This window comes from Lacticaseibacillus sharpeae JCM 1186 = DSM 20505, from assembly GCF_001436225.1.
Classification (GTDB): Bacteria; Bacillota; Bacilli; order Lactobacillales; family Lactobacillaceae; genus Lacticaseibacillus; species Lacticaseibacillus sharpeae.
The window spans coordinates 1-57182 of the sequence record NZ_AYYO01000022.1 but is presented as its reverse complement, the minus strand read 5'-3'; the positions used below and the strand labels follow the sequence as shown (position 1 = coordinate 57182).

At 53.8% G+C, this 57182-nt stretch carries 59 protein-coding genes and 1 pseudogene (1 of these 60 running past the window's edge); 20 read left to right on the top strand and 40 right to left on the bottom strand.

All coding sequences use genetic code 11. The features are described from left to right. The 5 genes from FC18_RS05695 to FC18_RS05675 form a co-directional block, all read right to left on the bottom strand. Nucleotides 1-850, bottom strand: partial view of an autotransporter outer membrane beta-barrel domain-containing protein gene (locus FC18_RS05695; RefSeq protein WP_056975699.1) — the 5' portion only. It extends 713 nt beyond the left edge of the window; the window shows 850 of its 1563 coding nt (coding positions 1-850); the start codon lies at nt 848-850; its stop codon lies off the left edge, out of view. Beyond that, the gene (locus FC18_RS05690) at nt 843-1952 is read right to left on the bottom strand and encodes a WxLIP family cell surface protein (RefSeq protein ID WP_056975697.1); all 1110 of its coding nucleotides are present in this window, start codon (nt 1950-1952) and stop codon (nt 843-845) included. Before FC18_RS05690 ends, FC18_RS05695 begins: the two co-directional genes overlap by 8 nt. 11 nt (nt 1953-1963) lie before the next feature. Further along, nucleotides 1964-2533 carry a hypothetical protein gene (locus FC18_RS05685; RefSeq protein WP_162260708.1) on the bottom strand — a complete coding sequence of 190 codons (570 nt, stop codon included), beginning with the start codon at nt 2531-2533 and terminating at the stop codon, nt 1964-1966. Nucleotides 2534-2904: 371 nt separating this feature from the next. Continuing rightward, the gene (locus tag FC18_RS05680; RefSeq protein ID WP_054678285.1) at nt 2905-3450 is read right to left on the bottom strand and encodes a hypothetical protein; all 546 of its coding nucleotides are present in this window, start codon (nt 3448-3450) and stop codon (nt 2905-2907) included. Between the two features lie 208 nt (nt 3451-3658). Continuing rightward, nucleotides 3659-5992 carry an ABC transporter ATP-binding protein/permease gene (locus tag FC18_RS05675; protein WP_054678287.1) on the bottom strand — a complete coding sequence of 778 codons (2334 nt, stop codon included), beginning with the start codon at nt 5990-5992 and terminating at the stop codon, nt 3659-3661. Nucleotides 5993-6178: 186 nt separating this feature from the next. On the opposite strand from FC18_RS05675, the gene FC18_RS05670 reads away from it, so the two are divergent. Together FC18_RS05670 and map are read left to right on the top strand one after the other, a co-directional pair. After that, nucleotides 6179-6712, top strand: a complete 534-nt coding sequence (locus tag FC18_RS05670) for a MarR family winged helix-turn-helix transcriptional regulator (protein WP_054678289.1) — start codon at nt 6179-6181, stop codon at nt 6710-6712. Between the two features lie 240 nt (nt 6713-6952). Further along, on the top strand, nt 6953-7774 hold the full coding sequence (gene map / locus FC18_RS05665) for a type I methionyl aminopeptidase (RefSeq protein ID WP_056975693.1): 822 nt from the start codon (nt 6953-6955) through the stop codon (nt 7772-7774). A gap of 50 nt (nt 7775-7824) precedes the next feature. Here map and FC18_RS05660 read toward each other — a convergent pair whose 3' ends face one another. Continuing rightward, complete coding sequence (locus tag FC18_RS05660) at nt 7825-8124, bottom strand: ArsR/SmtB family transcription factor (protein ID WP_054678291.1); 300 nt, start codon at nt 8122-8124, stop codon at nt 7825-7827. Nucleotides 8125-8196: 72 nt separating this feature from the next. Continuing rightward, complete coding sequence (locus tag FC18_RS05655; RefSeq protein ID WP_054678293.1) at nt 8197-8658, bottom strand: MarR family winged helix-turn-helix transcriptional regulator; 462 nt, start codon at nt 8656-8658, stop codon at nt 8197-8199. Between the two features lie 555 nt (nt 8659-9213). Between FC18_RS05655 and FC18_RS05650 the strand changes: the two genes are divergently transcribed. The 3 genes from FC18_RS05650 (at nt 9214) to FC18_RS05640 (ending at nt 11768) form a co-directional block, all read left to right on the top strand. Then, the gene (locus tag FC18_RS05650) at nt 9214-10779 is read left to right on the top strand and encodes an Nramp family divalent metal transporter (RefSeq protein WP_056975691.1); all 1566 of its coding nucleotides are present in this window, start codon (nt 9214-9216) and stop codon (nt 10777-10779) included. After that, complete coding sequence (locus FC18_RS05645) at nt 10772-11203, top strand: universal stress protein (RefSeq protein WP_054678294.1); 432 nt, start codon at nt 10772-10774, stop codon at nt 11201-11203. The genes FC18_RS05650 and FC18_RS05645 overlap by 8 nt, the downstream gene beginning before the upstream one ends. 112 nt (nt 11204-11315) lie before the next feature. Next, nucleotides 11316-11768, top strand: a complete 453-nt coding sequence (locus FC18_RS05640) for a universal stress protein (protein ID WP_054678296.1) — start codon at nt 11316-11318, stop codon at nt 11766-11768. A gap of 69 nt (nt 11769-11837) precedes the next feature. Here the strand turns inward: FC18_RS05640 and FC18_RS05635 are convergent, their stop codons facing one another. Continuing rightward, entirely contained in the window at nt 11838-12995 is a 1158-nt protein-coding gene (locus FC18_RS05635) for a GGDEF domain-containing protein (protein ID WP_054678298.1), read from the bottom strand. A gap of 207 nt (nt 12996-13202) precedes the next feature. After that, complete coding sequence (locus FC18_RS05630; RefSeq protein ID WP_054678300.1) at nt 13203-14015, bottom strand: Cof-type HAD-IIB family hydrolase; 813 nt, start codon at nt 14013-14015, stop codon at nt 13203-13205. A 230-nt stretch (nt 14016-14245) separates the two neighbouring features. Between FC18_RS05630 and FC18_RS05625 the strand changes: the two genes are divergently transcribed. From FC18_RS05625 to FC18_RS05615, 3 genes and pseudogenes are all read left to right on the top strand, one after another. Further along, a complete protein-coding gene (locus FC18_RS05625) occupies nt 14246-14626 on the top strand; it encodes a MerR family transcriptional regulator (protein WP_054678302.1) in 381 nt (126 codons plus the stop codon). A gap of 16 nt (nt 14627-14642) precedes the next feature. Next, nucleotides 14643-15801: pseudogene (locus FC18_RS05620) on the top strand (MalY/PatB family protein). 79 nt (nt 15802-15880) lie between these two features. After that, on the top strand, nt 15881-16738 hold the full coding sequence (locus FC18_RS05615; RefSeq protein WP_082620473.1) for a DUF3737 family protein: 858 nt from the start codon (nt 15881-15883) through the stop codon (nt 16736-16738). A 3-nt stretch (nt 16739-16741) separates the two neighbouring features. On the opposite strand, the gene FC18_RS05610 is transcribed toward FC18_RS05615, so the two are convergent. The 5 genes from FC18_RS05610 to FC18_RS05590 all read right to left on the bottom strand — a co-directional run bounded on the left by FC18_RS05610 (nt 16742) and on the right by FC18_RS05590 (nt 22659). Next, a complete protein-coding gene (locus tag FC18_RS05610) occupies nt 16742-17359 on the bottom strand; it encodes a LysE/ArgO family amino acid transporter (protein WP_054678303.1) in 618 nt (205 codons plus the stop codon). A gap of 717 nt (nt 17360-18076) precedes the next feature. Continuing rightward, nucleotides 18077-18487 (bottom strand): peptide deformylase, encoded by a 411-nt coding sequence (locus FC18_RS05605; RefSeq protein ID WP_054678307.1) that lies wholly within the window; start codon nt 18485-18487, stop codon nt 18077-18079. A gap of 13 nt (nt 18488-18500) precedes the next feature. Continuing rightward, on the bottom strand, nt 18501-19148 hold the full coding sequence (locus FC18_RS05600; protein WP_054678309.1) for a DNA alkylation repair protein: 648 nt from the start codon (nt 19146-19148) through the stop codon (nt 18501-18503). After that, a complete protein-coding gene (locus tag FC18_RS05595) occupies nt 19141-20802 on the bottom strand; it encodes a YfhO family protein (RefSeq protein WP_056975690.1) in 1662 nt (553 codons plus the stop codon). Before FC18_RS05595 ends, FC18_RS05600 begins: the two co-directional genes overlap by 8 nt. A gap of 96 nt (nt 20803-20898) precedes the next feature. Further along, complete coding sequence (locus FC18_RS05590; RefSeq protein ID WP_054678313.1) at nt 20899-22659, bottom strand: 1-deoxy-D-xylulose-5-phosphate synthase; 1761 nt, start codon at nt 22657-22659, stop codon at nt 20899-20901. A 214-nt stretch (nt 22660-22873) separates the two neighbouring features. On the opposite strand from FC18_RS05590, the gene FC18_RS05585 reads away from it, so the two are divergent. Together FC18_RS05585 and FC18_RS05580 are read left to right on the top strand one after the other, a co-directional pair. After that, nucleotides 22874-23344 carry a MarR family winged helix-turn-helix transcriptional regulator gene (locus FC18_RS05585; protein ID WP_054678316.1) on the top strand — a complete coding sequence of 157 codons (471 nt, stop codon included), beginning with the start codon at nt 22874-22876 and terminating at the stop codon, nt 23342-23344. Further along, a complete protein-coding gene (locus tag FC18_RS05580; protein WP_420806085.1) occupies nt 23334-24716 on the top strand; it encodes a DHA2 family efflux MFS transporter permease subunit in 1383 nt (460 codons plus the stop codon). The genes FC18_RS05585 and FC18_RS05580 overlap by 11 nt, the downstream gene beginning before the upstream one ends. A gap of 71 nt (nt 24717-24787) precedes the next feature. Here the strand turns inward: FC18_RS05580 and FC18_RS05575 are convergent, their stop codons facing one another. The 3 genes from FC18_RS05575 to FC18_RS05565 all read right to left on the bottom strand — a co-directional run bounded on the left by FC18_RS05575 (nt 24788) and on the right by FC18_RS05565 (nt 26928). Then, nucleotides 24788-25675 carry a GNAT family N-acetyltransferase gene (locus tag FC18_RS05575; protein ID WP_054678318.1) on the bottom strand — a complete coding sequence of 296 codons (888 nt, stop codon included), beginning with the start codon at nt 25673-25675 and terminating at the stop codon, nt 24788-24790. A 2-nt stretch (nt 25676-25677) separates the two neighbouring features. Further along, complete coding sequence (locus tag FC18_RS05570) at nt 25678-26460, bottom strand: DUF2785 domain-containing protein (RefSeq protein ID WP_054678320.1); 783 nt, start codon at nt 26458-26460, stop codon at nt 25678-25680. A 66-nt stretch (nt 26461-26526) separates the two neighbouring features. Then, nucleotides 26527-26928, bottom strand: coding sequence for a MarR family winged helix-turn-helix transcriptional regulator (locus tag FC18_RS05565; protein WP_054678322.1), 402 nt, complete (start codon nt 26926-26928; stop codon nt 26527-26529). 155 nt (nt 26929-27083) lie between these two features. Here FC18_RS05565 and FC18_RS05560 point away from each other — a divergent pair, with 155 nt between their 5' ends. Then, complete coding sequence (locus FC18_RS05560) at nt 27084-27803, top strand: alanyl-tRNA editing protein (RefSeq protein ID WP_054678324.1); 720 nt, start codon at nt 27084-27086, stop codon at nt 27801-27803. A 67-nt stretch (nt 27804-27870) separates the two neighbouring features. Then, nucleotides 27871-28077 (top strand): hypothetical protein, encoded by a 207-nt coding sequence (locus FC18_RS05555; RefSeq protein WP_054678326.1) that lies wholly within the window; start codon nt 27871-27873, stop codon nt 28075-28077. Between the two features lie 89 nt (nt 28078-28166). Here the strand turns inward: FC18_RS05555 and FC18_RS05550 are convergent, their stop codons facing one another. The 10 genes from FC18_RS05550 to FC18_RS05505 all read right to left on the bottom strand — a co-directional run bounded on the left by FC18_RS05550 (nt 28167) and on the right by FC18_RS05505 (nt 36910). Next, the gene (locus tag FC18_RS05550; RefSeq protein ID WP_054678327.1) at nt 28167-29036 is read right to left on the bottom strand and encodes a metallophosphoesterase family protein; all 870 of its coding nucleotides are present in this window, start codon (nt 29034-29036) and stop codon (nt 28167-28169) included. Nucleotides 29037-29113: 77 nt separating this feature from the next. After that, nucleotides 29114-29761, bottom strand: a complete 648-nt coding sequence (locus FC18_RS05545) for a histidine phosphatase family protein (RefSeq protein WP_162207911.1) — start codon at nt 29759-29761, stop codon at nt 29114-29116. Between the two features lie 115 nt (nt 29762-29876). After that, nucleotides 29877-30455 carry a hypothetical protein gene (locus tag FC18_RS05540; protein WP_054678332.1) on the bottom strand — a complete coding sequence of 193 codons (579 nt, stop codon included), beginning with the start codon at nt 30453-30455 and terminating at the stop codon, nt 29877-29879. A 15-nt stretch (nt 30456-30470) separates the two neighbouring features. Beyond that, a complete protein-coding gene (locus tag FC18_RS05535; RefSeq protein WP_056975686.1) occupies nt 30471-31391 on the bottom strand; it encodes an ROK family protein in 921 nt (306 codons plus the stop codon). A 93-nt stretch (nt 31392-31484) separates the two neighbouring features. Further along, nucleotides 31485-32060, bottom strand: coding sequence for a hypothetical protein (locus FC18_RS05530; RefSeq protein ID WP_054678337.1), 576 nt, complete (start codon nt 32058-32060; stop codon nt 31485-31487). An 84-nt stretch (nt 32061-32144) separates the two neighbouring features. Then, nucleotides 32145-32477 (bottom strand): PTS lactose/cellobiose transporter subunit IIA, encoded by a 333-nt coding sequence (locus tag FC18_RS05525; protein ID WP_054678339.1) that lies wholly within the window; start codon nt 32475-32477, stop codon nt 32145-32147. A 28-nt stretch (nt 32478-32505) separates the two neighbouring features. Continuing rightward, on the bottom strand, nt 32506-32814 hold the full coding sequence (locus tag FC18_RS05520; protein ID WP_054678341.1) for a PTS sugar transporter subunit IIB: 309 nt from the start codon (nt 32812-32814) through the stop codon (nt 32506-32508). A gap of 32 nt (nt 32815-32846) precedes the next feature. Beyond that, nucleotides 32847-34307 (bottom strand): 6-phospho-beta-glucosidase, encoded by a 1461-nt coding sequence (locus FC18_RS05515; RefSeq protein WP_054678343.1) that lies wholly within the window; start codon nt 34305-34307, stop codon nt 32847-32849. A gap of 136 nt (nt 34308-34443) precedes the next feature. Then, on the bottom strand, nt 34444-35778 hold the full coding sequence (locus FC18_RS05510; RefSeq protein WP_054678390.1) for a PTS sugar transporter subunit IIC: 1335 nt from the start codon (nt 35776-35778) through the stop codon (nt 34444-34446). Between the two features lie 358 nt (nt 35779-36136). Further along, the gene (locus tag FC18_RS05505; RefSeq protein ID WP_054678345.1) at nt 36137-36910 is read right to left on the bottom strand and encodes a MurR/RpiR family transcriptional regulator; all 774 of its coding nucleotides are present in this window, start codon (nt 36908-36910) and stop codon (nt 36137-36139) included. Nucleotides 36911-37219: 309 nt separating this feature from the next. Here FC18_RS05505 and FC18_RS05500 point away from each other — a divergent pair, with 309 nt between their 5' ends. Then, nucleotides 37220-38038, top strand: coding sequence for a Cof-type HAD-IIB family hydrolase (locus FC18_RS05500; RefSeq protein ID WP_054678347.1), 819 nt, complete (start codon nt 37220-37222; stop codon nt 38036-38038). A gap of 43 nt (nt 38039-38081) precedes the next feature. On the opposite strand, the gene FC18_RS05495 is transcribed toward FC18_RS05500, so the two are convergent. Continuing rightward, entirely contained in the window at nt 38082-39146 is a 1065-nt protein-coding gene (locus FC18_RS05495) for an RNA polymerase factor sigma-54 (protein WP_056975684.1), read from the bottom strand. Between the two features lie 492 nt (nt 39147-39638). Here FC18_RS05495 and FC18_RS05490 point away from each other — a divergent pair, with 492 nt between their 5' ends. Together FC18_RS05490 and FC18_RS05485 are read left to right on the top strand one after the other, a co-directional pair. Continuing rightward, nucleotides 39639-40436: a class I SAM-dependent methyltransferase gene (locus tag FC18_RS05490; protein ID WP_054678351.1), complete on the top strand. Its 798-nt coding sequence runs from the start codon at nt 39639-39641 to the stop codon at nt 40434-40436. A 210-nt stretch (nt 40437-40646) separates the two neighbouring features. Further along, entirely contained in the window at nt 40647-41330 is a 684-nt protein-coding gene (locus FC18_RS05485; RefSeq protein ID WP_054678353.1) for a DUF4097 family beta strand repeat-containing protein, read from the top strand. Between the two features lie 54 nt (nt 41331-41384). Here FC18_RS05485 and FC18_RS12205 read toward each other — a convergent pair whose 3' ends face one another. The 4 genes from FC18_RS12205 to FC18_RS05470 form a co-directional block, all read right to left on the bottom strand. After that, complete coding sequence (locus tag FC18_RS12205; protein ID WP_169790597.1) at nt 41385-41537, bottom strand: hypothetical protein; 153 nt, start codon at nt 41535-41537, stop codon at nt 41385-41387. Continuing rightward, complete coding sequence (locus FC18_RS05480) at nt 41537-42211, bottom strand: DUF1700 domain-containing protein (RefSeq protein WP_054678355.1); 675 nt, start codon at nt 42209-42211, stop codon at nt 41537-41539. The genes FC18_RS12205 and FC18_RS05480 overlap by 1 nt, the downstream gene beginning before the upstream one ends. Then, nucleotides 42198-42554 carry a PadR family transcriptional regulator gene (locus FC18_RS05475; RefSeq protein WP_054678357.1) on the bottom strand — a complete coding sequence of 119 codons (357 nt, stop codon included), beginning with the start codon at nt 42552-42554 and terminating at the stop codon, nt 42198-42200. Before FC18_RS05475 ends, FC18_RS05480 begins: the two co-directional genes overlap by 14 nt. A 161-nt stretch (nt 42555-42715) precedes the next feature. After that, nucleotides 42716-44287 (bottom strand): ATP-binding cassette domain-containing protein, encoded by a 1572-nt coding sequence (locus tag FC18_RS05470; protein WP_162260707.1) that lies wholly within the window; start codon nt 44285-44287, stop codon nt 42716-42718. Between the two features lie 69 nt (nt 44288-44356). Here FC18_RS05470 and FC18_RS05465 point away from each other — a divergent pair, with 69 nt between their 5' ends. The 3 genes from FC18_RS05465 to FC18_RS05455 all read left to right on the top strand — a co-directional run bounded on the left by FC18_RS05465 (nt 44357) and on the right by FC18_RS05455 (nt 47036). Then, on the top strand, nt 44357-45262 hold the full coding sequence (locus tag FC18_RS05465; protein WP_054678362.1) for a helix-turn-helix domain-containing protein: 906 nt from the start codon (nt 44357-44359) through the stop codon (nt 45260-45262). Between the two features lie 162 nt (nt 45263-45424). Then, complete coding sequence (locus FC18_RS05460) at nt 45425-45754, top strand: hypothetical protein (RefSeq protein WP_054678363.1); 330 nt, start codon at nt 45425-45427, stop codon at nt 45752-45754. A 130-nt stretch (nt 45755-45884) separates the two neighbouring features. Next, on the top strand, nt 45885-47036 hold the full coding sequence (locus FC18_RS05455; RefSeq protein WP_054678365.1) for a hypothetical protein: 1152 nt from the start codon (nt 45885-45887) through the stop codon (nt 47034-47036). Nucleotides 47037-47094: 58 nt separating this feature from the next. Here the strand turns inward: FC18_RS05455 and FC18_RS05450 are convergent, their stop codons facing one another. The 3 genes from FC18_RS05450 to FC18_RS05440 form a co-directional block, all read right to left on the bottom strand. Continuing rightward, nucleotides 47095-47316 (bottom strand): P8 family protein, encoded by a 222-nt coding sequence (locus tag FC18_RS05450; RefSeq protein WP_054678366.1) that lies wholly within the window; start codon nt 47314-47316, stop codon nt 47095-47097. A 224-nt stretch (nt 47317-47540) separates the two neighbouring features. Beyond that, complete coding sequence (locus tag FC18_RS05445) at nt 47541-47840, bottom strand: helix-turn-helix domain-containing protein (protein WP_054678368.1); 300 nt, start codon at nt 47838-47840, stop codon at nt 47541-47543. A gap of 5 nt (nt 47841-47845) precedes the next feature. Further along, nucleotides 47846-48208, bottom strand: a complete 363-nt coding sequence (locus FC18_RS05440) for a type II toxin-antitoxin system RelE/ParE family toxin (RefSeq protein WP_054678370.1) — start codon at nt 48206-48208, stop codon at nt 47846-47848. Nucleotides 48209-48428: 220 nt separating this feature from the next. Between FC18_RS05440 and FC18_RS05435 the strand changes: the two genes are divergently transcribed. Together FC18_RS05435 and FC18_RS05430 are read left to right on the top strand one after the other, a co-directional pair. Further along, nucleotides 48429-49655 (top strand): MFS transporter, encoded by a 1227-nt coding sequence (locus tag FC18_RS05435; protein ID WP_054678372.1) that lies wholly within the window; start codon nt 48429-48431, stop codon nt 49653-49655. Nucleotides 49656-49740: 85 nt separating this feature from the next. Continuing rightward, nucleotides 49741-50229 (top strand): GNAT family N-acetyltransferase, encoded by a 489-nt coding sequence (locus tag FC18_RS05430; protein ID WP_054678373.1) that lies wholly within the window; start codon nt 49741-49743, stop codon nt 50227-50229. Between the two features lie 81 nt (nt 50230-50310). Here FC18_RS05430 and FC18_RS05425 read toward each other — a convergent pair whose 3' ends face one another. The 5 genes from FC18_RS05425 to FC18_RS05400 form a co-directional block, all read right to left on the bottom strand. After that, a complete protein-coding gene (locus tag FC18_RS05425; protein ID WP_056975680.1) occupies nt 50311-51570 on the bottom strand; it encodes a pilin N-terminal domain-containing protein in 1260 nt (419 codons plus the stop codon). Continuing rightward, nucleotides 51557-52684 (bottom strand): pilin N-terminal domain-containing protein, encoded by a 1128-nt coding sequence (locus FC18_RS05420; protein ID WP_054678380.1) that lies wholly within the window; start codon nt 52682-52684, stop codon nt 51557-51559. Before FC18_RS05420 ends, FC18_RS05425 begins: the two co-directional genes overlap by 14 nt. A gap of 1 nt (nt 52685) precedes the next feature. Then, on the bottom strand, nt 52686-55010 hold the full coding sequence (locus tag FC18_RS05415; RefSeq protein WP_054678382.1) for a Cna B-type domain-containing protein: 2325 nt from the start codon (nt 55008-55010) through the stop codon (nt 52686-52688). 607 nt (nt 55011-55617) lie between these two features. After that, nucleotides 55618-56754, bottom strand: a complete 1137-nt coding sequence (locus tag FC18_RS05405) for a class C sortase (protein ID WP_225353709.1) — start codon at nt 56752-56754, stop codon at nt 55618-55620. Between the two features lie 151 nt (nt 56755-56905). After that, entirely contained in the window at nt 56906-57145 is a 240-nt protein-coding gene (locus tag FC18_RS05400; RefSeq protein WP_162260706.1) for an LPXTG cell wall anchor domain-containing protein, read from the bottom strand. Between the last annotated feature and the right edge of the window lie 37 nt (nt 57146-57182).

Here is a 57182-nt window from a genome sequence, read left to right as displayed (position 1 = left end):
TCTTAACGATTTCAGCAAGCATCGCGTTCAGGGTACCGGAAATGTTCGTCATATCGTTACCGGCCAAGTTCAGTGTCGTCAGATAAGTCGAAATCGAGTATGCACTACCTTCAGCGAAGTTGGTCATGCCGTTGTTCGCCAAACTGAGCGTGGTTACACGCTGTGAGCTAGTCACCCCGAGCAGCGTGGACGCGAGAATCCAGTTATCCGTCAAGTTGCCCAAGTTGTCGTTATTCAAAATCAGCGTCTGCAAATTCGGCAGCCGGTTTGTCTGGAAGAGCGCCATCAACATCTGTGCGTTCCCGTTATCCGCAATTTTGCTCGTCACCCCGGTCAAATCAACCGTAGTGGCCATACTCCCAGACGCGATAATCTGCATCAGAAAGTTGAATGGCGGATACTCGGTTCCCCCATTAACGACCAACTTCTCCGTCACCAAGGGCCCGTCACTCGCATCAACTTTCCCATCCAGGTTCAGATTATAGACATTGGCATCAATATCGTACAACGACTTATCCGTTGCACTGTTCACCCAGTCAGCCACCGTATCATTGGGGGCCGAAGTGAAAGTGCCATCGGCGTTTTGCGTGCGCGTCGCCAGGCTGATGGTGGTCAGGTCCGCAATGTCCCCGATTGTCACCGTCGCCGGGGTTAAGCCCTTATTCGCAGCGGTTTGGCCATCCGCGTAGCTACTATTATCTAGCAGCACTTGCAGCACATCCGTGGGAATCTTGTAATCGACCAGCTTGTTGGCGCTATACGCAGCCGCCGCGGCCTGCTGCGGACGCGCAAAAAGGAACCCGCATGTGATTGTGGCTAGTAGCAGCAACATTGCTAAAACCTTACGCATACGCGTTCCTCCTTTCACTTAAAGACGCAGCAAACTTTGCAGCGTTTGCTGAACTGTTGTTACTTCTTGCGCCGAATAATGAAGACCACGAGCCCAACGACGGTGATTGCGAGCACCGCAATGACACCGCATAGACAAACCACGGCAGGCCACCCTTAGTTGCCTGCAGTGTCTTGTTCATCTGCTTGGCTTGCTTCTTCGTAAGGACCACCGTTTGCTTCAGCTGCTTGCGGTACTGATACCGGGTGCCATCTGCCGCCCGGTAAGCACCGTTAGCATCCTGCACATAGTATGCCACAGCAGTAACCTTGTAGGTACCCGCATCTGCAGTCTTAGGTAACTGTAACATGTAGTCGAAGTGCGAGTTCGGCGCCATCTGCATGTTCGCAACCGTGCGCTTGTACTGCTTACCGGTCGTCTCGTTGGTCGCCTTGGCCTCGACGCGCAGTTGGTTCAGGAACGTCGCACTGGTGTTGTGTAGCGGCAGCGCAATGACGTTCTTGTATTCAGACTGCGTAATCTTGGTTTTGCCAACAGCGAGCTGCGGCAACCACGTTGAATCCACGCTACGGGTAACGACGGCAATGCTGTACTGGTACTGATTCTTCACGGCAAAGTTGGCGGAACTCTTCGTTTTGCTGGTCGTTTGCGGACTGAAAATCAGCGCCCCGGCTGTAATCCCGGCACCGTGATTCGCGGGCATGGCCAGCGTTGCCGTATAGGTTACTGTCCCCTTCGCCGGGATGGTAACCTTCTTGGCCCCCGTCAAGATTGCAGTGAGCTTGGTTTTCAGGGTGCTGTCAGCAGTCTTGCGGTCGGTATAATCGACCATCCCCGAATCGTTGGTCTGGGCAGTCGCCACCTTAGCGTTCACCGTAATGGCCTTGTTCGTGTTATTCACGAGTTTCGCCTGCAACTTGGTGCTGGTGCCCGGTTTAACAATCACATCATAATACGACTCGGACTTGTCACGCTGCAGGTGCGACACGACTGGCGTAACCGAAAAAGGCAGGCTCGCCGCCTGCACTTTCATCGGAAATATGAATGCCAGCGCCAGCGCGAATGCGGCAAGGGGCAGTAATATTTTGGCATGTTTTGTCATTGTTTATATTCCTATTGTTGGTTGGGGTCGGCTGGATCAGCCAAGGTCCATGTGAGGGTGTTGGTGTAAGTACCGGTGGTAAGAAGTGTATTATTGGCAATGTCCAATTTCAAATCCATAGGGTCAATCGTTTTTGTCCCTTCTGTACCTTCAGTAACCTTCACACCGTCAGTTGTCAACGCTTTAGAACCAACGGTCAGCGTAGCACTTGAATCAAGTGCAGTGGTAGAGGAGGTTTCATCGCTACCAGTCTTTGCCCATGCACCCTTCGCAATGGTAATGGTCCAAGCACTGTTTTCAGCACCAAGAAAGTCACTTACTGTTGCTGTCATCTGATTGTCAGCAGTTTGGGTCAGACCCTTGGTGTAAACGTCTTGAACACTGGCACCTGCAAACTTTGCATCAGTAGTCACGTTCGACAAACTAAGCGTCCCTGGCGTAAACATTACAGAACCTCTTGTGTTTGCGGTCGTGTCTGTGTTTGTGCTCGTGTCCGTCGTGTCAGCATTAACCATGTTACTTGCCCCAAAGATTCCGGCTGCGACTGCGCTAACTAATGCAATACTCAATACTCGTTTCAAAAGAAATTCCCCCTGATTAAATAATTCATTTATTTTAGAAATCATACACTCACGTTACCAGCCGACCACTAAAGCAATCCCAGCAAGTAACCCTAAACTTCGATGGTTAAGGTACCATCTGTAAGTCAACAGTTCAAGCGTTTCAAAAATATTACAAAATAAATTCCGCTTTCATTAAAATTCGCCGTTCAAATCCACTTACTTTCTCCCAGTGTTCTTATTAAAAGATAACATCCTGTCTTAATGCCAAGCATCCACCGTCTCCGATAACTTAACTGATTAAAGGCAAACTGAATTATTTCTTCATATTTATGCGGCGCACATGCTGGCCCACTAAAAAAATCCCGGAAAAGGATCCGAGATTTTCTCCGTTAAATCAGCACCGTCGACAGCGCCAAGTTTACGCCAATCCACACGAGCCCGAGCAAGGCCACGTAAGCTGCACCGCGAATCATCCAGCTGCGTTCCACCGCCTTGGCGTCGGCGGGCATGAACTGCAGTTCGTTCTTCTTGCCGTCCTTAACCTGCTGCTGATAATCAGCTGTCATCTTGTTTTGCACGTAAATCACGAGGCCATCAGTAGCGAGCGTGCCGAGCGCCCCCACAATCAGGACAAACACAGCGAGGTAAACCCAGGTTGGATCAGGATAGTCCGCGCTGCTGGCCGTAAACCAGGACGCGACCGCCCCGATGACGAAGACAACCGCGAACAACCCGGAAGCAGACCGCAGCTTCCCGGTCCGCGGACTGAAGTACTGCGCGATGAGTTTCGCCCGGTCCTTCAAGCCGACGTCATCCAGGTCGAACTTGGTCTTGGCGATGAGTTGCTGCCGTGAAGTGCTAATCGTGCCGAGAATTAGGGCCAAAATCAAAACCACAATGAAAAAAATACCGAACCATAACGTACTACCACTCAATTTTTCTACCACCTAACTACAGATTATGGGTGCAGCTTCCGCGTAACTCGGTGCACCCCGTATGAGTTCACTATACGGATAAGTTGTGTGCAAACCGTGAACGGTGCACGAAGAAAATCAGGCAAAAGTGTGACCGGCGCGCAGAAACCGAACACGCAAAAGGCGCGTCACCACCATGGACGACGCGCCTTATCGCAAACATATTCGGTTATTCAGCACGCAATGCCTGAGCAGCGTCCTTCTTCGCGGCCATCCGTGCAGGCACGTGCCCACCAAGAATGGTGAGGACGGTACTGATGATGACCAGCACAATCGCGTGGACTGGGTTCAGGACGGCAACATTACTGAGGTCAGTCATCCCGAGCAGCACCGCGTTGATTGGGAACGTGCACAACCAAGCGATGATAATCCCGAGCACCCCGGCACCAACCCCGAGAATCGCGGTTTCGGCGTCGAACACGCGGGTGATGTCCTTCTTCCGGGCACCAAGCGCCTTGAGCACCCCGATTTCCTTCGTCCGTTCAAGCACGGAGGTGTAGGTGATGATGGCAATCATGATCATGGAGGTAACCAGGGAAATCCCGGCAAAGGCGACCAGCACGTAGGTGATTGCGTCCATCAGGCCCCCGGTCATGTCGGACACGGTTCCGGCCATGTCGGTGTAAATGACCTTATCCTTCTTGGACTTACCCTTGTTGAACTTGTCGAGGTAATCGAGCACCTTGTCCTTGTCCTTGAAATTAGTTGGGTAAATCTGGATGGAGCTTGGCGTCTTGGAGCCGCCGAGTACGGTGAGCATGCTGGAAGCAGTCGTTGCATCCATCGTTTCACCCGTCATCACGTTCTTATTGGTGGCCTTCTGTGCCTTCACGATGGCGGAGTTCTTGTTCTCGTTCAGCACCGTCTTGGTCAGCTGGTCACTGTACGCAATCCCGCTAGCCAGCAGTCCGTCGCTCTTCTTGGAACGTACGCGGACAACCGCAGTAATGGTCAGTGTCTTGGTGTTAGACTTACCAGCCATCGCCTTGTAGTCCGTCCCCGGCATGAAGTTCCCGGTTGGCAGCTTGGTGTAGTAATCGTTGTTGGTGACGAGCTTGACGGTCTTGCCGACGAGCTTGCTGTAGTCGAACTTCTGGTTTTCTTTAACCTTGAAGCCCAGGTTCTTGAGCGCGTTGATGTTCACCACGTTGTCGCGGTCAACCACGAGCACAATGTCGGTGTCCTTGGTAGGGTATGCCCCGTTCAAGACCTTGTAGTTCTTCTTCAGGAAACTCTGGTTCCCGTTGCGGTCGATGGGGTAAACACTACCGCCGACCCCGGTTGCCGCCGCCATCATTGCGGAGGTATCCGTCGTGTTGGAATCAGGGTTTGCGTTACTGAACTTAACGGTCTGGTACTTGCCGTTCGCATCACGCACGAGGTTCATCCCCGTCCCGTACGTCACCGCAATGTTCTTGGCGAGCGTCTTGCTCATTCCGTTCACGTAATTCAGGTACTTGGTGTTCAGCTTGTTAACGTGCTGGGCCTTGTCCGCCGCACTGGTCTCGGCCGTGACGTACTTGTTTTTGCTAAAGCTCTTGCTGCGACTGGTGGATTCCATCGCCGCACTCGTATCGGTGCCCACCGGACTAATGGTGACGGGCATGGTCGACAGGGTTTCGGCCTGCGTCTTGTCGATCTGCTTCTGGAACCCGTTGGACAGCGCGAGCACGATGGCAATCCCGATAATCCCGATACTGGAAGCGAACATCGTCAAGAACGTCCGCCCCTTCTTGGTGCGGATGTTGTTGAAGGACAAACGCAGCGCGGTGATGTAACTCATCTTGGTGCGTTTGAGCTTGAAGTCGTCTTCCTTGTCCCCTTCAACGTGGGGGTGGGAATCGTCTTGAATCTGCCCGTCGGCGAACTTGATGATGCGGTCCGCGTACTGGTACGCCAAATCAGGGTTGTGCGTTACCATGATGACCAGGCGTTCCTTGGACAATTCCTTGATCAACTTCATGATTTCCTGCGAGGTCTCGGAATCCAGCGCCCCAGTTGGTTCATCGGCGAGCAGAATCTCAGGGTCGTTGGCAATCGCCCGGGCAATCGCCACCCGCTGCATCTGGCCCCCAGACAGCTGGGTTGGCTTCTTGTGCATGTGTTCCTTGAGCCCAACGCGGATCAGCGCGTCTTCGGCTTTCTTGCGCTTGGTGGCCGCATCGACCCCAGACAGCGTCATCCCCATTTCGACGTTATCGATAATCGACAGGTGGGTGATGATGTTGTAGGACTGGAAAATAAAGCCGACGGAATTGTTCCGGTATGCATCCCAGTCAGAATCCTTGAACGTCTTGGTGGACTTGCCCTTAATCAGCAGATCCCCAGAATCGTAACGGTCCAGACCCCCGATGATGTTGAGCATGGTCGTCTTCCCGGAACCACTTGGCCCCAGGATGGCCACGAACTCCTGCTTGCGGAACGCAACGGAAACGTCGTCTTGGGCCTTGGTCAGCGTGTCGCCGACCTGGTAGTACTTTTTAATGTGCTTCAGTTCTAGCATGTTATCCTCCCCAGGACTGGCCGCATGGTGCTGGCCAGTGAATGCACGTGCATGAACCCGTGCTATGATTTTCTAAGTATAGACTATATTTGACGATTGTCAACTATTGCAGATTGTTAAATGTTTAAAAATCTGGTACAGTACTCCAAGAGCGATTCATCGACCGCTCGCGGAGGAGTATTAATTATGGAAGCAAAGCAAAACCACACAGACGTTGCCCTGTTCAGCGAATTATTCGGCTTAACCGCCCAGACCGTCTTTCGCAGCATCAACCTGTCTGACTTACACTTAACGAACATTGAAATCATGACGATGATGACCGTCTACAGCCATTCAGGTATCAGTATGTCGAGTTTGGCCAAAGCCATTGGCGTGTCGAGCGCCCAACTTTCGCGCACGGTGGGTAAGCTGGAGGCCGCCGGTTTAGTCGAGCGGCGCCACAATCAGCAGAACCGCCGCATCGTGAACGTCTTCCACACGCCTAAGGGTAGCGCAATTGTGGAACAACAAACGGAACTGGTGCACGCGAATATCAGTGACAGTCTGAATAGCTTGTCGCCGGCAGAACGCACCGAACTGGCTGCCAGCTTCAAGAACGTCATTGACTTGCTCGTCAAGGCGGGCTTCGTGCACGGCAATCCGCGCCGGGCAATGGACGAACACGTCTTCGGCGACCAGCTGCCCGATGAACATACGGAAGATACCTTGCCACATTTGTAAAGGTACATGTTCCGCCCGTGAACTGAATCAGCCTTCCGATGTATTTTCTGCAAGTGTCATTACCCCGCGCGCAATGCAGGCGGGTAAAATCTATCGTTTGCTTTATCCGGCCGCAAGCAAACCGCGTGCCACCGGCTTTTTGCCCGTTACACCCCCTATCGCAGCAAAGTGCTAGACTAGAGGCATAACGCATGAAGCGGCGGTAGTTTGCCCCGCTTCGTGAAGAGGAAGGGCAAAAAATTGATTACACTTAAATCCCCCCGCGAAATCGCGGGGATGGCACACTCCGGCGCAATTCTAGCCGGCGTCCACCAGATGCTGCGCGGTAAGCTGCACGTGGGCATGGACACCTGGGACATCGAAACCATGGTCGATGACTACATCACCGCCCATGACGCAATTGCTTCCGAGAAGGGCGTCGACGGTTACAAGTACGCCACCTGCATCAGCATCAACGATGAAGTGGCCCACGCGGTTCCGCGCAAGGGCCTGAAGCTGCAAAACCACGACCTGCTCAAGGTGGACCTCTGCGTTAACTGGCACGGCTACCAGAGCGACTCGGCATGGAGTTACGTGATTGGCGAAAGCACACCGGAAATCGACCACCTGATGCACGTTGCCCACGAGGCACTCTACCGTGGGATTGCCCAAGCACAAGTCGGCAACCGTATCGGCGACATCGGGAACGCGATTGAAGGCTGGATTGAAACCGAAAACCACATGGGTGACGTCCGCGAACTCATCGGTCACGGTATCGGCCCGTCCGTGCACGAACTACCTGACGTTGAGGCGTACGGTCTGCCCCACACCGGCATGCGGCTGCGCGAAGGCATGGTCATCACCATTGAACCCATGGTCAACCTCGGCACGTGGGAACTGGCCACCAAGTACATGCCGGATGGCTGGGAGTACTACACCAGCGCCGACCACACGTTGTCTGCCCAATACGAACACACCTTGGCCATCACCAAGAACGGCCCCAAGATTCTAACCAGTCAGGATCCCGAGTTCGACCAGCAATACCTGCTGACGCCAGCCGAACTGGATTTCACCGACTTATAACTAACAAAGGACGCCCCGCGCACATTATGCGTGGAGCGTCCTTTTTGATTCTAGAGCAGGCCACCTGCGGCCCGAATAATGGTTAAAACATCGGGGTCAACCAAGCTGTAATAGCGGGCCTTACCCGCAACTTCGCTGGTTACCAGTCCGTGCAACTTGAGCGCAATCAGTTGGTGTGACACCACGGGTTGTTCTAAACCCAAGCGCGCACCAATCGTGTTCACATTGAACTTACCGGTGCCCAGCAATTGTAAAATCCGCAGCCTCGTCGGATTAGCTAGCAGCTTGAATACTTGCACGGCCGCGTCTAAGCGCGCCTCATCTACGTCGTCGGGAACAATATCCGCCATGTCATACCTCATCGTTGTTTTTCAAATAGTATATCACAGTTGACATATGTGGCAAACGACGTACTTACCTCACTACTCAGTATCCGCTAATTGGTACTTAACAGAGGAAACCAGCTTCCTGATTACCGCAACCAAACTGCATCGCTCTTCTTCTGTTAAATCACCAAGTATCGTTGTGTAGTGCTCCTTGCTGCGGGCTAGTTCTGCCCGGCCCGCTGCGGTTAGCTCAATCTCTACCACCCGGCGGTCATAGCGGGACCGCGTGCGGCGGACTAGGCCCTTGTGCGCCAACTTATTCATCAGCTCGGATGCGGACGCCGGACTAATGCCGAGCCTTGGCACCAGTTCTTTTTGCGTCAGCTTCGGCGTGGCCGCTAGCAGCGCGAGCACCTTACCCTGCCCGCGTGTACTCGTTGCTAAGTGGTCGTGATCGCGGCGCTGCATGTCTGCCATGTAGATGTTAAACCGCGTCAGTTCATCAATAATTACATCGTCTGCGGGACTTACACTCCGCACTTGCGTATCTGTTGTCATAATGGTCCTCCAACCCTGAAATCAATCTTCTTCTTAACGTCCATCCACCTTTTTAACTGGTCACCCAGCATTGATTTGCGGTACGTGATTATTCGCACCACCACATAGTATACAACCGGTAGCAGCAAATTTAACCCCAGATTCAGAAAATTTTAGGCACACCAAAAATAGTTTGACCAAACAATTAGTTCGGCGTTCCAGAACTTTATTGTGCTTAGACGATTCCCGTGGTGGTGTTTCCCGCGGGCACTTTAATTAGGTAGACCAATATTGTTTTTCACATTGTGCAAGCGGAACCAAGTGGCTGTAATGCCCATCTACCAGCGTTTACAGCCACCCGTTTTGCATTACAATGTTCCTGTACCGCAAAGCAAACGGCCGCGAATGCCGTGGTGTTGGTCCGCAATCTTGACCACACTAGCTACCAAGCTCTTCGCCTAAGTTTGCTTTGCCGGGCACCAATTCAATGGTAATTCGCTGGGGTAATCCAGCGAACCGCTACATTTGTGGCAGTCACGGCGCGATGGCATGCAACGTGACAGAAAGGAAGAGAATATGACTGAAGAACCAGCAACACCCCGTAAGCACAAACTAATCGAGTATGCGAACGGGCCGTCACTTGAGGAGATTAACGGGACGGTTGAGGTCCCCAAAGGCAAGGGCTTCTGGCGCACCCTCTTTGCCTACTCTGGCCCCGGCGCGCTGGTTGCCGTTGGGTACATGGACCCCGGCAACTGGTCGACCAGTATCACTGGGGGCCAAAACTTCCAGTACCTACTCATGTCCGTCATCTTGATCTCAAGTTTGATTGCCATGCTCCTGCAAAACATGGCCGCCAAGCTCGGCATTGTCAGCCAGATGGACCTCGCCCAAGCAATTCGGGCGCGCACGAGTAAAACCCTCGGCATCATTCTCTGGATTATGACCGAATTTGCCATCATGGCCACCGATATCGCCGAAGTTATCGGGGCTGCGATTGCGCTGTACCTGCTATTCCACATTCCGTTAGTCATTGCGGTGTTCATCACCGTGTTCGACGTGCTGCTATTATTACTGCTAACGAAAATTGGGTTCCGCAAGATTGAGGCCATTGTTGTTTGCCTCATCCTGGTTATTCTGCTGGTCTTCGCCTACCAAGTCGCATTATCCAATCCCGACTGGGGTGGCGTGATTAAGGGCTTAATCCCCACTGCCGGCACGATTGCCACTGCGCCCGAAATTGGCGGAATCACCCCACTCAGCGGGGCGCTAGGCATTATCGGGGCCACGGTCATGCCCCACAACCTGTACCTGCACTCTGCCATTTCCCAAACCCGTAAGCTCGACCACAAGAACACGGATGAAGTGGCCACTGCGGTGCGCTTCAGTAACTGGGACACCAACATTCAGCTGACCCTCGCCTTTGTCGTGAACTCCCTGCTCCTCATCATGGGGGTGGCGGTCTTCAAGTCCGGCGCCGTGAAGGACCCGTCGTTCTTCGGTTTGTTTGACGCCCTATCCAACACGTCCATGCTCAGTAACGGCGTGCTGATTGCCGTTGCTAAGTCCGGCGTGCTGTCCGTCATGTTCGCCGTCGCCTTGCTCGCTTCTGGGCAAAATTCCACCATCACCGGGACCTTGACTGGTCAGGTCATCATGGAAGGTTTCGTCCACTTACGGATGCCGCTGTGGGCGCGGCGCCTGGTCACCCGGCTGATTTCGGTCATCCCCGTGTTGATTTGCGTGGGTATGACAAGCGGGATGAGTAAGGTGGACCAGCACGAAGCCCTTAACTCACTCATGAACAACTCCCAGGTCTTCCTGGCGTTCGCCCTGCCGTTCTCCATGTTGCCACTACTGCTCCTCACCGACAGTGCCGCGGAGATGGGCAAGCAGTTCAAGAACTCCATGTGGGTCAAGATTTGCGGCTGGATTTCCGTTATCGGTCTCACCATCCTCAACATGATTAACATGCCCAGCTCGTTTGCCGCGTTCGTGGGCGCAGGGCAAATTGGCATTGCGCACATTGCCGCCTACATCACCATCGGCTTAATCATCGCACTGCTGGCTTGGTGCCTATACGACATGCACCGCAGCAACCAAGCACTCATTGCAAGCAAGGGGGAAAATAACCATGCATAAAGACTTCCGCACCATCCTTGTCGGCGTTGACGATTCCGATGATGCCATCACCGCATTCCAGTACGCCATTCACCGCGCGAAGGCCGACGACGCCGCGCTCATCATCGTGTCGGTGCTCGAATCCGACGAGATGAACATCTACCAGGCATTAACCAAGGACTACATCCACGGCGAGCGGCAAGAACTAGAAAAGCACGTCCAGGATTATGCCAATTTGGCCACCAAGGCGGGCATCCGGTCCGTCCGCACCGTGATTGCCGAGGGGGACGCCGGCGAAGAAATCGTCAAAACGGTCATCCCGCAGTTCAACCCCGACCTGCTGATTATCGGCGCTGCAGCCAAGCAGGGCATCGCCAAACACTTTGGCAGCCAGGCCGCATACATGGCTAAGTACGCCCCGATTTCCGTCCTCGTCGTCCGCTAAACGTAATCAGCCCCAAATTTTCCGCACAGTCAGAAAATTTGGGGCTTTTTGCGTATGCGTTTCCAGTCCGCAACGTGCTACAATTTAAGTATACACAAGGAGGGTTTTGCCCATGACCGATATACCAATTAAACCTAAGCCGGATTATACCCACATTCTCGTCGGTGTTGACCGCGATGACGACGCGCAAAAAGCGTTCGCATACGCCCTGCGCCGTGCCGTTCGGGACGACGCCAAGCTGACCATCGTGTCGGTGCTGGAGACCAGCTCGTTCAACATCTACGAATCAATGAGTAAGGGCCACATCGAGCGCGAACGGATGGAACTGAGCCACCAGATTGCCAATTACGTGCAGATGGCCAAGGACGCGGGCGTGCAGGAAGTCGACAGCATCGTCGGCGAAGGTGATCCCGACGACGTGATTCTGGAGGACGTCATCCCCCGCATCAAGCCCGACCTACTCATCATCGGCGCCGAAACCAAGCAGGGCATGGCCCGCCACTTCGGTTCCAACGCCAACAAGATTGCGAAGTACGCACCAATCTCGGTCATGATTGTGCGCTAAATTTACGCAAAGAAACACCCCGAGACAGCGGCTATTCGTGTGCCGCTGCTTCGGGGTGTTTTGTCTGTCTTAATCTGCGTCTGGTGCCAGCGAAATCAAGTTCCGGCCGCTGCGTTTGGACATGTAGAGGTTCTTATCCGCCGCCTTGTAGACGTCGTGGTGCGTGTAATCATCCGGAAGCACCCGCGCCTGGCCAATCGAGCAGGTCAAGCGGATGTCCGCGTCGATATCGCCAAAGCGCAACCGGGCTAGCCGCCGCTGGAAGTCCTTCGCAATCGCCCGCGCCCGTTGTGTCGAGATCTCGGCATCCACAATCAGCGCGAACTCCTCACCACCAAGCCGGTACGCCGTCGCCCCCTCGGTAGTTTCCGCCGCCCAGCCAGTCAATTCGTCCGCGATGGCCCGCAGCACCTCATTGCCCGTCAGGTGGTCGTAGGTGTCATTGATGCGCTTGAACAAATCCAGGTCGACTTCAAACACGGAGTACTCACCAATATCGCCCTGTTTGTAGGCGGCGAAGTGCTGCATCAAATCATTGGTGAACGAGCTGTAATTCAGGAGGCCCGTCAACCCGTCGATGGTCGCCTGCTCCTTCACGCGCTCTGCGTGCTTGATTACGTCGCCCATTGCGTAACTGTATTCCAGCATGACGATGCCAACGATTGCTAGTCCGCCGATTTGCCGGGCCCAAAACCACGCATCAAGGCCCCCGTAATTGCCCATCTGGTAAACCATCGTGGTCGCCGCTGCGCCCAATGCCGCGAGCATCCCGTAGTTCAGTACGCGGCGGCGCAGTATTCGGCGGGCATTACGGTAGGCGCAGAACATCAGCGCAATCGTGCACAGACAGGCACTGACCCCCAGCACGGTGAATTGCGTGGTGAACAACACGTAATAGGCCGCAACCAGAACCGTTTCAAGTAACACCTGACTAAGCCGGACTTCCTGCATAATGAGGAAGTACAGCGCCAGAATAATCATGTTCAAGAACGTCCAGTGGTACCCGAACTGACTATGATCAAAATATGTATTGTTCAATGACTCCAAAAATAGGTACGACAAATAAGCGAAACTAATCACCAATGTCAGCACGCGCCGGTGCGCAATCACAAACTGATTGTTGGAATTGTTGTTAATCCAATAAAAGAAGGACATCGCACCCACTGCCACAATTCCGTTGGTCAGTAGCGCAAGAATAAATGAAAATAAAATGCGATTAATCGCCATGGCTTCCCCCGCCGTTACCTTGTAAAAAAGCGCTACACTCCCATGTACCGTCTTACAACTAATACTTCAATGATAGCAAAAATCGAATATATTGATAATGTTTATTTTACATTTGCCCGCGACCTGACAAAAAAATAAGGCTCAAAAATGAGCCTTATTCAAGAACTAACCATGCTTAAACTGATATTACGTTGGCTACCCAAAGTGCTATGCCGGCTGTGTTTCTGGCCGCAACAACTTCTCGATGTAGTCGAGCACACCCTGTTTATTATTGTTAGCAACCACATGATCAGCAATCGCCAGCACTTCAGGATCGGAGTTGGCCACGGCCACACCCTCACCCGCATACTTGAGCATTTCGATGTCATTGCCGCCGTTGCCGAACGTCACCATGTTCTGGGCGTCCACATCCAGCACCGCCCCGAGCTCCGCGAGTCCCCGGGCCTTATGGATGCCGGGCTGAATGATGTCAATGTCGCCGTGACCACTAGAGGTCGGGACGGCGAATCCGGCAAAACGATTCGCGTACGTCGCCACGTAATTCTTGGTTTCGTCGCCCGGACAGTGCGTAGAGAACTTCAATATCTCATCATCAATGTCGGCCGGGCTGTCAATCAGCTGCAGCCGGTGGTAGTAATGCTTCGTGTCGTTAATGTAATCCACGCTGGCGGTCCGCAAAACGTACGCCGACTTGGCTCCACACGCGGTCCATTCCACCGCAGAGTAATCAATTAATGCATCAATAATCCGCAATGCGTCATCGTGGGGGAAGGCGGACTGGAAGTACACCTGCTCGTTGTCCCGCACGAGCGCCCCATTTTCAGACAAATAGATAGTATCCGGAAAGTTCTTGAAGAATGATTTTAGCTGGAAGTACTGGTTACCACTGGCGACTACGAACCGAAAACCATGGCGCACCATCCGTTCATGAAGGCGCGCGAACCGGTCGCGGTCATAATCCATCGCGTCGTTCAGGAAGGTCCCGTCCATGTCCGTTGCGATTATTTTTTGTTCATGCATACTGACAATCCCCACAATCAAAAATGTTAACGTTTACATCTAGCTATTGTAGCATTAAATTTGCCGCCGTGACAATTTGCCGCCGCAAAAATGCCACGTTCCGCGCAGAAAAACAGCCGGGGGTCACACAGCCGCCAGAAAAAAAGGTACATTTAACGCAAAGTGCTTGCCTTGAAGTCCGCTCCAAGGTTTATGCTAAGTTTAACCACCAATACGAAGGAGCTGAGTTCATGAACATCAAGGAAGTTTCTGAGCAACTACACATCTCAACCGACACCATCCGTTACTGGGAACGCGTCGGGGTCGTGCCGCACATCCACCGCAACGCTTCCGGCTACCGGGACTTCACCGACAGCGACATCGACTGGTGCAGCTTCGCCCAGTGTATGCGCAACGCTGGCGTCAGCATCGAATGCCTCATCGAGTACATCGAGCTATACCAGCAGGGGCCGCAGACCAGCGGCGCCCGCAAAGCGCTGCTGACCGATCAGCTCGCCACGATTGAACAGCGCATGAACGAGATTCAGGACACTTACGCCCGACTCAAGGTGAAGATTGACCACTACGACGAGCACGATTACCTCAACCCGTTCAAGCACACCGCTAAGTAAACGAAAGGACAACGTAATGTACGATTTTGAAAACACGATTGACCGCCGCCATACCGATTCCATCAAGTGGTCCGGCGCCGCGACCGACTTACCCATGTGGATTGCCGACATGGACTTCAAGACGGCCCCCGAGATTCAACAGGCAATGCGGGCTAAAATTGACCAGGGCATCTTTGGCTATGAAGAACCCCACGCCGATTACTTCAACGCCGTTGCCGACTGGTACGCCACTGAACACAACGCCCGCCCCGACACCGACTGGATGATCTTCACCACCGGTGTCATCCCCGCCATCTCCGCAACCGTCCGCCGCGTCAGCAACGTCGGCGACAACGTGGTGGTGACCGCCCCCCGTCTACAACATGTTCTACAACTCAATCGAAAACAGCGGCCGGCACACGCTTAGTTCCGACCTCCTGTACGATCGGGAAACAGGTCACTACCAGATTGATTTCACCGACCTGGAAAAGAAGCTCGCGAACCCGCTGGCCACGATGATGATTCTGTGCAACCCGCACAACCCCATCGGCCGGATTTGGACCCGCGCCGAGCTCGTCAAGATTGCGACGTTGTGCCGCGACAACGGGGTCACTTTGCTGAGTGACGAAATTCACGGGGATTTACGTCTCACCGATACCGACTACACGCCGATGTTCAGTCTGCCCGCTGACCTGATTCAAAACCTCATCGTCTGTGTCTCCCCCAGCAAGACCTTCAACGTGGCGGCCATGCACGCGGCGACGGTCATCGTGCCGAACGCCCACCTGCGGGCCATCGTTAATCGCGGGGTGAACACGGACGAGGTCGCTGAACCCAACTTACTGGCCATCCCCGGCACCATCGCGGCGTACACTAAGGGCCACCAGTGGCTCGCCGAGCTGCGCAGCCACCTGCAGCATAACTACCAGCTGGTCGCGGACTTCTGCGCGCGCCCGGACATCAAACTGCGCCTCGTGCCCGCTGATGCGACCTACCTGCTCTGGCTCGATGCTGGCGATATCAGCCACGACTCTGGTGCCCTTGCTGATGCGATTCACGCTAAAACCGGCCTTCAGCTATCCGCCGGCAACGTCTACCGCGGTAACGGCAACGACTTCCTGCGCATGAACATCGCCTGCCCCGAAGCCATGTTGCGTGACGGTCTGGACCGTTTGGCTCGCGCACTAACCGCATAATTTACCGCAAAAAAGTACACAAATGCTTGGTGTATTTGTGTACCCCAAAATACTATTGACACTCTGAAAGGAGCTTAACTTGACCAACTACAATGAGCAACTATTCACCGGCGAACGTGCCCTCTTCATGGAACACGACGCCCACATCACTAACTCCACCTTCGACGCGGGTGAATCACCGCTGAAGGAAAGCCAAAACATCGAACTCGACCGGAGCATCTTCAAGTGGAAGTACCCACTCTGGTACAGCAACCACGTGCAGGTCAAGAACTCCATTTTTGAAACCATGTCGCGTTCTGGCATCTGGTACACGAGCGACATCACCATCAAAGACAGCACCATTCAGGCACCCAAGCAGTTCCGCCGCAGCAACCACATCGTCCTGACCAACGTACACTTCGCCGACGCCGAGGAGACCCTGTGGAACTGCGGTGACATCACCTTGGATCACGTGCAGGCAACCGGCGATTACTTCGGCATGAATAGCCACGACATCAAAATCGACCACCTCGATTTAGTCGGCAACTACGCCTTCGATGGTGGCCGCAACATCGAGGTGCACAACTCCCGCATCGTGACCAAGGACGCCTTCTGGAACTGCGAGAACGTCACGATTTACGACTCTACCATCAGTGGTGAGTACCTGGCGTGGAACACGAAGAACCTGCGCCTCGTGAACTGCACCATCGAAAGTGACCAGGGCCTGTGCTACATCGACGGACTCACGATGGAGAACTGCCAGCTACTGAATACCGACCTGGCCTTCGAGTACTGCCAGAACATTAATGCGACCATCAGCACGCACATCGACAGCGTCAAGAACCCCATTTCTGGGACAATTACCGCCCCATCAATTGGCCAGGTGATCCAGGATGACCCGGCAATCGACACGAGTGCCGTCACCATCAATACGACTGATTACGCCCAAGCTGGATAAAGGCTAAATAATTGCCTGAAGCACTTGGAAGATGAGCACGCAGCCGTAGCCGGTGACGATGGCCCCGGACACGATGTTGACCCACATCAGTAGCTTCTTCGGCAGCCGGTCCTTAAGCAGACCGAGCACGATGGTGATCCCGAAGAACCACAGTGCCGTCGAAGTGATGACCCCCAGTAAGAACGGCGCCACCTGCCAGTTCGCCAGCGTCCCACGCAGGGCGCCAAGCATCAGGCTGGTGTCGATGATGGCTTGCGGGTTGGCAAAGGCGACGACCCAGGCACCAACGAATGCGGCTTTCATCGTCGTTTCGTCGTGCTCACTGCCAATCACCGCTGCCTTCGCGCCCCGAATGATATTGACCCCAATCCACACAACGATTGCGCCGCCGATAGCCATGATAATCAGGCGCGCGGTGTCGTTGGCCGCAATCAGTGCGCCCATGCCGAGGAACGCGATGACGGTCAGGGTCGTGTCGGCAATCCACACAAACAGGGCGTAGACGAGTGAATGCCGCAGCTTATTACCTAGCGCGTTGTTGAAGACAAATAGGTTCTGCATCCCAATTGACGTAACTAGAGCAATACTGATAAGCATGCCCCGAAGATATACTGCTAACATGTTTTCCCCCTATCGCCGCACGGAGATATGTATTGCATCATAAACAAAAAAACAGGCAACCACGCATGTCATCTTCTGACGGAAAACTCCGCCATGCCTACGATAACATGTGTGATTGCCTATTTGCGTGCACCCGACGATGCGCGCCCGTACGGCTATTTCTATAGTTATAGGGTACTTAATTAACGGTTAAAATGCAAGTTGGGTTCAGCAATTTTTGCGGCCAGACAACTTGGCGTAAATGATACGTTCAGCCAAGACCGAGAACTTTAAAAATGATACAAGCTTTTAATAACATCAGGCCTTGGTGTCTTGTTATAATAATTCCGTCACTACGTCCCCTTGGGTTACCAACGAAGGGAAGTGATCTCTTTGAACTCTTTTGATTCGGATGTTGTTGCCCCGCTTGTGGTTGGCGTATTTCTAGCATTGCTAGCATACGTACTCGACGACCTGCACAAGCGTAAGTAGTGATTATCGTCAAAGGCACAACGAGTCCTCGTTCCGGCAGGCAGCGGGGACTCTTTTTTATGAAAAAACCGCCCCAAAAGCTGGCAGGCTCGGGCGGTTAATCAGCAATCTCTTTGAATCCTTTGATTGACTACAGTCTAACACATTTTACAATAGTTGCAACTCACGCTGCACACATCATGTCCAATATGCCGACTTCGTTAATTAATTATTTAATAACACAAGCAAACCAATCGCCCACATGTCTTAAATCATAATCCCCGCACAGTGATCCATCTCGTGCTGCACAATCTGGGCGGTGAAGTCGCTAAATACCTGCTCATGTGCCACCAGATTCTGGTCCAAAAATCGGACCTTAATCTGCTTGAAGCGTTTAGTGCTGCGCTCACCGTCTAGGGACAGGCACCCTTCCTGCGTGCGGTAGGGGTGCGCCTTGCTGATCAACTCCGGGTTAACCATGATGTACGGGATGGGGCCGATTTGCACCACGATGATACTCTTATTCACGCCAATCATATTGGCTGCCATCCCCACGCACCGGTCTGCATTGGCACGCAAGGTGTCCTGCAAGTCGACCATGACCTGCTTGTCGGCAGCCGTCGCTTTATCTGCGACCTGGCTCAGTAATAACGGGTTACGGTTAATTGCACGTTGCATGTTCGTCTTCCTTTCATTTGACCAAATACTTGCTGCCCTCACGCACGGCCAGTTTGCTTAAATCCGGGCGCGATGCGATGAATGCCGCCACCCACGCCGCGTCAGTCTTACTGTACTGCCGCAGCGCCCAACCAATGGCCTTTTGGATGAAAAATTCATCGGTGTGCAGGTCATAATCAATGGCCCGGGTGAGCAACTCCGTGTTCGTCGCACCTTTGCTGGCCAGTTGCAGCGTGATGGCGACCCGCCGCATCCAGAAATTTTCGTGCTCGGCAAACATGGCGTACACGTCCGGCAAACTCGCCGGGTGCAAGTTCACGTAGTCGCCAAAAATCGGGCGCAGGGCGTCAACTGTGTCCCACCAGCTTTTTTGCATCACGTACTGGCTCAACGTCGCAAGTTCACGTTGCCCGTAACTGTGCACGTGCGCGCGGGCCAGTTCAATTGCGGCGTACTGATATTCACGCTGCGGCCGGCCGTACAACTCCGCCACGGCTGCCATGACGTGCGAGTTCGCCCAGTTCTTGCTGACTGCCAGCAGCGGCTTGGTCTTCGCCCGCCGCACCGGCGTTTTCAGGCCCAGGAACGGGAACTGATTCAACATGTACTTGGCCATCGGCGCCTGATTGGCGGGGTTAGCTGGCAATTGAAAATCAAGCATGTCTTTGCCTCCTGAACCAAATTCTACCGGCGACTAATACCAGGACTGTGAGTCCGGAAATCAGCTCGCTGGCATGCTGCAGGAACGTACCGGCGTATCGCAACGTCACGGTGTGGTGCTGCTTGGCGGTTACCTTAACTGCCACCAATCCGTGGTCATTCTGTACCTTAACGTTAGTGCCCGCACTGCGCGCCACGTAGCCTTTGTAATAGAACTTCGGCAGCACCACGAGGCCTGCCCCGCTGCGAGTGCGCTCTAGGGTATAGGTCACTGTACCGTGCTTTGTTTTGACCGCCACGCCACGGCCGATTACCCGCTTACTCTTTAGCGCCGATTCGGTCAGGGACACAGCATCACTGGCATCGCTGTAGTCATGAATGCTGGCGGGCAAGAATTCGCTGCCGCCACCCACGGCGTTCGGCGCGAGCTTGGCCACGTTCTTGTCGGTGACAATCAGCGGGTTACTCTGACTGCTAAAGGCGTACTGAACGGAGTAGTTAAAGGTTACGGCCAGCAGCGTCGCCACGACTGCCACCAGGCGGCCGTGTTTCGGCGCCACGAGAGCGACCAACAGCGCAACGCCCAGGGCAACGAACGCAAGCAGGCGCCACTCGAACTGGATGGTTGCCAGCGGCGAATTTTTCACTACCGACCACAGCAGCAAGTTACTCGACAAGACGAATAACGTGCCCGTGATAATCGCCGTCGTGCGCACCGCCCCACTCTGGTGCTTGTACGTAAAGAACGCGATGCCAAGGGCGATGACGGCAATCGGCCCCGCGTTCGGCCCGAGGTTGCCCCACACGCCGCTGGCGTTACTCAAGCTGTTCATGAGCAGCTGACCGAACGAGTAATCCAGTCCGTTACTCCACAGCGAACTGGGCTGCATGAAGTAGAAGCGCTGACTGGCCGCCTGTTCCAGCATCGGTAGCGCGACAAATAGCGACAGCAGAATCGCGAGCACCGCCGATTTGACCTGGCGCCCAAACGCCGCGCGCGTTAATTTGCGCCGCAGTAGCAGCCACACATCGAGACAAATTAAGATGATAACCGCCAAGAATGCGGACAGCGGGTGCACGATGAACGTGAGCGCCATGCCGATGCCCAGCACGCGCCACTTCTTTTGCGCCACCGTTTCGTACACACCCAAGGCGATGAGCGGCAGGAAGATGAAGGCGATGGTTTCCCCCAGCGCCCCGCGCACGTACATGTCAATTAGGCGGTACGTGTTGGTCACATACAGCGCCGCAAACACGAAGGATTGACGTGGCGCAAAGACGCGCCGGCCGCACCAGTAAGCCGTCAGCGCCGTCAGCACACTGATGCCCGCCAGATACAGATTGTATGGCACGACAAAGCCGCCGAGCAGTGCCTTAAGGACCACAAACGGCAGCAGCGCCAGCGAGTTATAGAACATATCCGCCGCGTACCCGAAGCCCCCGGCCATCGTTGCCAACACGCGGGGCACTAAGGTATGCTCGTGCACCACCGCCGTGTAGTACGCGAGCAGTCGCGCTTTGTGGAACAGGAAGTCATCCTGGTTATAGATTTGCTGTTGCCAAATAAAGGGCGCACTAACCACGAGCCCGAGCAGAATCAGGAGCACGGGGTAGAAATATTTGTGCTTGGCTAGATCTCGCAACTTTGCGCGCATATTGTCCTCACTTGGTAAACCGGTTTAGTCCAACTATACGACGGCAAAAGAAAACGGGCAACGAAATCAACACATCGTTACCCGTTTATCCATAATTTAATCCAGCACGTCCTCAATCGCGACCGTCGCCGTCTCTGGTGTCAACTTGTACTCGTCCATCAGTTCCGCGCGGGTCTGCTTGTGGTCAAACCGCCGCTTGGCACCAAGATTCAGGGTGCGCACATTCGTGGGGCCAAAGAAACGGCTGACTTTCTCACCGAAGCCCCCAACTACGCTGTCCTCTTCGAAGGTCACCACCAGCTCGTGGTTCGCCAGTAAGTGTGCGAGTTCATCCTGGTCAACCAGCGCGTCAACTCGGCGTGGATCCACGATGGTCGCCGTAATGTTACGGTCGGCCTGGAGCTTAGCCGCGACCTGCTTGGCCAGCGGCAACATCGAGCCAATTGCCAGCAGTGCGACGTCATGGCCCGGCTGCAGTTCACGCATGCGGTCGGGATCAAAGTCAGTCGGCGCAACGGACTTGTCCGCGGGGCCACCCGGCAAGCGAATTGCCACGGGGCCATCATTTTGGTGCAGCGCCCAGCGAACCGCGGCCGTCAGTTCACCCGCATCGGCCGGCACGAGCACAGTCATGCCCGGAATGTTCGTGAGCATAGCCAAATCAAAGGTACTCTGGTGCGTCGGGTCGCCGCCCGTAACGTGCCCACCGCTGTAGACGATGACTGCTGGCAACTTGTTTACGCCCAGGTCATGGGACAACTGGTCGTACGCCCGCTGCAGGAACGTCGTATTTTCAAACGCCACCGGACGTGCACCTTGTTGGGCGAGCCCCGCCGCGAAGGTAATGGACTGCTGCTCGGCGATACCCACGTCATGGTAGCGGTCCGGGTGCTTGGCCGCGAACTTCTTCAGGTGGAAACCGCCCGGAATGGCCGCGTTAATAGCCACAACCGGTGCGCCCGCCGCGATTTCAGCATCCAATTCGTCGAGCACCACATCGCTGTAGGTCTTCGCGGTGTTCGGGTGCCGCGCTGCCCCAGTCTCGATATCAAAGGCAGCGTGCCAGTGGAACGCCTCTTCATTCGCAAGCGCCGGTGCATAGCCCAGGCCCTTAATCGTGTGCACGTGCACCACGATTGGGTGGTCAATGTCGTGCACCTGGGTGAAGGCCGCGAGCAGCGTTGGAATGTCGTTACCGCCCTCGACGTACATATAATCTAGACCCAGCGCCTTGAACAGGTTGTTTGGCGACTTGCCGTTCGTTGCCCGCAGCTGCGCAAGGCCCTTGTATAAGCCCCCATGGTCTTCAGCAATGCTCATCTCGTTATCGTTCACCACGATAATCAGATTGGAATTCAGCATCGCGGCGTTACTCAGCGCCTCGTATGCTAAGCCCCCGCTCAAGGCGCCATCACCAATGACGGCGATGACGTTCTCACTACCCCCGCGCAAATCGCGTGCTGCCGCCATCCCGTCAGCCAGACCGATGGACGTGGAGGTATGGCCGATGTTGAAGTAATCGTGCTTGCTTTCAGTTGGATCAGTGTACGGCCCGACGTCGTGGAAGTGCTCAGGCGAAAGCCAGGCTTCCTTCCGGCCCGTCAAAATTTTATGCGTGTAAGCCTGGTGCGAAACGTCCCACACGATGTGGTCCACCGGTGAGTTGAACACCGTGTGCAGCGCGATGGTCAGTTCGACCACCCCGAGGTTCGGGCCCACGTGACCACCGGTAATGCTGAGTTTGTTAATCAGCAGCGGCCGAATTTCGTTCGCCAATTCGGTTAATTCTTCAGCACTGAATTGATTCAAATCTGCGGGGCCGTTCACGCGGTCCAAGATTGGTGTATTTGACGCCATGATTTTTGCCTCCGTTTTATGCTCACTATCCGGGCGCATTTTTTACTCTACAATAGTAAGTATACGCCGAAAAGTAACGGGGGCTGCGTGGCAAAACGGGATAAATGTCCCCACTGATGCAAACACTTTGCGGGCTGCATTTGACATTCAACCAATTTAGTCTATGATAGATTATTGTTAGCTTGCTAACAAATATGCAAAGGGGCTTCTGCACATGGAAGAAATTTTCGGCCGTATCATTAATCAGGCATCCCACCAAATGGGACGGGCCATGGATGCTTATGCGCACCAATTGGGTATCACCGGCATGCAGTTATCCGTCATCGACTACATTGCCACCGTCGACTTCGCACCGATTCAACACGACGTCGAGCTCGAGTTCAACATTCAGCGCGCAACCGCCACGGTGCTCTTGCAACGTATGGAACGCGACGCAATCATCGTAAGGCTGCCATCGCCAACCGACGCCCGCCAAAAATTGATTAAGCTCACGGACCACGGACAAGCGCTCGCCCGCGACGCCGCGCAGTACATCGGTGCCCAGCAACAAGCAATGCACGACCACTTTTCTCCGGCCGAAATCGCCACGTTCAAAGAAGTGCTCACCTACTTCAAGGATTTGAGCAACCAGCACCACCAAGACAGTGCCATCATTAGGAGTAAAAAAATTGACCATCAAAACTAATACCACCATCCCCGGCCGGGTATACGGCGCCATCATCGCCACCGGCCTCATGTCCTTCTGCGGGGTCATCGTGGAAACCGCGATGAACATCACCTTCCCCACGCTCATGCACGAATTCAGCGTCGGGACGAACACCGTGCAGTGGATGACCACCATTTATCTATTAATCGTTGCCAGCATCGTGCCGCTTTCCGCCTACTTCAAGCGCCGATTCAAGACCCGCAACCTATTCTTAACTGCCAACCTACTCTTCATCATCGGACTGCTGCTGGACCTCACCGCACCAGTCTTCCCGCTCATGCTCCTTGGGCGGGCCGTGCAGGGTGTCGGGACCGGCATTGCGCTGCCACTGATGTTCAACATTATTTTGGAACAAGTACCCGCAGCTAAAATCGGCATGATGATGGGGGTCGGCACGCTAATCACCGCCGTTGCCCCCGCCATCGGCCCCACGTTCGGCGGCCTAGTCGTGTCGAACATGAGCTGGCGTTACATTTTCGTCTTCCTCCTGCCCCTAATGGTGATCTCCCTCATCACCGGCTGGCTGTGCATTCAGCAAAAAACGCCGACGGAAGCCGTTAAGAGTGACCCACTCAGCATCATTCTCGTTATCGTTGCCTTCGCTGGTCTCGTCTTCGGTTCCAGCAGTATCAGTAGCAGTTCCTTCTTCAGCCTGCAGGTGCTCGGTGCGCTTGTACTTGGTGCCTTTGCCCTTGCTGGCTTCAGCTGGCGGCAGTTGCGTCTGAGCACACCGATTATCGATATCCGCGTGCTGGGCAACAAACAATTCAGTGGTCACGTCCTCGCGTTCTTCTTGATTCAGATGACCGCGCTGGGGTTGTCGTTCATCCTGCCCAATTACGTGCAGCTCGTGAATAGCGGCAGCGCACTGCAGGCCGGACTGCTGGTGCTACCTGGTGCGGCGCTGGGTGCGCTGCTCGCCCCATTTTCCGGCCGGATTCTAGACCGCATCGGGGCACGCACGCCCATCTTAATCGGGATAGCCTTAGCAACAATCGCCTTATTCATCTACGTCGGCCTGAGCCAACACATCTCGAACTTCATGATTACCGGCGTCTACCTCATCTACATGCTGGGGATTGGCCTCGGGTTCGGGAACGTCATGACCCACTCACTCCAGCAGCTTGATCAAATGCACCAGACCACCGGGAACGCCATCATGAACACGATTCAACAGTTCGCCGGTGCCCTGGGGACAGCGCTGACCGCAACGCTGATTGCAGCTGGGCAAAACGGCCACAGCACCGCGATTGGGACCGCAATCGGGGCCCACAACGCACTAATTATGCTCGCAGTCATCCTATGCTGCGCACTAATCACCTTGACCCTGCTCTTGCGGCGGCACGAATAATAAAAAAGTCGACCACACTTAACGGTGTTGGCCGACTTTTTTGCTTACCTAACAATTATCTGCTACATGCTTTAGGCTTCATTAGGATATAGATACTTAACGACCGTCTGCTGCTGGAACCCAGCCTTCAGGTACACGTGGTGCGCCACCGCGTTGCTGGCCTCCACAGCCAGCCGCAATGGCAAAGGCTTCTCGCTAGCCAGCTGCGCCATAATGGCCTTGACCATCGCCGTCCCGATGCCGCGTCCGCGTGCTGCCTTGGTCACGAACAGACCGAAGAAATAATAGCTCTCGCTCGTGTCAATCGCGCAGTATCCCAGCTGCTTGCCGGCCGCATCGGTCAGCACAAACTGGCGGTCATCCGCATCATCGAGGCTCGACTGCAGGTACGTCCGGCCGCTGGTTTCGTCGTCATCGAAGGCTTCCATGTAACTCGGTAATAACGCATCAATGTCCGCCTGCACCATGGGCCGCAGCTGCAACGATTCTGGCAACTGATAGTCGGCGTGCGTGCCCGCGGCAGCAGACAGCTGGTACTCATTTTCAGCTTCCGCAACGTGCAGGCCCGTCCGCGCCAAAAAGTCAGGGTGTGCCTGCAAGAAAATGTCTTCAGTCACAAAGTAATCAGCGGTGTACCCGTACTGCCGCATCTCCGCGCGCGCCGCCTTGATCAGCGCCGTGGCGACACCCTGCTGGCGAAATGCGGGCGCGACAATCACGGACAGCTCGGCATCATCATCTTCCGGTGCTGAATCCGCGTAGTTCTGCAGCACCCCAACAAGTTCGCCGTCGCTGTAGGCCAAAAACAAGGCCTTCATCTCCGGGTTGCGGTTGAACTGGTTGTACATGTAGATATCTTTAAAAGTGTGGTCGTGCACATGCACAGCGCGTTCTAACGCCAGTGCCGCCGCCATTTGTTCTTTGGTCAATGCCGTTGTGGCCGTAATTGTAATTGTCATGCTTACCCCCAAATCCCATCCTGGATTGTCGTGCGTAATTCGTCTGTTAACGCGTTGTCCGTCGCCAGCACCACGTACAAGTGCGTAATCAGTTGCTGCACCCCGTAGCTGCCAAAATGGTGGGCGTCATCCCGCAGCTGGGGTTGCATAGTTTTTAGCCACTGCGCCACCGCCGTTTGCGTGAGCTGTTTGTTTTGCAACGCCAAGTAAAGCACCATCGCCAGCCGGGCCGGTTCGCCATCGCCAAATGCCGTTTGGGCACCTAGGAAAATATCCGTGAACAGCGGCAGAATCTGGCTGGCAGCATTCGCCGGATAACTGGTGCACATCCCCAGGTAATCCGCACCGTGGGCCAGGGCGTGCACCCAGCCCAACTGCAGATCATACCCGCGCCGGTCGGTTTCTGCGCGCAGGTATTCTGGGGCCCGCGTTAACAGATACTCTAGCTGGGCAGGGGTCAGAAAATCTGCGTAATCGTGCAAGTTTGCATCCAGCAGCACCACATTCAACAGCGCGGCAAACGTGCGCGTAACCGTCACGTCACCGTTATGCTTGATATCCGTCATGACCAGGTCGTGATCAACTGAATACGTCGCAAACGTCTGCATCTGGGCGCGCGTAAAGGCGTGTTTTTCCACCCCCGCACACAAGGTTTCGTATACCAGGCCGTCGCGCACTGCCGGATTCGGGTCCCCAATGTGTGCACATAACCAGGCTACTTCAGCATCCGTGTACGCTTTAGGCTGTGCCAACTTCGCGCGCAATACCTGCTCCATGTCTCCCATTGTTATTCCTCCGCGTAATATTTGCTCCTAGTATGCACCAGTACCCGCGCCTAGGAAAGCTGTATTTTAGCCCGGCAACTTCTGCAGCAGGTGCCACAGCTGCGTGCGTTCGTCACCGCTCAAGTTCGCGAGCAATTGATCCGAACTGAATTGCTCGTATGCGTGCAACTCCGGGTAGATGTCCAGCGCCTTCTGCTCCGGAAAAACCCGGCGCAGGCGCTTATCTTTTGCGTCATCTTCTAGCCGCAAATACCCCTGCGTTACCAATTTTTTGACCGTGCGAAACGCCGTCGTCCGGTCAATCTGCACATTATCGGCGAGTTCACCAAGGAACATCCCCGGCTCTTCACACGTCCGAATCACGTAGATGAACGCGTTGTTGCCCAGACCATAATGCCGGAACGTGGCGTTACTATCGATTTGAATGGTGCGGGTAATCGCACCAATTTTGCGAATAATATCAAACATTGTGCAGCCTCCAAGATCTGGTTGTGGAAATTATCTAAGTTTAAAATAGCAAATTGTCGTTGCATTTGCAATCAGATGGTGATATTCTCGAACACGTTAATTGCAAATGCAATGATATTTTTTGCACAGGTGCAAATTTACGGAGGAAGCTTACCATGACCACTGAACAATATCTAATCGACCAGAACCAAACCGAACTGACCACCACCGTCACCAGCACGAGCGGCCTCGACGTAACGTTCGCCGCCACCATCATTTATCCTGGTGGCGGCGGCCAGCCAATGGATTGTGCCACCGTCACGCAGGGTAACGCGACCCTGGCCGTCACGCACGCCACCCGCACCGCAGACACAATCACGTACACGTTGGCCCAGCCTCTGCCAACGGCCAACATACCCGTCGTGCAAAACGTTGACGCCGCAACGCGCCACCGCAACATGCGTTACCACACGCTCCTCCACCTCATCGCGGGCACCGCAGCGAACACATGGGGCTGCCGAGTCACGAGTAACCAGATTCTGGCCGATCACGCCCGGATTGAACTGCTGTTCCCAACAGTCGCAGCCAAGGCAGCGTTCAACGCCGCGGACTTCACCCAAACTTTGCAACAAGCAATCACCGCCGCACACCCGGTCACAGCGCGCATTGTCGACCGGGCAGCCATCGCGCACGAGTCGGAAAAAGTCCGGACGCTAATCAGTCTGATCCCCGCAGACGTCACCCAGGTCCGGCTCGTCAAGATTGCCGGCGTCGACGAAGAAGCCTGCGCCGGGACTCACGTCGCCAGCACACGGGACATCGGCCACGGCCTTACCCTAACCAGCAAAAGCAAGGGGCCCCTGAAGCTGCGGCTCAAAGTGGTGCTCGACGCCTAAGTTAATTTGGGCCGGCCACCAAATTGCGCTATACTAACTGCAATACATAGCCCATTGGAGGTCCCCCATGAAAAACCAAATCTACTGGATTATTGGCCGTTACATCGTCACCGAATTCTTCGTCATCTTCCTGCTCTCGTGGTCCGGCTTCAGCGGTACCCAGCTGGTTGAGGCCGGCATCCTTGCAGCAATCATCGTGGCCTGCTTCATGGTGATTCCGCAATTGTTGTGGATGCGGCACAAGGCACGTAAAGCAGCTAAACAGAAGGCATAACGGCAAAAACCCGGATTACTCTCAGCGCGAGAATAATCCGGGTTTTTTGCTACTATGATTGGCACGGGCTAATTTAAACATTCCCCAACCTATTGCTCCACGTACCGCGCGACTTCCGCTACGTACCCGTGCGCCCCCGCATACGCCGCGAGGACCGGTCGGTTGTGTGTGTAGCCCACGCCCGCCAGAATTTGGTCGGAATAGAGGTCAAAGTACGGCAGCTTGCGGACCCGCGCCCGTTCCAGTTCGGCATCCTTGTCGTATTCCACCTTGCGCAGATCGACATTCGTCACCCGGCTACCGGCAACGGTAATCAGGGCGTACATCGCGCGCAGGTCATGCTGCACCTTGCCGGGATTGGTGAAGGCCATCCCCACCGTCCCCGGATTCACAATCAGCTGCCCGTCGCTGCCGTAGCGCATCAGCTGCCGGTGTGTGTGCCCGTACAGCGCAACGTCGATCTCCGATGTGAGCAGGCGGTCGAAGTTCGCCTGCTGCTCGGTGGGAATCAGCTCCTGCCCGTAATTTTTGTCCGGCAAGTTATGGGACAAGCGAAAAGTCAGACCACCGATGTGGTGCGTCACGGTCAGCGGCATATCGGCGAGGCGCTGGTAGGTGGTTGCGTCCAGAAACTGGTCCTGGTACATGGCGTGGCGGGTGAAATAGAGCCGCTGCGGGTCGGTCACGTCCAAGTTCTTGGCGTGGCCATTCACCAGCAGGTCCTCCCAGTTACCACGGGGCCAGGTGGTAATGCCTAAATCTGCCAGTAGCGCCAAAATATCGGTGCTCCCGGGACCCGGCAACAAGACATCCCCCAGGAACCAGAAGTCCGTCGCCTTGTGCCGCTTGGCGTCCGCGACGACCGCTCGCAGCGCCGTGTAATTCCCGTGCACATCCGCCAACACCGCAATCTTGTGCGGCGCGAAGGAATCAGTCTCTATGTCTGCTTTTGAACTCATCACCGTCCACCTCCGTTAACAATATTCTACAAAAAATGGGCGGCAGAACCAACCTTACTGTCCTGCCGCCCATCACGTTATTCAAACAGTTCTTTTTCCACAGCAGTCAACTCAGCGAACCGGTCGGCCGTAACGTTCCACGCCCGCTTGGTCCACTGGCCCGCGTGATAGTCCAGCACGGTGACACTAGAATTGTCCACCTGCCCGGAATCGCGTGCGTGGTCGAGGTCAACGCCCGTCAGCACGTTCGCCAGCACCGTGGTGACAATCCCGTGACTGACCACCAGTACCTTGCCGGTTTCCGGCACGCTCTCAGCCGCATCGACTAGCGCCGCCCCGGCCCGCTTGACCAGTGACTGGTAGCTCTCCGCGTGCACGGCCTGGTAGTCCCATTCGAGCAAGTGGTGCCGGTAGTTAATGAACTGCTGGTCAGTCGCCAGGTTGCCCAGCGGCCCGCCATCCCAATCACCCAGCGCCATCTCACGCAGCCGGGGATCGATGGTGAACGCCTTGTCCGGTCCCGCCACGATTTGTTCCGTCGTGATGGCCCGGTGCAGCGGCGACACGAATATCCGGTCAAAATGCTCATTTTGCAGCAGTTTGTGCAGTGCCTGCGCACCCGCTTCGCCCTTCGCCGTCAGCGGACTGTCCACCCCGCCGCCATTAAACCGGCCTTCAGCGTTAATTTGCGTTTCTCCGTGCCGCACCATGTAAACTAGTGTCAAAACCGCCATCCCCTTTTACTCTCTACAAATAAGTTTATGCCACCACCGGCCAACTAGCAACACTGCAGGCCGGACACTAAAGCCCAGAATGACCTGGCCATTCTGGGCTTACATCCTACACGCGTAAGTTGGACGCGAAGTTATTATCCAAAAACGCCAGCTCAGTTCCGGCGACCATGCTGCCATACCCACGCTTGTTGATGGCGTCTGCGAAGTCGTATTCACTGCCAGCGAACTCGGTGTCCGCAATGCCGAGCACGTCAACCACCGGCAGGTCCGCCGCGTGGTTCAGCAGGTAATGCCCCGCCTTGCCGCCACTCACCCGCAGATACAGGTCATCGCGCGCCGACACCACGTGCAACACGGTGTCATACGTTGGCCCTTGATTAGCATACCGCGGCGTGATGATCTGGCTGTTGACCTTGGCCAGGAACACGTCCACCCGCGTCGGGGCGTAGGTGACCCGTTCCTTGCCGTTTTCGCTGAGCACAATTAACCCATCGTTAGCAGTCGCGACCACATTGTGCCGCAGTTTTTCAATCATCTTCACGAAAGTACCTTCCTTGGGGAACTTCTCGCCGTCAACCTGCAATGTGTCGCAAACCAGCACCCGTCCGTTCAGCAGCAAGAGCTCACCATCCTTAGGCACCCCGTGAAATGCGGCCTTAGTTAATGCCTGTTCAACCTTCTTCATTCTTGCCGCCTCCACTTACAGTAAGGGGTACACCGCACCAACGAGGCCCGCATCGTTGCGCAGCCCTGCGACTGCAACCTTGCCGAGCACCCGCTTTTCAATCCGGTGCAGGCTTTCGTGCCGCTGCATGAACTCATTGAGCCGCGCCTTGAGGTCCGCCATGAACTGATCATTCGCGCTAATCCCGCCACCGACCAGAATCAGTTCGGGGTCGTAGTTCGCGTATGTGTTCAGCAACATCACCGTGACGTCGTCGAGAAAATCGCTGTAAATGGCCGCCGCCACGGGGTCGCCCGCATGCGCATCGGCGATAATCACCCGCGCGTCCGTGACGGAGACGTCATCTGGCCGCGCCTGCTTCAGGGACAAGTTGTACCGGCGCACCAGTCCCATGACGGTCGCCGCGTTGAAGTTCAGCGACAAGTCCTCGAGGGGCACGGTGCGATCCACCGTGTGGGTCACGTTCCAGCCGAACTCACCGGCCATCCCGTGGGCGCCGCGGTAAACCTGCCCGTTGATGACAATCCCGCCACCAATGCCGGTGCCCAAAACGATGCAGATGTAATCATCTACGCCGCGGGCCGCACCCAGCCAGCGCTCGGCAATCGCGGCGGCGTTCGCATCGTTCTCCACGTGCACCGGCAAGTTCGTCGCATCCCGCAACGTCTGTCCGAGCGGAAATTCGTAAAATTCATCCAGGGCGCCACCGGTAATCATGTAGCCATCGTGGTCCACAATCCCGGGGACGGACACGCCAATGCCGAAAATATCGTAATCTGCTTGGTACGTGTGCACCACGTCCAGCAAGTGCGCAACGTTGGTTTCCCGATCCGGTGCCGTGGCAACGTGCCCACGCGCAACAACCGTGCCGTCACCATTCACGACCCCATACTTAATGCTAGTACCACCTATGTCAAAAGATACATATGACTTCATAGAGCTCAACTCCTTTGTCCCGCCTAATTAACAAAAGAAGGACGCATTACCCCTGCGTCCTCCCTTGCGTTCATTTATTGTTGTGCATTCAACCTAAACCCGCTTCGTTTTGAGCGGGGCCGGTTTCTTGTCCGGGTGCACGGAAGTAATCGAGTTCCGCAAACCGATGAACAAGCCCCACAGACTAGCTGCGACCAATGCAATACTGCCAGCAACAAAGAGTGCGCGGATAGGCAACGTTCCCATGAACCCCCCGGAATGTGCGAGTGCTGCTTGCACCGTGAACAGCATGAGGCCCATGAACAGGCCGATGCCGCCCTTCCACTCTTGCCGTGCACCATGATCGAGCATGTATACGTGGAACTGCTCCTCCGCTTCCGGATTCGACTGCAGCCGGGGAACACGGTTGCCCTTGGTGTACAGAACGTTGTAGTAGAGCTCGCGGGAAAGCTGCACGGTGACGACCTGGTCGGCCTGATCAACCGCATCATAGCGGTCCTTGGTCAGACGCAGGTACGCCTGAAAGTGCTCGTCCCCCCGCACGGTCCGGTTAACAAACTTATACCGCGCACCACGAATCCGGGTGAGCATCCGGCCGCGTGCCGCCTGCTTCTGCAAGAAAGCTTCCTCACTTGCCAGGTTGTTTCTTAAAAAATGGTATATCAACATTTGTCTACCTCCGCGGGCACCCGCGCTAAGGGCTTGGGCGCCGTTGCTGCCTTGCTACATGTTCCTACTTACCAAAGCGCGCTGTTACTTACCGTCTTCAGCCAAACGCTTGTACAGATCCACAATCTCACCGGCCAAATCACGGAACGTAATCGCCGTCATCAAGTGGTCCTGTGAGTGCACGGTCAGTAACCCGACGTGTGCGTGCTTGCCGTTTGCTTCATCAGTCAGCATCCCCGTTTGCGCATTGTGGGCCGCACTCAGCGCATCATCTGCTTCCTTCAGTTTCGCATCGGCAGTCGCAAAGTCGCCTTCCTTAGCCGCGTAGATAGCTTCAAAAGCCGAGCTCTTCGCGTTCCCGCCGTTCACAATCAGACCCATGATGGTTTCGAGGTCTTGTTCCTGTTCTTCAGCCATAATTATTCTCCCTAATCCAATCTGTGCGTTAGCCGATTAACTTCAGCGCCGCTTCCAGCACATTCTTGCCGTTCATCATCCCGTAGTCCTTCATGTCGATGACGGCAACGGGAATGTCGAGCTTGCTCTCCAGCCCCTTGAACAGGTAACGTACCTGAGGGCCGAGCATCAATACGTCTGGGTGCGACTCGGTCATCTTCTGGTCGACCTGGTCGGCACTGGTAGCGAAAATTTCAACGTCTTCGCCGGCAGCCGCAGCAGCCTTTTGCATCTTGTTCACCAGCAAACTCGTGGACATCCCCGCGTTGCATGCCAGCATAATTGTCTTTTCAGCCATAATAACACCTCATATCTAGAATTACGGTTCGCCTATACCTGATAGTCCGGAACCACGTCAGTTAGGTCTTCACCGTTTGTCTTAATCACATTCTGGAACCAGTAGAAGGAATCCTTCTTGGACCGGGCCAGCGTGCCTTCACCCTTGTCGTTCTTGTCGACGTAGATGAGGCCGTAACGCTTGTCCATCTGCCCCGTCCCGGCGGAAACCAGGTCGATGAAGCCCCACGGTGTGTACCCAATCAGGTCCACGCCGTCGACGTCAACGGCCAGTTCCATCTGCTCAATGTGTTCGCGCATGTAGTTCACGCGGTAGTCATCGTGCACGTGGCCGTCCGCGTCAAGCTTATCGATGGCCCCAAACCCATTCTCCACGATGAACAACGGCAACTTGTAGCGGTCGTTGAACCAGTTCATGGCGTAACGCAGGCCCTGTGGATCAATCTGCCAGCCCCATTCGGACGCTTCCACGGTTGGGTTGCGGACAATATCCTTGTCTTCCTCGTACTTGTAGGAATCCGGTTCGTCGTCCTTGGCCTTAACCGTGTTGGACATGTAGTAGGAGAAGCCGATGTAATCGACCTTCCCCTGCTTGAGCACGTCACGGTCTTCCAGCGTGATGTCAAGGTTGAAGCCGGCCCGTTCCTGATAGCGCGTCAGCCAGGCCGGGTATTCCCCGTTCGCCTGCACGTCTGCGAACCAGTAGCGCGTCTGAATCGCGCGTTCCGCCTTGAAAATATCCGCGGGCCGCGGGGAGATTGGGTAGAGTGGCACCATGGCAATCATGGCCCCAATCTGGAAGTCGGGGTTAATCTGGTGGCCGATTTGGACGGCGAGGGCACTGGCAACGACTTCATAGTGCGCCGCCTGGTACATTACCTTCTCCGCATCCTCACCCGGCTTGACCTTGACGCCAGAGTTGGTGAACAGCGCGAATTCCGTGCCGACGTTCGCCTGGTTGTTGATTTCGTTGAACGTCATCCAGTAACGGACCTTGTTCTTGTACCGCTTGAACACTGTGGTGGCAAAGCGGACGAAGAAATCAATGACTTTGCGACTGCGCCAACCGCCGTATTCCGTCACCAAGTGGTACGGCATCTCGAAGTGGGAGAGCGTAATCACGGGTTCAATCCCGTTCTTCAGCAATTCATCGAACAGGTCGTCATAGAACTGCAGCCCCGCCTCGTTCGGTTCGGTCTCATCACCATTCGGGAAGATGCGGGTCCAAGCAATCGAAGTCCGGAATGCCTTGAGTCCGAGATCTGCGAACAGCTTCACGTCGTCCTTGTAGTGGTGATAAAAATCAATCGCGTCGTGGTTCGGGTAGTTGTACCCGGGTAGTACGCCGTCGGTAATCGTCCGCTCGACGCCGTTCGCCCCCGCAGTCATCACATCGGCAACGCTCACGCCCTTACCGCCTTCTTGCCAACCGCCTTCGAGTTGGTGGGCAGCAACCGCGCCACCCCAGAGAAAATCTTCGCGTAACTTTGCCATTTTTTCTATACCTCATTCATTGCTACTTACAACAACAGGGGCAGTGACACAAGTCAGAGCCCCTGTCATTAACTTTTCACTAGGTTGAATCCTTGAAGTGGGAAATTCAACTAACTTTGTGCAATCTGCATCGATTCTACTTAGCAGCTTCTTCAGCAGCCAGGTTAGCCTGTTCTTCGCTGTAGAGCATCTTGTCGTAGCTACGGACAAATGGCAGGTAAACGAAGAAGGTCATAACCAGCATCAGAGCCTGCCAGATAGCGGTCTTCCAACCACCAACAAGGAAACCAGAGATGATTGGTGGCGTGGTCCAAGGTACGTAAACCCCGTTGAAGAGTGGAATCAAACCAATCTTGATGACGATGTAGGTCAGCCCCATTGAGATCATTGGTGCAGCGATGAATGGGATGAGCATCAGAGGGTTCAGCACGATAGGAACACCGAAGAGAATTGGTTCGTTGATGTTGAAGATCGCAGGTGCGATTTCCAAACCAGCCAAACTCTTGAGCTGTGCGGACTTAGCAAACCAGAGCATGTAGACAACCATCCCGATGGTAATCCCGGCACCAGTAACGGTCCCGAATTGGTCGAGAAGGGCCTGGGTGAACACGTGCCCACCATTAGCCTGGGAAAGGTGACCAGCAGCGAACAGCTTGGCGTTGTCGGTACTGTTGGACAGCAGGATAGCGGTCATGATCCCGGAAACAATGGAGGAACCATGAACACCAAAGAACCAGAGCAAGGAAATCAGCAGTGGCACAATCAGGGCACCGGCGAAGGAGTCGGTAATCCCTTGCAGTGGTGACTGGATAATGTTGTAAATCCACTGAAGCATGGATGTGTGGGCGAAGTGGTCAAAGCCCATGTAGACGAGCATCCAGAATGTTACCAGTGCAGCAGCAGGAATCAAAGCAATGAAGGAGTTAGCAACGTTGCTTGGTACCTGTTCTGGCAACTTAATCGTGATCTTGTTCTTAACGAACCAGGAGTAAACCCACCCAGTTACAAGACCAATAATAATTGCGGCAATCATACCTTTACCGGCAAGCCAGCTTGTGTCGATCCAGCCAGTGATGTGCTGGGTGTTCTGGACAAGGACCTTACCAGTTGGGTCGTTGATGGTAGCGGTTGGCTGGAGCACAACCAGGAAACTGATGAACCCAGTAATCCCGGCTGGCAGCGCGTCGATACCTTCATTACGTGCCCATTCGTACGCAATACCCGTAACGGCGATGATGGACATAACGTTGAACGAGAAGTTAGTGGCTTGGTTGAAGTAAGGAACCAAACCGGTGCTGGTCATCCAGGCAGCCCATGAGGTTACAGGGAGAGAACTCAAGATCAGGAAGACAGACCCGATAATGATGAAGGGAATGGTGTAAATCATCCCGTTCTTCAAAGCAGTAATAATTTTACTGTTCGTGAACTTCATGACCTTGGGTAAAATTTTCTCATTGATGTAATCGTTCATAATTTCACCCATTTCTATCTAGAGCGGAGGTCCGCTCGACTACGGAGTCGAATGAGACAACCCCACCCAACTCGTCAAGCAAAAACTGTACCATTCTTGCTCCCAACAAATTATTCATGACCACCAACCACATCCCCGTAGTTGGCTAGGCCAATATACAAATTGCAGTGCGCATGATTTCGGCCGAAATCGTTGTGATTTCATATCACAAATATACTGTAACCGGTTCCCTAGTTTGTGTATATAGTTTTGTAAGCGGTTAAAACACGTCATACATAGAAAAACATGTCACTTTCGCGTGACATGTTCCATATGCCTGTGTTTTTTGGGACCCCTTACACTGCTAAAGCCCGGTGGATCAGTCTTCTGCCTCAGATTTCTTCCGGTTGCGGGCAGCACGTTCCTCGTCCACGCGGTGCGCGATGAGTTCCATCAGGTACAACACTGGTACCTGGGTGGTCATATTCAAATCGCCACGCTTGAGCTCCGGCATGTAATAGCTAATGACGAGATCACTCATTTTCGCCAGCCGCGAGTTCCCGTGGTTAGTGACCGCGATAATCTTGACCTGGTGCGGCTGGACCTTGCTGACTAGCTCAATCACCTGCTGCGTTTCACCCGATACCGACAGCACGAAGATGACTGACCCGTGTGGCAGTTGGTCGCCGGCCGGGAAGGGCTGGAAGACGTCGGCGATAGTCAGCGCCAGTTTGCCGGCGTTCGACAAGAAGCGTGCCCCGTATTCGGCGAGCGCCCCGCCACTACCGACCCCGTAAAACAGAATCAGTGGTGCCGCGTTAATCAGCGCCATCGTCTGGTCAATCAGCTTGCTGAAGTCAGTGGTGTTCACCTTATTGAAGAAGTATGACAGTGGCGCCGTGATGTCGTAATATTCAGCTGGCTGGTCCGTCAGCACGGTCTTCTGGTGCTGCTTGAGCGCAAACCGCAGCTCGGAATACCCGTCGTAACCCATTTTGCTGGCAAAACGTAGAATCGTTGTCGTGCTCACGTGCGCTTTGGCTGCAAGCTCCCGAATCGTCATTTTCTCAACTTCAGCTGGGTGGCGATTAATATAGTTGTAGATGACCGTTTCGAGTTCGTTCAATGTTTGCAATTTTTCGTATGGAAACATCAACAATCCCCCCTGTTCGTTTTGTTCATTTGACCTGTTCGCGAAACATGTTCCGCCGAGATGGCTCGCCGACTTTACTTATAAAAAATAGCGGTAAATTTTCGGATATAAAAGTTTTTATCGACTGTACCACTTTTCGCGGAACAAAGTACCACAGACATTTTAACACAGAAAACGGATACATTTTCGGTCTGTACTTTTCATTACAGAATTTATGAAACACGTGTTCCACAAAAAGCCGAACAATCCTTGGCCCAGATTAGGTTATAATGTATTTGTAAACGGCGAATAATAACGGGAGGTTATCTTATGGTTCAACGACAACTAGTTCTCAGTGATATCGACGGTACATTAATCAACGACCAGCACGAGCTGCCCGCGCGCGTCATCGCTGCGGTGCAGGAATACAGCGCCGCGGGGGGCCACTTCGTTCTCGCCTCCGCGCGCCCGGCACTGGGCATGACGGCGCTGGCGGATAAGCTGCAAATCGACCTGCCACTGGTGACGCTAAATGGCGGTCTGATTGTCCAAACCCACCGGGCGGACAATTCCTTCACCACGCTGTATGAGGAGCCACTACCCGACCATGCAGCGGCCACCATCTATGATTTAATTCATGCCCAACAGCTACCCGTCAGCATTAACGTCCACGTGAATACCCATTGGTACGTCGATCAGCATGAGTACTGGAGCAATCAGGAAGCGGCCATTCTGAACTTTCAACCCGAAATCACCGACTTGAACGCGCTCGTGCACGGGAATCGGCCCGTGCACAAAATCCTGTGCATGGCCGAGCCCGATGTGATTGACCAACTGGACGCCCTGCTGCGCCACCAAGATAATCTAGACCTGAGCATTAGCCGTTCTAAGCTCACCTACCTCGAAATCACGGCGCGGGGCGTCTCCAAGCAAAGCGCACTGCGCCACCTGGCCAGCATGCTGAACGTCCCCTTAGCCAACACAATGGCGATTGGTGACGGGGAAAACGACCTGCCGATGATGCAGGCGGCGGGCCTGGCCGTCGCCATGGGGAACGCCCTGCCCGCAGTTGCGGCCGCCATTCCCACCAAGGTCGCCAGCAACAATGACGCCGGGGTCGCCGAGGCTTTACGCAAATACGCAATGTAACAAAAACACCCGCCAATCGCAAAATTGGCGGGTGTTTCATTGTTTAACGGTGGGAGAAGAACTGCGACAGTGGCTTAACTTCGCCCTGCCACTTCAGGTAGTGGCCGTTCAGTGCCCGGTGAATCTGGCCGGCACTGAGCTTGGTCACCGCCACGGCATCACGTACGAGTAGCTTGTTCAGCGGCGCCCCGGACAGGAAGTAATCCTTCTGGGCGTCAGCGATGTACTCACCGACCGTGAGCAAGATTTCGTAGCGCTTCTTCAAGTTGTAACTCAAGTAATCATAGTCCTTGCGCTGCTGGGACAGGAACCGGCGCAGCTTACCATCTCTGCTCTTCACCAGCTCGCCGTAGTAGTCGTCATCGAAGGCCACCTTAACCATGCTATCCCGGAGCAAGCTGGCCACAACGGTGCCGGTGTCCTTATCGACCGTGATTTCAACTTCCGGTACAGCTGTCCGCACACGGGGACGCGCATAGTAGCTCCCCGGCGCCGGCGACAGGCGCTTAATCCGCGCAACGGCGGCTGCCAATTCATCCTCAGTGGCGTCGAATTGCTGGCACAACAGGTCAGTGGCGTTGTCGGCCACCGCCGGCAGTGCCTGACTGACAATGTCGCGCACCAGTGGTGTGGTCGAAGGGTCCGCGTCCAGCTGGAGCAGCAAGCATTCACGCAGGTCGCGCGCCCCAACCCCCGTTGGATCGAGCGTCTGCAAGATGGCCAGGGCGTCCTGAGCCATTTCGTGGCTGCAGCCAATTTGGGCTTCAACTTCTCGCAGCGGTTTACGCAGGTAGCCGTCTGGTTCCAGGTACCCAATCAGCTGAATGAGCACTTTGCGCAGCGGCACGTCGCGAAACTCAAGATATACCTGCTCGAGCAAGTAGTCGTCCAGCGTCTGGTCGGAGCCACTCTGGCTACTTAGCCAATCATCGTCGGTATCGACGGCCCCGCGTCTAATCACGGCGGGATCGGTCACCTTGAGGAAGGGATTATCGAGTTCCAAGTCATGGAGCCCACTAGTGAGCGCCAGTGGTGGTGCCTGCATCAGCCCCCCCGCGTTACCAAAATGAAGTTTTTCCGTTGCTACGGCCGTATTCGTTTGATTCATAACGTTCACCTCGTAATTTCCTTCGCACGTGCTACTTGCACCCGCGCAATTATTTTTCTTAACTCTAGCTTAGTCGTTTGCGAAACCGCTTGCAAGACTTGCATTATCACGATGAAAGTGCTTTATTCAATTTTTTGTAGCGCGGGGAAATCGCACACATCAACCGCCGTTGTTCAACTTGGCGTTAATCTCGGCAAGCTGTGGTAAAGCACGTCCACCACGTCGCCGCCATGCAAATTTAAACGTTCCCCTAAGCTTTCTTAATTAAATGACATAAACCAGGCAGAATTTGACGCAACGGCCTATAATTAGAAATGTGTAGAAGCAAAATCCCGCGCAGTCTCGTGGGCAAAATTCGTGCGGAGCTACCGATTTCTGGTAGGAGCACACGGATATCATCAAAAAGGTGCAAGTTAGTCGCACCTAAAACCTACACAAAACCTGTATACCGCCACGTGCGGTTCCTAACTCACAAATTTAAGAGGCCATATAATGGACAAAATAATAAACCCTGACGCTGTTCGGCAACAGTACGCAGACGACCACAACCTGATGGTCCGCGCGCACTTCCACCAGCGTTACAACACCAATCACGACGATTTACGTGACTGGTTCTTTGAGCACGCTAGCGTCGCCCACGCCCGCCGGATTCTCGAAGTCGGCTGCGGCAATGGTGACCTGTGGCAGAACCACCTGGATCTGCTGCCACTCGATGCAACCCTGACCCTGTCTGATTTCGCAGTCGGCATCTTGCAAAAGGCCCAGACCCGCTTCGCCAGCAACAAGCAAGTCAGCGTCGTGCAAGTCGACGTGCAAGAGATTCCGTTCCCTGATAACAGCTTCGACGTGGTCATCGCCAACCACGTGCTGCACCACATTGCGGACATTCCGCAGGCCATCGCCGAGATGCGCCGCGTGCTGCGGCCCGGTGGCACCCTGTACGCCCTCGCCAACGGGACAAATGGCCTGGAGCATTACCTGCACGAAGCCATTCGGCAGGTCGAACCCACGTCCACTGCGTTCGCGCAGAACCTGCCCTTCAACCTGCAAAACGGGCAGGCACTGCTCAGCCACGATTTCGCGGAAGTCACCGAGACGCCGTACCCGAACTCACTGCACGTCACTGACCCCCACGCCATCGTCGAATACGTTGCTTCGACCCGCGACATGCAAAGCGGCATCACGGACGATCTGCTGCAGGAATTAGACCAATATTTTGCCGCGCAAGCGAAGAAAAACGGCGGCTTCATCGACATCAAGAAGGAAATCGGCCTGTTCCGCGCCCAGTAACGGGTCAGCCGCATAATTTAATATCAATAATCGCCGTGTCTGCTTTTAAAATAACAAAAAATGGCGGTTTATTTGCTGTGGAATAGTGCAAACCAAATCGCCCGCCTATTTACTAACCACCCAAGATAGCTTAAACTGATAACGGTTTCTATTTTTCAATTAAAATCACTAACGCAATCATTCTCAGCACCTATCTATGGGGGTCATCATTTGCCTACTGCAATAATTATCATCATCGTTGTCCTGATTGGGGTGGCAATCGGCGCGATTCTGGGAGTCAAAAGCGCCGTGAAAAAGCGGCCGCACCAACCAAGTGCCCAAAAGCCCGACAACCTCACCTCGTTTTCCCAGAAGTTCGACGCGAACATCACGACACTCGGCTGGAATGTCAGTTCCGCAGAGCTTAGTGTGCAGCCCGGCCCAGTGTTCGAAGTCAGCATCAACAACACCGCCGTCGACCAGTTCAACTGCACCCGAAACGGGCACAAGCTGACCATCACCCAGTTAGACCCGCTGCAGCACCCAGTCGAGAGCGGTCAGTCTGCGCGCGTCGTGATTACGGTGCCCCGGCCGGTCCGCATCGAGGCGACCATGCTGAACGGAACGCTGAACATCACCAGCGTCACACTCAAGAGTATCGACTTGAATCACCTGAACGGTACCACGAACATCCGCGACGTGGAGATCAACGACGGGATTATCACCAAGAAGAATGGCGCCACCAAGCTGACGAATGTCTTGGTACCCGGCCTGCGCGTTGTGGTCGAAAGCGGCCAGCTCTTACTGAACGGCGCCAGTTTTGCCGCCGACCAGCTGCCGTACGATGATGGGCAAGAGACCCAGCTCGACGTCCAGAGCACGAACGGCCCGGTCACCATCACCACCCAGCAGTAACAGCAAAGACGCCCCGGAACCTAATGTTCCGGGGCGTCTTTGTGTCTGCAGGATTTAATTATTCATGTAGTACCACGCATTCGGGTGCTCGTGGTAACTCTGAACGCTGAACCCCGACATGGTGAAGCCGAGCACCGCAATAACGGCACCGACCACCATCAGGGCAACGGCGATTTTCGGAATCGAAATATTCTTCAAGAATTGCATTATGACCAGGCCTCCTTGCCGCGGTTCAACTTCGCAAGCGCCCAGTGGACCAGCGCCATGTGTGCCTTCAGGAAGACGGCACTGAACTTATACGTCACCCATCCGGCAAGCAGGGCTGCCCCGATAAGGCCCAACCCCAGGCCAAGTTGCGTGATGCCGATGAACGGAACGCCCAAAATGGCTAACGGACTAGCGAACAATGTCATCAACCAGCCAATCCCAAGCCCGCCGGCAAGGCAACCACCGGCAAACGGGATGCACCAAATCGCAATGTCAATGCTAAAGAGCACAGCCAGAATGCCAAAGCCGATGCTGCCCCATAGCGGCGCGGTCACAATGAGCAGAATAATCAGCGCCCAGTTGGTACGGTGTGCCTTGCGCAAATATGCCGGCGGTACCCACTCGCTCCGCTGCTCGTGCGCCGCGGTTTGTTCCTGTGCATAAGCGTCGTTTGCGTTCTGCGCGGCTTTGTCCACATGTGCATTATCTACCGCCTCGAACACAATCGCGTTGGGATCGCCCATCTTGGCTACCGCTTCTTGCTCGCTGACGCCGTCTTCCATGAGGTCCGCAATCATCTCCGCGTAGTAACTTAGCAACCGCTCCACTTCGGCCGGCGTCACGTTGCCGGTCAGCCCCGCCCGGAGCTTTAACATAAAGTCATTCTTGTCCATCTTCATCGCCCCGCTCAATCTTATCCACATAGTCCTTTGCCGCCTGCCGAATGTATCCGTGCACCGCCACTACCTCTGGCCATTCCGCCAAGAAGCGGTGAATGCTGGCGAGTCCGCGCGTCGTTAAGTGATAATACTTACGCTGCCGCCCGTTATGCACCTTAGTATAGGTTGTCACCCGATTGTCACTCTCGAACCGCTTCAGAATCGGGTACAACGTCGACTCGGTTAGGTCAATCAGCGGCCCAATGTCCTTGATGATCTGGTACCCGTACGAGTCACCCTTACTCAAGGCGGCCAGCACCGTGTACTCAATAAGTCCCTTCTTCAATTGCGTGTCCACAGTGCCACCACCTTTCTACACTTGATACTATACATTGCAGAGTATGGGATGTAATCAGACCTAAGACCGAACTGACTTGTTTGGGGACAAAATTCTGCAAACACAAAACATTCGTCATGCACATGTGGATAAGTGCACGACGAATGTTTCACAGACTATGGTTAGGCTAAAGTGTGGTCCGCGGTTAATTGCAAATGCTGCACGTGACACGCCGCCAGCTGCTGCGGGTCATAGTGGTGCGCCACCTCCACCACCGTGTTCGGCAGGTGGTAGAGCAAATCGCGAATGCTAGCAGCGTTGGCGTCATCTAGCCCCGCCGTGATTTCATCCAGCAGCAGCACCGGCCGCTTACGTAATAGCCCGCGGGCAATCATCAGGCGTTGCAGCTGCCCACCAGACAGCTCATTTTGCTGCGGGTCAACCATGCGCGTGAGCGGGTCAGCGCCAAGTTCATCATCGAGCCCTACGTCAGCTAGCACCGACTGCAGCTGGGCATCCGTGAAGTCCTGGCCTAGCGTGAGGTTGTCGCGCACTGTGCCGTGAAACAGCCACGGCTGCTGCGTGATGTAGGTGACACTAGTTGGCGTGGCTGGTTGCGCACCGACCTGAACCTGGCCCGCGGTTGGTTGCCGCCAGCCAGACAGGAGACTCAGCAGCGAGGATTTGCCGCTCCCCGAAGGCCCGGAAATGAGGGACTTGCTCCCACCAGCTAACCGCAGTGTCGTTGGCCGCAAGATTGTTTGGTCGCCAAAACTTAGCGCAACCTGGTTCAGCGCAACACTACTATCCTGCAGATCAGTGCTGGCCACCCTCAGATCAGGAACCTCAGGCAGCTGCCGCAATTCGCGGGTGCCAGCAATCTGGCTCCAGTACTGAACAACCGCGCGCACGTTGTACGAAATGCTATCGCCGGTCATCATGATGACAATCAAATTGCTGGCGGTCACAGCAAACAGTCCGTGTTGCAGGAACCAGAAGCCCAGCACCAGCGGCACGAAGAACGAAATCACCGCAAACAGCGCGCTGATGGTCCACATGAGCAGTTGGCCGTTGCTCTGTTGCTGCTGCCGCTTCTCGCTCACCTTCAATGCACCGAAGACACGGCTGAAGAACGTATCCTGGGCCCGGTACTGAATCACGTCCACCCGTCCGGCCAGCCAGTCCTTAGCGGCACTCACCGTTTGCGCGTTGGCACTGCTCCACCGCTGCCCGAGCCGCGCCATGAACTTGGCCCCGAACGCCATGGGTAGCATCGCCAGGAAGGAGAAGGCAATCTTGATGAGCCCCAACTGCCAGTTGCTGGTAAACACCAACCACGCGCACGCAATCGCGGTGCACGCCGCAGTGATAATCGCCGCAATGACGTTGAAGTACTGGTCCTGAATCTTCACCGCATCCCCAGTCATCCGGTTCAGCCCGACGTTCTGATCTTCCCCGGATGCAAAACTGCCCCGCAACATGGTACTCTTGAGCGCGATATTCGCTCGCCGAATCACGTCTTGCATCAGGAACTGGAAGCCAAACGAAAAGACATATGTACCCACGTACAATCCAACCGCGATGAGCACAAACCGCCACCGCTCACGCGCCTGCGCGGCCACCATTGCGGGAATCTGCCCGAACGTCCACCCGTTGGCCACCTGTTCAAAGCTGCCGGGAAACGCGAATAGTGCCAAGAGCACAAGTTCAAACCGCGGTACGTGCCGCCAAAGCCACTGCAAATTAATTTTCATATCAATCACCATCCTTTAATGTCCTCAGTTTAGCGGCTATAATGAACTGCAAACGGGAAGGTGACATTAATGGCATACGAAATTGGGCCAGTACTCCGCAACTTGCGGGAAGCTCAGGACATCACGCAGGCAAAGCTCTACCAGGGGCTGCTCAGTCCGCGGCAGGTGATTCGGCTCGAACAGGGCGCCAGCGACATCAAGGCTGGCATCTTGCTGACGGTGCTACAGCGGCTCCACATCACCATGAACGACTTGCAGGCGCTCCTGCCACCGCTAGCGGCCGAAAACCGCCAGGACACGCCACCGTCCGTCCTCAACCGCGCGCTCGCAAAAGTCACCCAATGGGCAGACTGGCCGTTAACGGACGCAGAGGAACGCGCCATCGACCACTTTATCTTGACCGGCAGCACCATGACGCTTAGTCAAATCAACACGCTACTACCCCTAATGCCAGTCGGCCGGCACGAACACCTCTGGCAAAAAATGCAACAGTTCACCCGCGATCCAGACTACCTCAAAGTGGCATTTGCTTGGTGTCACATCAGCATTCACGATTATCTGTTCAAGGGCGACATTGCCAGTGCCAAAACGGTCATGCGCCGGTGGAACGCACTGCCGCTAACGGCGCGCAATGAAGTGTGGACCCGCACGTACTTTAAGCAGCTAGTGGCAGCCTTGCCTGACCAAGAAACGGTCTATGCGGCAACCGACCAAATGCTTAGCGGCTGGCGGCTGCTTGATGGCGCGTATGCCGATGCGCTCGTGGACAACCGCCGGCACGCACTAACCGGCTGCCACGCGCATAAATATTGGACCGAGGCTGAGCTGGGGGCCACGGCGAGGTTGCTGACCCACCTGCCGCAGACGGCACTGCAGGAGATGAACATTAGCGCGTATTTGCAGCGCATGCCGGGACTCACTGCGGAACTGCAGCGGCGGGGCATGGAAATCATGGCGTTTAAGGACTACTACTAGTTCTAGTTAGGCCTGGTAACCTTATAATGTGTATGATTATTTTCTAGTAAGCGCTTGCTAAAAAAAACGCTTTGTATGCTAAACTATGGTTACGGATAATTTTTATCCTGGTAGTAATCTGTTGGTTTTTACCTTTGATCAGAAGAAAGAGAGGATACAACTATGAAACACATTATTGGCGGAATACTTGCAGCACTCTCAATTATGATTGTTACCGCTCCATCTGCGGTAAACGCAAGTGATTCCGAATCAAACGTCGTAAGTATTTCTAAATCCACGAGCACTGATAAGAACGCATCCAGTGTGCTTGCCGCACAAGCACACTTACGCATGGCAATTTCACATACTGGTACCGTGTTCTACGAAGATATTAACTACACCACATCCGTTAAGGCGTTAAATAATGGTGATCCGGTACCATATTTAGGTGGTTTCTACTTTGAATACGAAGTTGACGGGCGCACAATTACAGGTAAGTCATATATCGATTAATAAGTGTTAGCATTGAAAGCATTCTGTTTTTGAGAATGCTTTTTTATTTAACCCAAATGCGCTATAGTAGGGGCAATCTCAGCCATCTTCATTCACATGGCATTCGTTAAAATACATTATGGAGAACACCATGCTCAGTTTATTCAGACTTAAACTAGTCAGCCTCAATAGATTAATGCTAACCCTCGTTTTTTTGAGCACACTAGTATCCATTACCATTGCTGGTGGTCAGAGCTTCAACACAACCATGGGTATCGGAAATTATGGCACCAGTCGTGCAGATCAACAGGCACTGCAAATAAGTGCAGCACGCAGGCAAATAGAACGTAATCACCAAAACACTAATCCCGAAGCACTCAGTCTAAGCAATCAATCAACAACTGTGTTCAGCCAAATAATTAAGGCCGTTGAACAAGATGATTACTTAGCAACAAACAAAATTGTCCTATCAACACTGAATAAATCACCCAACATCTTTATGCTTGGTTTTCCAGATTTCACTATTCCAGCATCAAATGCAGCAATTTTCTGCCGTTACGTAATTAAGCATCAGTTAAACGTCAATGCATCCAATCAGGCAAGCGACGTTCTACCAGTAGTCATAAGTGCGCTGGGGGCACGGCCGTCCATTCCAGCAACCGTTTCGTATCAGATAATCTTCTTGCTGATTATTTTTTTCTGCATTTTGTTCATCTCACATACGGTAACCAACGAACTCCACGCGGGTACAATTAATCTGCTTCAAACATCGCCAGTTACTTTTACCAATCAAACAATAATTAACGGGCTAACAATCGTGGGCACACTGTTAATAGCAGTTGGTGCAGGAATTATGGCTGCTTGTGTCGTTCTAATGCTCGTTTTCCATCGGCACCTCGGCACCTGGTTATTTCCAATCATCCGTACAAATTCGTCAGGAACGCTAATTATGCCGATGCGTGATTACCTAGTTAAATACATTCTGCTGATAATTGTCTGGCTGATATTATTTTTCCTATTCGCCACAATACTCTCCCTATTGGTGCGCAATTCATTGATTATTACAAGTGTACTATTACTAATAACATTTGCTAACCAACTTGGACTGCTCGACTTAGCCCCAACTCGCTTATTACAATATTTACCATCAGCAATGCAAAATCCAAGTGACGTCATTTTGACTAGCGGAATTTTTGCCAATACTGGCTACTGGCAATCGTTATTACATCTTAGTTTATGGATTATAATCTGCATCGCTACCCTTATCCCAGTTCGGATTATCACTAATATTCATCGGCATTAAGCAAGAGTCGACAAAAATAGACGCCCCGCATCTCTGCGCAGCGTCCATTTTTTTGGTCTTACTTCTTAAGCAACTTCTCGGCCAATGCCTTGACTTCATCGTCAGACATGTCCAGTGTTGGCTTCATGTCCACAACGGTCTTGTCGGTGTCCTTGGAGTTCTTCTCCATGTAGTAGTCCCACAATGCGTCGCGAACTGGGGTTTCCGAGTCGCTCCAGTCAAACACCGCGTTCATTGGTTCATCAAGGGTTGCTGTCTTTTCTACATCTACTTCAGCCATAATTGATATACCTCCTAAAATTGGTGATTACTGTTTACATCTATATTGTAGGTCGCTTCCTGAATGTCGACGCAAAAATAAGGAGATTTTAATCAAAATTGGTCAAATTGCGGCAATTTGGCCGGGTTGTCGCAGAAGTGGTTGACTTGGGGCTGGCTGGTGTTCAATAAGGCGGAGATGGATTGCATTTTTTTGATCTACAGCGACATACCCACCGTATAGCGCTATTCCGGAACCGCGGCATCCGCCTTACTATTCGCTTCAGCTAGCGGTACCGCCGTCATCTTCAGCACATACCCTAATCCGTTTGCATAACGGTTAATCGTGTTAAATGTCGGCACACTGTCCAATCGCTCAAGCCGTGCAATTTGTGATTGTTTCATACCCGTTCTTTGCGCCAATTCTTGCTGGGTCAAACCATTGCGAACTCTAACTGATACCAGAAACGCAAGTGTATCAATAATCGATTTATCCTCGTCGGAAATTGACTTTAACCCTTTTTCAATCTCTATCCAAGTTGGCATTTATATCACTCCATTCTTTTACGCCAGTCACCTAACATTCGCAATGCACGCTCCACCTCGCGTACATCAGTTGTATTTTTCTTCTTAGTGTAGTGGCTTAGCAATACATATCGGCTACCATCCCAAGGCGCATAAAAAATACGTTCTGGCATGGGTCGCAATTCACTAATCGGTTCAGCATAACCGCGAAGATGTCTTGCCTGGGGCATATGTATCGCCGGTCCAAGGTTCCGCAACATGTTGATCTGATAAACAATTTTTCCCAAAACGCGCACATCGTCCAGCTGTTTACTTGAATCTAGATGACGAATATAGTCAACCAGTTCGCAATCACCGTGACTGTCCGCATAGAAATCAACCTCAAACATAATTGGCCCTCCGTTTCTACTGGGCCGTCCACATTATAACACTATTGTTATAATGGAACATTACCCGTTTTTGTCTCTACATATAGATTACGCAAACTAGACCCAAATGCCCCGAAACTAAATTAGACTTTTTCACTAACCAGCAACTGTCCATTGCCCCCACCCCACTTAGGCGCTAGTCTGTGGTTGTACATATTTCGCCACTAAGGACCTGACCACCATGAACTTCTTCAGCAACACCTTCTCTTCACTCAAAGTGCCCAACTTCCGCTACTTCTGGCTCGGCCAGTGCGTCTCCGTCATGGGGACGTGGATCCAGCGCACCGCCCAGACGTGGCTGGTCTACCAGATGACCAAGTCGGCGCTATTGGTCGGCATCCTCGCTGCGTGTCAATTCCTGCCCATCTTAATGTTCACGCTGGTGGCCGGCACGCTGATCGACCGCTACCCCAAGCGGCGCATTCTGATTATTACCCAAGCTGGCTTCCTGCTGCTCGGGGTCATCATGACCACCATCGTCTACCTGGGCATCGTTCAGTACTGGATGGTGCTGCTGATTGCGCTCGGGTACGGCGTGCTGCAGAGCTTCGACACGCCGACGCGCCAATCGTTTGTCGTTGAGCTGGTTGGCCACAAGAACCTGATGAACGGCATCTCGCTCAACTCCACCGTGTTCAACTTGGCCAAAATCGCCGGACCGTCACTCGCCGGGCTACTCATGGTCCAGTTCTCGGTCGGCTTCTGCTTCCTCGTCGACGCGATTTCGTACCTCGCCGTCCTGCTCGGCCTGTTCCTCATCAAGCAGACGAACGTGGTTGCCACCGTGTCGCACCAGCGGATGTGGGCGGATGTCAAAGACGGGCTGCATTACGTCTGGGACCACGCCGAGATTCGCCTGAGTGCGGAAATGATGCTGATTGTGTGCACGCTCAACTACAACAACAACGTCATCATCCCCATCTTCGCCAAAACGGTGCTGCATTCTGGGGCCCAGGCGTACGCAAACCTGCTGTCGGCGACCGGAATTGGCTCCTTGATTGCCGCCATCCTGATGAGCTACCTGTCACGCTTTGGCCTCCAGAGTAATATCTACCTGGGCGTGGCGGTCGGCACCGCGGCGCTGCAGACGTTGATGCTCGGCGTCCGTGCGTACTGGCCGGCAATGTTCATGATGGTGCTCATCGGTTTTTGCAACATGGTTTTCCTTAATCAAAGCAACGCCTCGTTCCAGTTCGACATCCCGAACGAACTGCGCGGCCGCGTCATGAGCGTGTACGTCCTGCTCAACCAGGGCACCACGCCGGTCGGCAGTCTGTACTCCGGGTCGGTCATGGATGCTTTCAGCGGGCTCTGGGGCTTCCCCGCTTGCGGCATCCTCGCTCTCATCCTGCTGGTGCCGACGCTACTGGGGCACAAACAGCTCGTGCGCAAGTGGCTGGCGAACTAAGCCTTACACTTCACGGTGGTGCATGCTACAATCGAAAGAGTAATGCAAATACGCAAGCGCCGTTTCGCTTGCCTTCAGGGGGATTATGATGATGGAAAATATTCGGTTAGCGAACAAGTCTGATTTCGACGCCACAGCTTCGGCGTACTTCATGGAGCACTGGCTGACAGACACCATGGTCGTTAGCTCGGGCGATTACCCAATCCACACGCTCAAAGGCGTAGTGGCCCTCACGCCGCAGGATAAGGTGGTCGGCCTCATCACCTACGCTGTCCACGGCAATGCGCTGGAAATCATCTCCTTGAACGCCACCCCAGAGGGTCAAGGCATCGGCACCGCGCTGCTCGCTGAAGCCGAACGGCGCGCGATTGAAGACGGACTGACACTGATGGTTTTGACCACCACCAACGACAACCTGGAAGCCATGCGCTTTTACATGAAGCGCGGCTACCGCATGTCCAAGGTCATCCGTGGCGCCGTCGACCGGGCGCGGACGAAGAAGGACAGCATCCCCGTTGTCGGGGCAGATGGCATCCCGCTGCACGACGAACTGGTTTTGAATAAAACACTGTAAACTTGAATGATTGCACAAAAATAAGCATCCGGCTTGAGCCGAATGCTTATTTATTTGTGTGCGCTAGTTACGCGTTAGTGCTTAGGCGTTCGCGCGGCGCTTGCTGTAGGCAGCAACCCCGATAACGGTGATTGCGAGCCCAGCAGCAACGATAGCGATGATCCCGGCACCACCAGTGTGGGGGAGGATGCCTTCTGGGGTATCGGTGACAGTGTAGCCAGCTGGGGCAGTGGCAGTTTCGTCATTCGTTGTAACAGTTTCAGTTTTAACGCTCAAATCGTCCTTTTCGTTACCTTTAATAGCTGCATCTTTGTTGTAACCCTTTGGCGCGGTTTCTTCTTCGATTGCGTATTTGCCTGTTTCGCTAAGACCGTACGTATCCCCGTTCTTAACAGATTCAGTGGCAGCAGCAAAACCGAATTCCCCGTTATCCCCGGATTCAAATTTTGTTGCTTTATCTTTATCAACCCACTTAACAACAGCCTGATCGGCCTCAAAGCCCTTCAGCGTATTGTCCTTACCTGCTTCATCCTGACCTGTAATCCCGTTAACTTGTGCGTACTTGGTTACTGTTTTTTCTTCGCCATCAACCGTCTTCGTTTCAGACTTGGTGATGTAGAAGATAGCACCTGAAAGCATGTTGTGAGCTACATCCGAATTGTTCGCATCAACCTTTGTGAATTTGAGTTGGTAGTTACCAGTGACTTGGTCCTTAGGGTAGACCCAAGCTTCAGTCAAGGGGCTCTTGTTATCGTCTGTCCCCTTTGCTGGCAGGCTCAGAACAAAGTCTGCAGATTTTGCGTAACCTGCTGGCACTGATTCTTCCCGGAAAAGGTAAACCTTGTACTGACCAGCATCATTGTAGTTATCGAGGGTAAAGTCAATTTTACCATTCTCGTCTGTTGTCCCTGACTTAAATGCGTTGTCGGGATTAAATGCCGATTCGGTTTCACCATCTGCTGGAGTATCGAAGAAAGCATTACGCGTAGGATTGCCATCTTTGTCTGGGATTGTCGCGTTCAAAAGTGTAGAAACTTCATTCGCACTCTTACCTTTCAGCTTAGCATCATAGTTTTCCCAGTACTTATCAGTAACGTCGTAAACTGAGAATTCTGCCCCCGCAACAACATCCTTATTTGCGAGGTCTGCATCTTCAGCATACCCATCTGCCTGCTTTGGTGTCGCATCACCACTAATCGCGTACTTAACCAGGTGCACTTCCGTCTGCGCACTTGCGGCATCTGCCTGACTGTGGTTACTTGCGCCCAGGCCAACTGCCCCAGCAATGACTGCCGCACCGACAAGTGTCAGTGCCTTCTTCAAAAAGTTATTCTGCTTCATTATTTTTCTCCCTCGCATTGTGTTTGCGTTCGTAATATATTGCTAATGCACTAACCAGGAATATCAGCATCCCCAGCAGCGTTAAAACCGTGTTCCTGGCGCCGCCGGTTTGGGGCAGTAACCCCGTCACCTTGTGCCAGTAGTGCTTAATCTTCCCGAAAAATCCGGTGTCAGGTAGCGGCGGGTACGGCTCCTGCACGTTCACGACGCGCATCAAGTTCGTCGCGTCGCTGAACTTGCCGGCCTGGATGGTAAACGGCACGGCATGGTCGCTGCGCACGTATCCATCTGGCGCCCGTACTTCGACCAGCGCGTATTTCCCCGCCTGGAGCCCGTCGATGGCAAAGCGGCCACTGCTGTCACTACGCAGCACCGTCAGCTGAGCATCTTCGTATTGCTCAGTGATTTCCCCCGAAATGCTTTGCCACTGGTTCTTGCCGGCCGTGCGGTGGAGGTACTTACCAGAACCACTCCGCACGACGAACTCAGCATCCGCCAGCTTATCGCCGGTATCCCCATCGACCTTCACGAAGCGCTGCCCACCAGTGGTGCGGGGCACGTACACTTCTTCGTTCTTGGGGTAGAGATCCACGCGGTTGGTCAGGCCCTTCACTGGCAGCACCAGCACCAGGTTCTGACCGCCCGCAACGTTTGCCGGGTGGGCCGTTTCGCGGAACAGATACACCGCGTTTTGGCCATTGCGGCGTTGCGGCAGGTTAAATGTCGCCTGCCCCGCCGCGTCCGTTGTTACTGCAGCAAGTGCTTGACCCGGTGCATAACTGGCAGCCGCAATCTTGCGCTGTGCGGTGACCATCGCTTCCGGTGTCGTCGGCTGCAACCCCCAGAAATCAGCCGTGGCATCGTATACCGTGAAAGTCACATTGCCCAGCGGCGCCCCGTCGTCCCCAAATGGCGAGTCGCGACCGTCGTTTTGCGTTGCAGCGGGTAGTTGCCCGCGGGTAAACAGCAATTTGTGCAGCACCACCTTGATGGAACTATCGCTGCTCAGCGCTTGCCCGCGGGCCGGTGCCGTCGTGAGCATCGCCAGTAGCAATGCCAGCACGACGGCAATTGGGAGGCGTAACTGCGTAATTCTTTGCCAAATTCTGCGCATGTTACATCACCCCCCAAGCTTTGCGCAAGTAGAGCGCAATTCCGCCGAGAAAGACGCTGGTCAGACCCACAATTAGCCATGGGTGCCGGCCTTCGCCCCCGGTGTGGGGCAGCACTGGCGCGGGCGCGTCGGTGCGACTAATGTCAATCAGCGGCTCAGCCTGTGCATTCCCGTTGTCCAGCTCCAGCGGGTATTCTTTGCCATCGAACTCAATCACGTACTTGGCAGCCGTCTGCGCGTCCGCCTTGACGTGGACGGGATAAATTTTCTCGTCCAGCAAATAGCCATTTGGCGCCGTGATTTCCTGCAGGTAGTAGACTTTGTCCGCAACCCACGGAATGTTCGTGAAGCTGAGCTGGCCGTGTTCGTCGGTTGCGTTGTCTTGGGCCGTGGCATCCTTGACCACCTTGCCGTCCTTGGTGACCGTCCCGAGCCGGTACGTCGCGCCTTTCAGCGTGGCGTGCGAATTCTCATCGTGCTTGGTCAGCCGCACGCGGAACGTGGTTGGGTGGTAGGTGTTGGTGACCGTGGTGCTCAGCTTGTCCGCAGCAGTCGTGCTCGTCGCCTCGTAACCTTTAACCGTGGTGACTTCCTTGACTGAGTACAACAGCAGGTGCCCGCCGGCGATGTTCTTCTTGAGGTCTTCCCACTTGTAGGTCCACTTATTAGCGTCATTCAGCGTTACTGGAGGGCCAACCTTAACTTCAGGCGCGTCTTTTTCGACGGTATCCTGTTGGTAAAGCTGCATCTGCACGCCTGCTGGCCGCTGCTTCAGGTAGTTGTTGTGGTCCAGCCACTGCTTAGTCACCTGGAACGTGGTGGTTTCTGGCGTGTGCTGGTTGGTGATGGACTTGCCGTCGTCTGATGTCTTGGACTCATATTTATCGCTATCAAGCGGCTCTTCAACCACGTGGTACTGAATCAGCTTGCCGTTCGTGTCGTACTTCGGCAGGTTGTCCAAGCTGAACGTCTGTTGGTTGTTCAGTTTGTCGGCATCAATGGTGATTGTCGTGACTTTATTATTCTGGTCGTCGTACACGGTGAAGGTCAGCTTCTCGGGCCGGATACCGTCACGGTTGCTGTCGTCATCCCAGATCTTCGTGAACTGAACGTCGGTAGATTCCAGCCATGGGTTGTAGAAGTTGTGGGCTTCGGCACCGTTGCGCTGGTGGAAGTTCTTGGCCATGACGTAGCCGTTGATGTTACCACTGTGAAATACAATGGTGGCATTGGGTGCAAAAACTGTTCCTGCAATGGCAGTGCTCTGATGGGTAACGTAATTGGCAAAATAGTCATCATTATACAAATCGTTACCATCATCATCCACCGGCGTACTAGAGTTCATGCCCGAATCACCGTCATGTATGTCTGGTGCGGATTTACCATCTGAACAGGAATAGTTGGTTACCTGTGTTGCATTTGGAAGATAGAATAATGTTTTGTTAGATATCTTAGTAGCAATCTTATAAGCATCGCTACTGTGCTCAGCATTAATATTTACCACGTTGTTTTGATAGAGAGCTGTATCAACCATCACAACTTTTTTGGCACTGGTAGTAAAGATAATCTCCTTCAACTCTGGATCATCAACTAATTTATCAAGACCTGCGACCTGAGGCATGTATATCGTATCGCCGCTAGTAGGTTCAACATTTACAACGTATACGTGAGGATCCTGAACACTAGGCTTCGCTGTATATGAACCTACCGGATAACCACCATCAACTGCTTTCTCATCAGTTGTTGCGCGGGTGTACGATGCAAGCCGACCATTCAGTTGATTTTCTTTTGCAGTTAGGGCCTGAAATGTATTCGACATTTGCGTATTCGTCATCTGTCGAATACCACCAGCAGCTTGCATGTTTGCTGAAGCGACCCAGTTGTCTTCATTGGTGGTAACCAAATACCCTTGTCCTCCACCGACTTTGACTGAGTTGGTTTCATGATTAAAGATTTTTCCGCCAATCAGCAGAACAATTTTATTGCGACTAATTATATCCTGACCGACACCGTTCTTAGACTTCTGGAAATAGGCACCATAGTTAAAACCCTGTCCATCAGTCGGAATATAGGAGGATCCTTGAACGGCGATTGCACCTTCAGTATCAGCCTTGTTTGCCGAGTGGTTCCCCGTCAAAAACACGTTGTACAGGAACAAATCCGCCTCATCCCCCGCATTCTGCATGTCCTTTGCCGAATCAAACGGTTGAATCTGAGCTGGTGTAACCGCCGCGTCCGCCGAACGTTGTGACACCGCAAAGAACCCGAGCACCATCATCAGTAACGTTAATCCCTTTAATAGTCGCTTGTTCGTCTTTGCACGCATCACATTTTCGCCTCCTTATAACGGTCTCAATAATTGGTATAGGTAAAATAACGAAACGTTAAATTACATAAAAGCGGGAACTGGCCTAAAGTGTTGGCCAACTCCCGCAAAAAGTATGTAATAGTCATAGACAAATTTTTGCAGCGCAACGCTAATATCACAGCAATCACGCCACTCCCGCTGGTTCCCCCGAGCCAACGCCAACAGAGTAGCATGCACTTTCAGGGAAAACAACAGGTGAAATTATTAAAGAACATTGCAAAAATATATCCATTTCTCAGCTTGTTGATTTGGCTTGTTTTCATGACGGGACCAGATAGGAACCACGCGGAATTAAAAAACTAAAATATTTTTCAATATTAACCGATTTTTGATGGTTTGTGACGTATATCGTCTCTTTTGTCACACACACCGTATGGGGACAAATTGTACACTATTTCCGTTAAAAAAACAGCTTTTTGCCCATTTTAAAGGGTATACCGGCCTTTTGTTGAAACCTGAATATACGGAACAAATAAAAAGACCACCACGCGATTATGCGTAGTGGTCTATACCTAAATGCAAACTTGCATTTTTTAGTATTTAGATTTTTAATAACAGATTGGTATTATTTGTGCAGCTTAACTGTGAAGTTCTTGTCGCGCCACTTCTTCACGTATGCCTTAGCCCGCTTGACGTCTGCATTCTTGCTCAGCAGACGGTAGTGATCACCGGGCAGTTCGTGCTCAACGTGACCAGTTTCGTCCGCCGTCAGCGTTGCGACCAGCTTGCGGCGCAGTCCGCGTTTGCGCACCATAATCTCGGCGCCCGGAACTGGCTCACCCGCCGCGTTTTGGACGATGTAGTCGAGCTGGTAACGGCCGTGGGCAATCATGAGGCCGCGGATGAGGCGTGCGAGCAGGAAGATGAGCGCGATGCCGGCGAGAATCCACGCCAGCAGCTTTAGTTTGTTCAACAGTTCCGCCCACTTGGAAGCCTGCGCGTCTGCCTTCGTGTACGGCACGCGTTTGCCCGTGATGAGCAGGCGGTGCGAGTTGATCATGTACGGCGTGCACGTCATGAGCGTCACGATGTCCTTCCCCGGCTGGATCTTGAGCACCTCGGTATTCGTCGGCTCGACCACCTGGCGCTTGTACACCTTGTAGGCGAGCGTCTTGTTACCGATTTTGATGAAAAATTTGTCCCCATTCTTCAGCCGCGGCAAGTTTGTGAACAACGTCGCGTTCGGCACCCCACGGTGGGCAGAAATGACGGCGTGCGTGCTCTTGCCCCCAGTTGGGTAGCTCGTCCCGTCGAGCAAACAGGAGCCGAACTGCAGCAGCCAGTCCGTCGTGTGGTTGAACACGGGCAGGCTCACCGCAATCTTCGGAATCGTGATTTGCGCAATCGTTGCGTTGGTCAGCTGCTTCTGGTTGCGCTTGGCCGTGACCTTGTCGTTGCCGCGGTCAGAGACGGCCTTATTGAAGCTGCTGACGCCAGGGGTCATGCCTTCCTTAGCCATCTGCTTGTTGTGGGCGACATAGCCGTCGTACTCTTTTTTCAGTGCCTTGGCGTTCTTCTTGGTTTCGTACGCCTGGTAGCGGTCGATAACCTGCTGATTCTGGTAGGACACCCACGCATCACTGACGAACGGATACGCGACCACGCCGAGGCCGATGAGAATCCACAGCACGATGAGGATATCAAGGAGGCCGAGGCGTTTCTTATTCTTCTTCGCGTGCGATGTGCTTTGCTTTTTGCTCAAAATATCGGCCTCCATATGTAAACTCACAGGTGCAAATTTGGTCTAGACACCTGCAAGTATAACCAATCTAACCAAAAAACTACAGGCCACAAAATTCGTAGTCTGCAGTTTCTGATCACTATGATTCAAATATCGTGGTTGTAATCAACAATTATGCGTTCGCGCGACGACGGTTGTAAGCAATCACACCGACAGTCACGATAGCAAGACCAGCAACGACGATAGCGATGATACCAGCACCACCAGTGTGAGGGAGGATGCCTTCTGGGGTATCGGTGACGGTGTAGCCATCACCGGCATTGCCATTCTCATCTTCGGTAGCAACAGGTACCTTCAACCCATCGATATTATTAATCTTAGGGTCAATTTTGTAGGCAGATTTTATAATCAAGTTAGCCACTCGTGACCAAGTTCTTCTGAAATAAAAA

Bases quoted from the DNA above. Each gene is read 5' to 3' on its own strand.
- FC18_RS05425 (WP_056975680.1), bottom strand. From the start codon at position 51,570: ATGAAGCAGAATAACTTTTTGAAGAAGGCACTGACACTTGTCGGTGCG.
- FC18_RS05435 (WP_054678372.1), top strand. From the start codon at position 48,429: ATGAACTTCTTCAGCAACACCTTCTCTTCACTCAAAGTGCCCAACTTC.
- FC18_RS05515 (WP_054678343.1), bottom strand. From the start codon at position 34,307: ATGGCAAAGTTACGCGAAGATTTTCTCTGGGGTGGCGCGGTTGCTGCC.
- FC18_RS05420 (WP_054678380.1), bottom strand. From the start codon at position 52,684: ATGCGCAGAATTTGGCAAAGAATTACGCAGTTACGCCTCCCAATTGCC.
- FC18_RS05590 (WP_054678313.1), bottom strand. From the start codon at position 22,659: ATGGCGTCAAATACACCAATCTTGGACCGCGTGAACGGCCCCGCAGAT.
- FC18_RS05655 (WP_054678293.1), bottom strand. From the start codon at position 8,658: ATGACAACAGATACGCAAGTGCGGAGTGTAAGTCCCGCAGACGATGTA.
- FC18_RS05530 (WP_054678337.1), bottom strand. From the start codon at position 32,060: ATGTTGATATACCATTTTTTAAGAAACAACCTGGCAAGTGAGGAAGCT.
- FC18_RS05510 (WP_054678390.1), bottom strand. From the start codon at position 35,778: ATGAACGATTACATCAATGAGAAAATTTTACCCAAGGTCATGAAGTTC.
- FC18_RS05540 (WP_054678332.1), bottom strand. From the start codon at position 30,455: ATGAAGAAGGTTGAACAGGCATTAACTAAGGCCGCATTTCACGGGGTG.
- FC18_RS05645 (WP_054678294.1), top strand. From the start codon at position 10,772: ATGCATAAAGACTTCCGCACCATCCTTGTCGGCGTTGACGATTCCGAT.
- FC18_RS05575 (WP_054678318.1), bottom strand. From the start codon at position 25,675: ATGACAATTACAATTACGGCCACAACGGCATTGACCAAAGAACAAATG.
- FC18_RS05470 (WP_162260707.1), bottom strand. From the start codon at position 44,287: ATGAAAATTAATTTGCAGTGGCTTTGGCGGCACGTACCGCGGTTTGAA.
- FC18_RS05460 (WP_054678363.1), top strand. From the start codon at position 45,425: ATGAAACACATTATTGGCGGAATACTTGCAGCACTCTCAATTATGATT.
- FC18_RS05560 (WP_054678324.1), top strand. From the start codon at position 27,084: ATGACCACTGAACAATATCTAATCGACCAGAACCAAACCGAACTGACC.
- FC18_RS05490 (WP_054678351.1), top strand. From the start codon at position 39,639: ATGGACAAAATAATAAACCCTGACGCTGTTCGGCAACAGTACGCAGAC.
- FC18_RS05600 (WP_054678309.1), bottom strand. From the start codon at position 19,148: ATGCTTGATTTTCAATTGCCAGCTAACCCCGCCAATCAGGCGCCGATG.
- FC18_RS05595 (WP_056975690.1), bottom strand. From the start codon at position 20,802: ATGCGCGCAAAGTTGCGAGATCTAGCCAAGCACAAATATTTCTACCCC.
- FC18_RS05430 (WP_054678373.1), top strand. From the start codon at position 49,741: ATGATGATGGAAAATATTCGGTTAGCGAACAAGTCTGATTTCGACGCC.
- FC18_RS05535 (WP_056975686.1), bottom strand. From the start codon at position 31,391: ATGAAGTCATATGTATCTTTTGACATAGGTGGTACTAGCATTAAGTAT.
- FC18_RS05465 (WP_054678362.1), top strand. From the start codon at position 44,357: ATGGCATACGAAATTGGGCCAGTACTCCGCAACTTGCGGGAAGCTCAG.
- FC18_RS05690 (WP_056975697.1), bottom strand. From the start codon at position 1,952: ATGACAAAACATGCCAAAATATTACTGCCCCTTGCCGCATTCGCGCTG.
- FC18_RS05630 (WP_054678300.1), bottom strand. From the start codon at position 14,015: ATGCATGAACAAAAAATAATCGCAACGGACATGGACGGGACCTTCCTG.
- FC18_RS05550 (WP_054678327.1), bottom strand. From the start codon at position 29,036: ATGAGTTCAAAAGCAGACATAGAGACTGATTCCTTCGCGCCGCACAAG.
- FC18_RS05415 (WP_054678382.1), bottom strand. From the start codon at position 55,010: ATGCGTGCAAAGACGAACAAGCGACTATTAAAGGGATTAACGTTACTG.
- FC18_RS05635 (WP_054678298.1), bottom strand. From the start codon at position 12,995: ATGGCGATTAATCGCATTTTATTTTCATTTATTCTTGCGCTACTGACC.
- FC18_RS05500 (WP_054678347.1), top strand. From the start codon at position 37,220: ATGGTTCAACGACAACTAGTTCTCAGTGATATCGACGGTACATTAATC.
- FC18_RS05495 (WP_056975684.1), bottom strand. From the start codon at position 39,146: ATGAATCAAACGAATACGGCCGTAGCAACGGAAAAACTTCATTTTGGT.
- FC18_RS05480 (WP_054678355.1), bottom strand. From the start codon at position 42,211: ATGGACAAGAATGACTTTATGTTAAAGCTCCGGGCGGGGCTGACCGGC.
- FC18_RS05565 (WP_054678322.1), bottom strand. From the start codon at position 26,928: ATGTTTGATATTATTCGCAAAATTGGTGCGATTACCCGCACCATTCAA.
- FC18_RS05650 (WP_056975691.1), top strand. From the start codon at position 9,214: ATGACTGAAGAACCAGCAACACCCCGTAAGCACAAACTAATCGAGTAT.
- FC18_RS05450 (WP_054678366.1), bottom strand. From the start codon at position 47,316: ATGGCTGAAGTAGATGTAGAAAAGACAGCAACCCTTGATGAACCAATG.
- FC18_RS05455 (WP_054678365.1), top strand. From the start codon at position 45,885: ATGCTCAGTTTATTCAGACTTAAACTAGTCAGCCTCAATAGATTAATG.
- FC18_RS05610 (WP_054678303.1), bottom strand. From the start codon at position 17,359: ATGTTAGCAGTATATCTTCGGGGCATGCTTATCAGTATTGCTCTAGTT.
- FC18_RS05640 (WP_054678296.1), top strand. From the start codon at position 11,316: ATGACCGATATACCAATTAAACCTAAGCCGGATTATACCCACATTCTC.
- FC18_RS05555 (WP_054678326.1), top strand. From the start codon at position 27,871: ATGAAAAACCAAATCTACTGGATTATTGGCCGTTACATCGTCACCGAA.
- FC18_RS05625 (WP_054678302.1), top strand. From the start codon at position 14,246: ATGAACATCAAGGAAGTTTCTGAGCAACTACACATCTCAACCGACACC.
- FC18_RS05520 (WP_054678341.1), bottom strand. From the start codon at position 32,814: ATGGCTGAAAAGACAATTATGCTGGCATGCAACGCGGGGATGTCCACG.
- FC18_RS05570 (WP_054678320.1), bottom strand. From the start codon at position 26,460: ATGGGAGACATGGAGCAGGTATTGCGCGCGAAGTTGGCACAGCCTAAA.
- FC18_RS05440 (WP_054678370.1), bottom strand. From the start codon at position 48,208: ATGTTTGAGGTTGATTTCTATGCGGACAGTCACGGTGATTGCGAACTG.
- FC18_RS05585 (WP_054678316.1), top strand. From the start codon at position 22,874: ATGGAAGAAATTTTCGGCCGTATCATTAATCAGGCATCCCACCAAATG.
- FC18_RS05505 (WP_054678345.1), bottom strand. From the start codon at position 36,910: ATGTTTCCATACGAAAAATTGCAAACATTGAACGAACTCGAAACGGTC.
- FC18_RS05675 (WP_054678287.1), bottom strand. From the start codon at position 5,992: ATGCTAGAACTGAAGCACATTAAAAAGTACTACCAGGTCGGCGACACG.
- FC18_RS05660 (WP_054678291.1), bottom strand. From the start codon at position 8,124: ATGGCGGATATTGTTCCCGACGACGTAGATGAGGCGCGCTTAGACGCG.
- FC18_RS12205 (WP_169790597.1), bottom strand. From the start codon at position 41,537: ATGCAATTCTTGAAGAATATTTCGATTCCGAAAATCGCCGTTGCCCTG.
- FC18_RS05605 (WP_054678307.1), bottom strand. From the start codon at position 18,487: ATGCAACGTGCAATTAACCGTAACCCGTTATTACTGAGCCAGGTCGCA.
- FC18_RS05445 (WP_054678368.1), bottom strand. From the start codon at position 47,840: ATGCCAACTTGGATAGAGATTGAAAAAGGGTTAAAGTCAATTTCCGAC.
- FC18_RS05525 (WP_054678339.1), bottom strand. From the start codon at position 32,477: ATGGCTGAAGAACAGGAACAAGACCTCGAAACCATCATGGGTCTGATT.
- FC18_RS05670 (WP_054678289.1), top strand. From the start codon at position 6,179: ATGGAAGCAAAGCAAAACCACACAGACGTTGCCCTGTTCAGCGAATTA.